The 56,458-nt window shown below is 73.3% G+C and carries 49 protein-coding genes, 1 pseudogene and 1 riboswitch (2 of these 51 only partly in view); of the genes and pseudogenes, 23 read left to right on the top strand and 27 right to left on the bottom strand.

Annotated elements, in window-relative coordinates; all coding sequences use genetic code 11:
* Positions 1–1,560 carry the 5' portion of a glycoside hydrolase family 3 protein gene (locus tag ACNAVT_RS13755; protein WP_416296213.1) on the bottom strand. Its footprint begins 144 nt before the window's first position, so 1,560 of the gene's 1,704 nt are visible here — the first part of the coding sequence; it begins with the start codon at positions 1,558–1,560; the stop codon falls past the left edge of the window.
* A gap of 49 nt (positions 1,561–1,609) precedes the next feature.
* Positions 1,610–2,101 carry a DUF3145 domain-containing protein gene (locus ACNAVT_RS13750; RefSeq protein ID WP_416296211.1) on the bottom strand — a complete coding sequence of 164 codons (492 nt, stop codon included), beginning with the start codon at positions 2,099–2,101 and terminating at the stop codon, positions 1,610–1,612.
* Positions 2,102–2,424: 323 nt separating this feature from the next.
* Between ACNAVT_RS13750 and ACNAVT_RS13745 the strand changes: the two genes are divergently transcribed.
* Complete coding sequence (locus ACNAVT_RS13745) at positions 2,425–2,754, top strand: hypothetical protein (protein WP_416296209.1); 330 nt, start codon at positions 2,425–2,427, stop codon at positions 2,752–2,754.
* Positions 2,755–2,844: 90 nt separating this feature from the next.
* Here ACNAVT_RS13745 and ACNAVT_RS13740 read toward each other — a convergent pair whose 3' ends face one another.
* Positions 2,845–3,471: a carbonic anhydrase gene (locus tag ACNAVT_RS13740; protein WP_416296207.1), complete on the bottom strand. Its 627-nt coding sequence runs from the start codon at positions 3,469–3,471 to the stop codon at positions 2,845–2,847.
* Between the two features lie 149 nt (positions 3,472–3,620).
* On the opposite strand from ACNAVT_RS13740, the gene ACNAVT_RS13735 reads away from it, so the two are divergent.
* The 5 genes from ACNAVT_RS13735 to ACNAVT_RS13715 all read left to right on the top strand — a co-directional run bounded on the left by ACNAVT_RS13735 (position 3,621) and on the right by ACNAVT_RS13715 (position 9,911).
* On the top strand, positions 3,621–4,613 hold the full coding sequence (locus ACNAVT_RS13735; RefSeq protein WP_416296205.1) for an alpha/beta fold hydrolase: 993 nt from the start codon (positions 3,621–3,623) through the stop codon (positions 4,611–4,613).
* A 118-nt stretch (positions 4,614–4,731) separates the two neighbouring features.
* Entirely contained in the window at positions 4,732–6,849 is a 2,118-nt protein-coding gene (locus tag ACNAVT_RS13730; protein ID WP_416296203.1) for a HelD family protein, read from the top strand.
* A 142-nt stretch (positions 6,850–6,991) separates the two neighbouring features.
* A complete protein-coding gene (locus ACNAVT_RS13725) occupies positions 6,992–7,906 on the top strand; it encodes a cation diffusion facilitator family transporter (RefSeq protein ID WP_416296201.1) in 915 nt (304 codons plus the stop codon).
* Positions 7,907–8,050: 144 nt separating this feature from the next.
* A riboswitch (cyclic di-AMP (ydaO/yuaA leader) is annotated at positions 8,051–8,183 on the top strand.
* A 4-nt stretch (positions 8,184–8,187) separates the two neighbouring features.
* Positions 8,188–9,258: a hypothetical protein gene (locus tag ACNAVT_RS13720; protein ID WP_416296199.1), complete on the top strand. Its 1,071-nt coding sequence runs from the start codon at positions 8,188–8,190 to the stop codon at positions 9,256–9,258.
* Positions 9,259–9,365: 107 nt separating this feature from the next.
* Positions 9,366–9,911, top strand: coding sequence for a hypothetical protein (locus ACNAVT_RS13715; protein WP_416296197.1), 546 nt, complete (start codon positions 9,366–9,368; stop codon positions 9,909–9,911).
* 1 nt (position 9,912) lies between these two features.
* On the opposite strand, the gene ACNAVT_RS13710 is transcribed toward ACNAVT_RS13715, so the two are convergent.
* On the bottom strand, positions 9,913–10,365 hold the full coding sequence (locus ACNAVT_RS13710) for an SRPBCC family protein (RefSeq protein ID WP_416296195.1): 453 nt from the start codon (positions 10,363–10,365) through the stop codon (positions 9,913–9,915).
* Positions 10,366–10,497: 132 nt separating this feature from the next.
* Positions 10,498–10,860, bottom strand: a complete 363-nt coding sequence (locus ACNAVT_RS13705; RefSeq protein ID WP_416296193.1) for an STAS domain-containing protein — start codon at positions 10,858–10,860, stop codon at positions 10,498–10,500.
* 433 nt (positions 10,861–11,293) lie between these two features.
* On the opposite strand from ACNAVT_RS13705, the gene ACNAVT_RS13700 reads away from it, so the two are divergent.
* On the top strand, positions 11,294–11,698 hold the full coding sequence (locus ACNAVT_RS13700; protein WP_416296191.1) for a hypothetical protein: 405 nt from the start codon (positions 11,294–11,296) through the stop codon (positions 11,696–11,698).
* A gap of 52 nt (positions 11,699–11,750) precedes the next feature.
* Here the strand turns inward: ACNAVT_RS13700 and ACNAVT_RS13695 are convergent, their stop codons facing one another.
* The gene (locus tag ACNAVT_RS13695; RefSeq protein ID WP_416296189.1) at positions 11,751–12,389 is read right to left on the bottom strand and encodes a maleylpyruvate isomerase N-terminal domain-containing protein; all 639 of its coding nucleotides are present in this window, start codon (positions 12,387–12,389) and stop codon (positions 11,751–11,753) included.
* A 119-nt stretch (positions 12,390–12,508) separates the two neighbouring features.
* Complete coding sequence (locus tag ACNAVT_RS13690; protein WP_416296187.1) at positions 12,509–15,223, bottom strand: cellulose binding domain-containing protein; 2,715 nt, start codon at positions 15,221–15,223, stop codon at positions 12,509–12,511.
* 288 nt (positions 15,224–15,511) lie between these two features.
* Here ACNAVT_RS13690 and ACNAVT_RS13685 point away from each other — a divergent pair, with 288 nt between their 5' ends.
* Together ACNAVT_RS13685 and ACNAVT_RS13680 are read left to right on the top strand one after the other, a co-directional pair.
* On the top strand, positions 15,512–16,189 hold the full coding sequence (locus ACNAVT_RS13685) for a BON domain-containing protein (protein ID WP_416296185.1): 678 nt from the start codon (positions 15,512–15,514) through the stop codon (positions 16,187–16,189).
* Positions 16,190–16,337: 148 nt separating this feature from the next.
* Entirely contained in the window at positions 16,338–16,889 is a 552-nt protein-coding gene (locus ACNAVT_RS13680) for a DsbA family protein (protein ID WP_416296183.1), read from the top strand.
* A gap of 4 nt (positions 16,890–16,893) precedes the next feature.
* On the opposite strand, the gene ACNAVT_RS13675 is transcribed toward ACNAVT_RS13680, so the two are convergent.
* Positions 16,894–19,686, bottom strand: a complete 2,793-nt coding sequence (locus ACNAVT_RS13675) for a LuxR C-terminal-related transcriptional regulator (RefSeq protein ID WP_416296181.1) — start codon at positions 19,684–19,686, stop codon at positions 16,894–16,896.
* Between the two features lie 185 nt (positions 19,687–19,871).
* On the opposite strand from ACNAVT_RS13675, the gene ACNAVT_RS13670 reads away from it, so the two are divergent.
* From ACNAVT_RS13670 to serS, 5 genes are all read left to right on the top strand, one after another.
* A complete protein-coding gene (locus tag ACNAVT_RS13670) occupies positions 19,872–20,309 on the top strand; it encodes a hypothetical protein (protein ID WP_416296458.1) in 438 nt (145 codons plus the stop codon).
* Entirely contained in the window at positions 20,306–21,457 is a 1,152-nt protein-coding gene (locus ACNAVT_RS13665; protein WP_416296179.1) for a zinc-dependent alcohol dehydrogenase, read from the top strand. The genes ACNAVT_RS13670 and ACNAVT_RS13665 overlap by 4 nt, the downstream gene beginning before the upstream one ends.
* 31 nt (positions 21,458–21,488) lie before the next feature.
* The gene (locus ACNAVT_RS13660; RefSeq protein ID WP_416296177.1) at positions 21,489–22,670 is read left to right on the top strand and encodes a saccharopine dehydrogenase family protein; all 1,182 of its coding nucleotides are present in this window, start codon (positions 21,489–21,491) and stop codon (positions 22,668–22,670) included.
* 47 nt (positions 22,671–22,717) lie between these two features.
* Positions 22,718–23,797 (top strand): MerR family transcriptional regulator, encoded by a 1,080-nt coding sequence (locus ACNAVT_RS13655; protein ID WP_416296457.1) that lies wholly within the window; start codon positions 22,718–22,720, stop codon positions 23,795–23,797.
* Positions 23,798–24,049: 252 nt separating this feature from the next.
* Positions 24,050–25,336 (top strand): serine--tRNA ligase, encoded by a 1,287-nt coding sequence (gene serS / locus ACNAVT_RS13650; protein WP_416296175.1) that lies wholly within the window; start codon positions 24,050–24,052, stop codon positions 25,334–25,336.
* A 74-nt stretch (positions 25,337–25,410) separates the two neighbouring features.
* On the opposite strand, the gene ACNAVT_RS13645 is transcribed toward serS, so the two are convergent.
* From ACNAVT_RS13645 to ACNAVT_RS13630, 4 genes are read right to left on the bottom strand one after another with little or no spacing between them, the layout of a single operon-like run.
* The gene (locus tag ACNAVT_RS13645; protein WP_416296173.1) at positions 25,411–26,034 is read right to left on the bottom strand and encodes a response regulator; all 624 of its coding nucleotides are present in this window, start codon (positions 26,032–26,034) and stop codon (positions 25,411–25,413) included.
* 49 nt (positions 26,035–26,083) lie between these two features.
* Positions 26,084–27,208: a sensor histidine kinase gene (locus ACNAVT_RS13640; protein WP_416296171.1), complete on the bottom strand. Its 1,125-nt coding sequence runs from the start codon at positions 27,206–27,208 to the stop codon at positions 26,084–26,086.
* Positions 27,209–27,238: 30 nt separating this feature from the next.
* Positions 27,239–28,045 carry an ABC transporter permease gene (locus ACNAVT_RS13635; RefSeq protein WP_416296169.1) on the bottom strand — a complete coding sequence of 269 codons (807 nt, stop codon included), beginning with the start codon at positions 28,043–28,045 and terminating at the stop codon, positions 27,239–27,241.
* Position 28,046: 1 nt separating this feature from the next.
* Positions 28,047–28,970 (bottom strand): ABC transporter ATP-binding protein, encoded by a 924-nt coding sequence (locus ACNAVT_RS13630; RefSeq protein WP_416296167.1) that lies wholly within the window; start codon positions 28,968–28,970, stop codon positions 28,047–28,049.
* Positions 28,971–29,141: 171 nt separating this feature from the next.
* On the opposite strand from ACNAVT_RS13630, the gene ACNAVT_RS13625 reads away from it, so the two are divergent.
* On the top strand, positions 29,142–30,017 hold the full coding sequence (locus ACNAVT_RS13625) for an alpha/beta hydrolase (RefSeq protein WP_416296165.1): 876 nt from the start codon (positions 29,142–29,144) through the stop codon (positions 30,015–30,017).
* A 209-nt stretch (positions 30,018–30,226) separates the two neighbouring features.
* Positions 30,227–31,369, top strand: coding sequence for a site-2 protease family protein (locus ACNAVT_RS13620; protein ID WP_416296164.1), 1,143 nt, complete (start codon positions 30,227–30,229; stop codon positions 31,367–31,369).
* Here ACNAVT_RS13620 and ACNAVT_RS13615 read toward each other — a convergent pair.
* From ACNAVT_RS13615 to ACNAVT_RS13605, 3 genes are all read right to left on the bottom strand, one after another.
* On the bottom strand, positions 31,366–32,592 hold the full coding sequence (locus ACNAVT_RS13615) for an FAD-binding protein (protein WP_416296455.1): 1,227 nt from the start codon (positions 32,590–32,592) through the stop codon (positions 31,366–31,368). The genes ACNAVT_RS13620 and ACNAVT_RS13615 overlap by 4 nt on opposite strands.
* A gap of 2 nt (positions 32,593–32,594) precedes the next feature.
* Positions 32,595–33,326, bottom strand: coding sequence for a hypothetical protein (locus ACNAVT_RS13610; protein WP_416296162.1), 732 nt, complete (start codon positions 33,324–33,326; stop codon positions 32,595–32,597).
* A gap of 136 nt (positions 33,327–33,462) precedes the next feature.
* Complete coding sequence (locus ACNAVT_RS13605) at positions 33,463–34,392, bottom strand: LLM class F420-dependent oxidoreductase (protein ID WP_416296160.1); 930 nt, start codon at positions 34,390–34,392, stop codon at positions 33,463–33,465.
* A 104-nt stretch (positions 34,393–34,496) separates the two neighbouring features.
* On the opposite strand from ACNAVT_RS13605, the gene ACNAVT_RS13600 reads away from it, so the two are divergent.
* On the top strand, positions 34,497–34,805 hold the full coding sequence (locus ACNAVT_RS13600; protein ID WP_416296158.1) for an ArsR/SmtB family transcription factor: 309 nt from the start codon (positions 34,497–34,499) through the stop codon (positions 34,803–34,805).
* 2 nt (positions 34,806–34,807) lie between these two features.
* Positions 34,808–35,335 carry an SRPBCC family protein gene (locus tag ACNAVT_RS13595; RefSeq protein ID WP_416296156.1) on the top strand — a complete coding sequence of 176 codons (528 nt, stop codon included), beginning with the start codon at positions 34,808–34,810 and terminating at the stop codon, positions 35,333–35,335.
* A gap of 52 nt (positions 35,336–35,387) precedes the next feature.
* Here ACNAVT_RS13595 and ACNAVT_RS13590 read toward each other — a convergent pair whose 3' ends face one another.
* A complete protein-coding gene (locus ACNAVT_RS13590; RefSeq protein ID WP_416296154.1) occupies positions 35,388–36,593 on the bottom strand; it encodes an FAD-dependent monooxygenase in 1,206 nt (401 codons plus the stop codon).
* 71 nt (positions 36,594–36,664) lie between these two features.
* Between ACNAVT_RS13590 and ACNAVT_RS13585 the strand changes: the two genes are divergently transcribed.
* Positions 36,665–37,252, top strand: a complete 588-nt coding sequence (locus tag ACNAVT_RS13585; protein WP_416296152.1) for a TetR/AcrR family transcriptional regulator — start codon at positions 36,665–36,667, stop codon at positions 37,250–37,252.
* Here the strand turns inward: ACNAVT_RS13585 and ACNAVT_RS13580 are convergent.
* The 3 genes from ACNAVT_RS13580 to ACNAVT_RS13570 are packed head-to-tail and all read right to left on the bottom strand — an operon-like array spanning position 37,243 to position 40,736.
* The gene (locus tag ACNAVT_RS13580) at positions 37,243–37,896 is read right to left on the bottom strand and encodes a response regulator (protein WP_416296150.1); all 654 of its coding nucleotides are present in this window, start codon (positions 37,894–37,896) and stop codon (positions 37,243–37,245) included. The two genes, ACNAVT_RS13585 and ACNAVT_RS13580, sit on opposite strands and share 10 nt — an antisense overlap.
* Positions 37,893–40,025, bottom strand: a complete 2,133-nt coding sequence (locus ACNAVT_RS13575) for a sensor histidine kinase (RefSeq protein ID WP_416296148.1) — start codon at positions 40,023–40,025, stop codon at positions 37,893–37,895. The genes ACNAVT_RS13580 and ACNAVT_RS13575 overlap by 4 nt, the downstream gene beginning before the upstream one ends.
* Before the next feature lie 24 nt (positions 40,026–40,049).
* Positions 40,050–40,736 carry a hypothetical protein gene (locus ACNAVT_RS13570; RefSeq protein ID WP_416296146.1) on the bottom strand — a complete coding sequence of 229 codons (687 nt, stop codon included), beginning with the start codon at positions 40,734–40,736 and terminating at the stop codon, positions 40,050–40,052.
* Positions 40,737–40,955: 219 nt separating this feature from the next.
* On the opposite strand from ACNAVT_RS13570, the gene ACNAVT_RS13565 reads away from it, so the two are divergent.
* Positions 40,956–42,119 carry an acyl-CoA dehydrogenase family protein gene (locus ACNAVT_RS13565; protein ID WP_416296144.1) on the top strand — a complete coding sequence of 388 codons (1,164 nt, stop codon included), beginning with the start codon at positions 40,956–40,958 and terminating at the stop codon, positions 42,117–42,119.
* A 371-nt stretch (positions 42,120–42,490) separates the two neighbouring features.
* On the opposite strand, the gene ACNAVT_RS13560 is transcribed toward ACNAVT_RS13565, so the two are convergent.
* The 4 genes and pseudogenes from ACNAVT_RS13560 to ACNAVT_RS13545 all read right to left on the bottom strand — a co-directional run bounded on the left by ACNAVT_RS13560 (position 42,491) and on the right by ACNAVT_RS13545 (position 44,457).
* A complete protein-coding gene (locus tag ACNAVT_RS13560) occupies positions 42,491–42,889 on the bottom strand; it encodes a hypothetical protein (protein WP_416296142.1) in 399 nt (132 codons plus the stop codon).
* 61 nt (positions 42,890–42,950) lie between these two features.
* Positions 42,951–43,739 (bottom strand): class I SAM-dependent methyltransferase, encoded by a 789-nt coding sequence (locus ACNAVT_RS13555; RefSeq protein WP_416296140.1) that lies wholly within the window; start codon positions 43,737–43,739, stop codon positions 42,951–42,953.
* Positions 43,740–43,810: 71 nt separating this feature from the next.
* A pseudogene (locus ACNAVT_RS13550) lies at positions 43,811–43,984 on the bottom strand (hypothetical protein); the annotation flags it as partial.
* On the bottom strand, positions 43,981–44,457 hold the full coding sequence (locus tag ACNAVT_RS13545) for a hypothetical protein (RefSeq protein WP_416296138.1): 477 nt from the start codon (positions 44,455–44,457) through the stop codon (positions 43,981–43,983). The pseudogene ACNAVT_RS13550 and the gene ACNAVT_RS13545, both read right to left, overlap by 4 nt.
* A gap of 159 nt (positions 44,458–44,616) precedes the next feature.
* Between ACNAVT_RS13545 and ACNAVT_RS13540 the strand changes: the two genes are divergently transcribed.
* Positions 44,617–45,462 (top strand): S1 family peptidase, encoded by an 846-nt coding sequence (locus ACNAVT_RS13540; RefSeq protein WP_416296136.1) that lies wholly within the window; start codon positions 44,617–44,619, stop codon positions 45,460–45,462.
* Between the two features lie 79 nt (positions 45,463–45,541).
* On the opposite strand, the gene ACNAVT_RS13535 is transcribed toward ACNAVT_RS13540, so the two are convergent.
* Positions 45,542–46,573, bottom strand: a complete 1,032-nt coding sequence (locus ACNAVT_RS13535; RefSeq protein WP_416296134.1) for a LacI family DNA-binding transcriptional regulator — start codon at positions 46,571–46,573, stop codon at positions 45,542–45,544.
* Positions 46,574–47,126: 553 nt separating this feature from the next.
* Here ACNAVT_RS13535 and ACNAVT_RS13530 point away from each other — a divergent pair.
* On the top strand, positions 47,127–50,531 hold the full coding sequence (locus ACNAVT_RS13530) for a family 43 glycosylhydrolase (RefSeq protein WP_416296132.1): 3,405 nt from the start codon (positions 47,127–47,129) through the stop codon (positions 50,529–50,531).
* A gap of 110 nt (positions 50,532–50,641) precedes the next feature.
* Here ACNAVT_RS13530 and ACNAVT_RS13525 read toward each other — a convergent pair whose 3' ends face one another.
* Complete coding sequence (locus tag ACNAVT_RS13525) at positions 50,642–51,844, bottom strand: erythromycin esterase family protein (protein ID WP_416296130.1); 1,203 nt, start codon at positions 51,842–51,844, stop codon at positions 50,642–50,644.
* 246 nt (positions 51,845–52,090) lie between these two features.
* Between ACNAVT_RS13525 and ACNAVT_RS13520 the strand changes: the two genes are divergently transcribed.
* Positions 52,091–55,225, top strand: coding sequence for a BTAD domain-containing putative transcriptional regulator (locus ACNAVT_RS13520; RefSeq protein ID WP_416296128.1), 3,135 nt, complete (start codon positions 52,091–52,093; stop codon positions 55,223–55,225).
* Between the two features lie 3 nt (positions 55,226–55,228).
* Here the strand turns inward: ACNAVT_RS13520 and ACNAVT_RS13515 are convergent, their stop codons facing one another.
* Both ACNAVT_RS13515 and ACNAVT_RS13510 read right to left on the bottom strand, forming a co-directional pair.
* Complete coding sequence (locus ACNAVT_RS13515; protein WP_416296454.1) at positions 55,229–56,065, bottom strand: DUF4097 family beta strand repeat-containing protein; 837 nt, start codon at positions 56,063–56,065, stop codon at positions 55,229–55,231.
* Positions 56,066–56,120: 55 nt separating this feature from the next.
* Positions 56,121–56,458, bottom strand: the 3' end of a protein-coding gene (locus ACNAVT_RS13510) for an ABC transporter permease (RefSeq protein ID WP_416296126.1). The gene runs 403 nt beyond the window's last position; 338 of the gene's 741 nt are visible here — the last part of the coding sequence; its start codon lies off the right edge, out of view — the gene reads right to left on this strand; it ends in the stop codon at positions 56,121–56,123.

Raw genomic sequence — 56,458 nt, 5'->3', positions numbered from 1 at the left:
CGCGCCGGCCAGCACGTACGGGGTGTCCATCGCCACCGTGACGGCCGCGTCGGCCCGCAGGTCGCCGGCGCCGTCGCCGTACCCGACGAGGTGCACGATCCGGCCGCCGCGCGGCACCACCCTGACCCCCGCGGCGGTGAGCGCCTTGGTCAGCGCGGCGCGGGCGCGGTCCCGTCCGGCGGAGGAGGTCACGGTGACCGGCCCGGTCACCGGGGCGTCGCAGGCGCCCCGCAGCATGGTGACCGCGGCGGCGGCCAGGTCGGTGGCCGCCGCGCGGTGTTCGGCGCTGTCCAGCGTCGACATGTCCGGCGCCGGCTGGTCAGCCAGCTTGAACTTCATGGTCAGCACCCGGGTGGCCGCCTCGACCAGCCGGGCCCGAGGCAGCGAGCCGTCCCGGAGCGCGGCGAGCAGTCCGTCGTACGCCTGGCTCACGTTCGGGGTCATCAGGATGAGGTCGTTGCCGGCGTTCAGCGCCCGGACCGCGGCCTCCCCCGGCGACCAGCGCTTGGCCGGCGCCATGTTCATCCCGTCGGTGATCACCACGCCCTGAAAGCCGAGCTGGCCCCGGAGCACGTCGGTGAGCAGCTTGCGGGAGAAGGTGGCGGGCGTGCCGGGGTCGACCGCCTGCACGTCGAGGTGGGCGGACATCACCGCCATCGCGCCGGCGTCGACCCCGGCGCGGAACGACGGGAACGCGATGCGGTCCAGCTCGGCGCGGGACTGGGTGACGACCGGGAGGTCCTTGTGCGAGTCGGCGGCGCTCAGGCCGTGCCCGGGGAAGTGCTTGATGCTGGCCGCCACCCCCTCGGCCTGCAGCCCGCGGACCGCGCCGGCCACCTGGGCGGAGGCGCGCTGCGGGTCGGCGCCGAAGGAACGGGAGCCGATCACCGCGCTGCGGGTCGCCAGCACGTCGGCGACCGGAGCGAAGTCCATGTTGATCCCCATCGCGGCCAGCTCGGCGCCGGCGGCCCGCCAGGCGGCCTCGGTCAGCGCCGCGTCGCCGGCTGCGCCGGCGGCCATCGGGCTGGGCAGCAGGGTCACCCCGTCGGTGATCCGGGTGACCACGCCGTACTCCTGGTCGGTGCCGATCAGGAAGGGCGCCGGGCCGGCGGGGAGCTTCGCGGCGGCCTCCCGCAGGCCGGTGGTCAGCTCGCGGACCTGCCGGGGGTTGTCGACGTTGGTGGTGGCCTGGTTGCCGGAGGTGGGGTCGTCGGCGCTGAACCCGACCAGGATCACCCCGCCGAGGTGGTACTTCGCCACCATCTCGGCGGGGGTGTCGACCCCGGCGAGGTCCTGGTTGCCGGCGGCCGATCCGGGCGAGACCTCGGTCGCCGAGCTGCCGTACGCGTACGGCATCAGCACCTGGCCGACCAGGTCCTCGTCGGCGAGCGTGCGGACCAGGGCCGCCGCCCGGGCCGCCGGCTCACCGGTCGCGGACGCGGCCGGCGGGCTCGCCGGGCCGGCGGCCGGCGGGCCGCCCGGCTGGTTCGCGCAGCCGGAGACAAGGAGGGCGGTCACTGCGGCGAGCACGACGAGGCGACGTCGAGGGGTGGTCGACATGCCGCCTATCCCACCAGTTCCCCGCGTATCGGGGCAACCCGACCTTCGGTCAGCCCACCCGGGTGAGCAGGGTCACCGGCGCGCCGTCACCGGCGTGTCGGTACGGCTCGAGCTCGGCGTCCCAGGCGGTGCCGAGCGCCTTGTCGAGGGCGTGCGCGAGCGCCTCCGGGGCGCGGACGGACGCCATGATCGCGCGCAGCCGGTCCTCGCCGAGCTGGATGTCGCCGGCCGCCCCGACAGTGGCCCGGAACAGGCCCCGCCCCGGGACGTACATGAACCGCTCGCCGTCGACACCGGCGCTCGGCTCCTCGGTCACCTCAAAACGGATCATGGGCCACTGCCGGAGGGCAGCAGCCAGTTCGGCGCCCGTCCCCGGGCTACCGGTCCACCCGCACTCGGCGCGCCGGGCGCTGGGATCGACGGGCTGGGCCGTCCACTGCAGGTTGACCGGCGCGGCAAGGACGCGCGCGATCGCCCACTCGACGTGCGAGCACACGGCGAGCGGGGTCGAGTGGACGTATACGACGCCACGCGTTGGCACGGTGACCTCCCGGAGAGCGAGGTGCGTCTTCCCCTACGACCTCGTCCACCCGGTGGTGTCTGCAACACATGATGACCCTTGTGACGGATGATGCGCCAGCGAATCGGAAAATTCGCCACCCGCTGCCGGCGGAAATACCCGGGCGGCTGACCCTGTTGACCCCCGTGACGGCGCGACGACCAGCCAGGCGTCGAGGTCGTGTACAGTTCTCTGGGCGGTTCTGTGCCGCCGTACATCTTCGCGGGGTCGAGGCCCACCCGGGCGTCACCCGCAACAGCCCCCGGACGTTTCAGTCCTCCCGTACGTCTGCAAGGAGTACTTCCGTGGCGAGCAACACCTCTAAGACCGCGCGCGCGTCAGTCCGGGCCGGCCAGGCTGGCCAGGGTGGCGCCCTCAGCGTGCTGGGCGAGTTCAAGTACCTCATCCCGCTCAACGGCGGCAAGCACGCCTACGTGCGCAACCTGACCAACGGCAAGACCGCGCACCTGCGCACCGACTCCGAGGCCTTCGTCGAGGAGATCCGGGTGCTGGCCGCCGCCGGCCACGCTGCCAAGATCCGGGCGGAGATCAACGGCCTCGCCGCCGCCCACCCGGAGCACGGCTGGGACAAGACCGAGAAGCGTCTCGTCGAGGCCGGCGTCTTCGAGGGCTGAGTCCCTCACCCGCGTCACCACGAACCGCCCGCCGGGGTCGCCCGGCGGGCGGTTCGTCGTCTCTCCACCCTGACGGTTGTCGAGTGCTCCTCACTCCGTCAGCAGCGCGACCTCGCCGGTCGCCAGCTCGTAGAGGGCGCCGACCACCTCGACATCGCCGGCCGCCACCGGGTCGGCCAGCAGGGCGTCGGCCCGCAGGGCGGCCACCGTGCGCACGACGTGCCGGCGGACCGCCAACGGCTGGGCGCCCGGGTCGCCCGCGCCCACCGCCGCGACCGCCGGGGCGATCTGATCCACCACGTACGCCAGCGAGCCGCCCGGCCGCTCCCCGCTGCGCAGCGCCTCCACCGCGGAGCCGACCGCCCCGCAGCGCTCGTGCCCGAGCACCATCACCAGCGGCACGCCGAGCTGGCCCACCACGTACTCGATGGAGCCGCACACCGCCTGGTCGAGGACGTGCGCGCCGGTGCGGATCACGCAGATCGAGCCGAACGTCTGGTCGAAGATCGCCTCCAGCGGGACCCTCGAGTCGATGCAGCCGAGCACGACGGCGTACGGCTGCTGGTCGCCGGAGGCGACGGCCGCGGCGGCGGTGACGTCGTGGCCGTGCACGGGCTGCCCGCTGACGAAGCGGCGGTTGCCGGCCAGCAGCTCGGCCAGGGCGGCACGCGGCGTCCGGGCCGCTCCGGCGGCCGGGGTCGGGCTCGGCGGCGGCATGCCCCCAGCCTGGTCACTGGCCCGATCGTGCGCAGGCCGGTCGGGAATCTTCTCACCGCGACGCTTGGCATGTTGTCATGGCGGGTAGCCGGTTGTTACCGCCGGGTTACGCCGGTGTGACGACACCGGCGGGGCCTTGGGGGTGGACGATGCCGGAGCACCTGGAGGTACGGCTTCCCGACGGCGTACGCCTGCACGTGGTGGTGACCGGGCCGGTCGACGCCGAGGCCACGGCGGTGCTGCTGCACGGTTGGACCCTGGACGGGAGCAGCTGGCACCGCCAGCTCGAGGGGCTGCGGGCGCGGTTCGGCGACCGGGTACGGGTGGTGACGTACGACGCACGCGGACACGGCAGGTCCAGCTGCATGGCGTTGCGGACGGCCACCCTCGCCCAGCTGGGCGACGACCTGGTCGCGGTGCTGGACCAGATCGTCCCGCTCGGGAAGGTCGTGCTGGTCGGGCACTCGATGGGCGGGATGACCGTGATGGAGTACGCCCACCGCCACCCCGCGCACTTCGCCGCCCGGACCGCGGGGCTGGTCTTCGTGTCGACCACCGCAGAGGGACACACCCACACCGTCTACGGGCTCTCGCCCCGGATCGCCCGGTTGATCCGGCTCGCCGAGACCACCGGCGCCGGGGTGCTGGCCCGCTGCGGCTCGTGGCGTCCGCCGCGCGCCCTGCTCCGCGCGTTGCGCCCGAGCATCCGCTGGCTGCTCTTCGGCGACCGCTGCGACCCGGCCGACATCCGGCTGGTCACCTCGGCGGTGGCGCACGCCTCGCTCCGCTCGATCGGCGGGTTCCGCGCCTCGATCGGTGCCCAGCACCGGCTGGACACCCTGACCGCGCTCGGCCACCTGCCGGCCGCCGCGCTGGTCGGCGACCGGGACCGGCTCACCCCGCCGCCGTGCGCCGAGTCCATCGCGGCGGCGCTGCCCGCCACCGAGCTGACCGTCTGCCCCGGCGCCGGCCACATGCTGATGATGGAACGCCCGGACGAGGTGAACGGGGCCCTGGCGGCAGTGCTCCACCGCGCACTGGCCCAACCGGTCGAGCCGACCGACCCGCCGGCCCCGCTGGTCGCGAACCGGCCGGTGGCGGCGGGGGGAACGGCCGGGCAAGGGGTGGGAACGCCCGGATAACGGGCAACCGGCACGACCGGCCCCGGGGCAGCGGCATGGCCACGACGACGGCCGGAGCGGCGACCCGTACCCTCATTCAGCCCGCCGTGCCCGCCGCGTGACCACAGGAGCCCCCGCAGTGAGCGACCAGACCACCCTGGAACGGGAGATCGCCGTCGAGCAACGGCATCTCGACCGGGTGTACGCCCGACTGGCGGTACTGCGCCGGTCGGCCGCCGACGCCGAGCGGGAGGGCTACCGGCTGGCCCGGGTCGGCAACTTCGGCGCGCTGGTGGAGCGGGACGCGATGGTCTTCCACGCCGCGCAGCGCCGGCACGTGCTGGACGCCGAGCACGAGGGGCTGGTCTTCGGCCGGCTCGACCTGCGTACCCGGCAGGTGTTGCACGTGGGGCGGCTCGGGGTGCGCGGCGAGAACGCCGAGACGCTGGTGGTGGACTGGCGGGCCCCGGCCGCCGCCGCCTTCTACCAGGCCACCCCGGCCGAGCCCATGGACGTGGTACGCCGGCGCACCATCCAGTCGTCGGCGGAGAAGGTCACCCGGATCGAGGACGACCTGCTGGACCCCGGGTCGGCGCCGCCGGACATGGCGGTGGTCGGCGACGGCGCGCTGCTGGCCACCCTGTCCCGGGCCACCGGCCGGGGCATGCGGGACATCGTCGCCACCATTCAGCGGGAGCAGGACGAAGCGATCCGCTCCCCCGGGTCGGGCGTCACGATCGTCTCCGGCGGTCCGGGCACCGGCAAGACGGCGGTCGCGCTGCACCGGGCCGCGTACCTGCTCTACTCCGACCGGGCCCGGTACACCGGCGGCGGGATCCTGGTAGTCGGCCCGTCCGGCGTGTTCGTCGAGTACATCGCCTCGGTGCTCCCGTCGCTCGGCGAGGAGACCGCCACCCTGCACTCGCTCGGCTCGCTTTTCCCCGGCATGTCGGCGACCCGCACCGACCCACCAGGGGTCGCGGCGGTGAAGGGGTCGCTGCGGATGCGTCGGGTGCTGGAACGCGCGGTCCGGGACGCGGTGCCGGGCTCCCCCACCGAGCTGCGTCTGCTCTACCGGGGCGAGCTGCTGCGGCTGGGGCGGGCCGAGCTGGACGCGATCCGGGATCGGGCGCTGCCGCGCGGCGCGCGCCGCAACGAGGTGCGCCGGGTCGGCTTCGACGCCGTCCTCGCCGCCCTGTACGCGCAGGCCCGCGGGCTGCGGATCGGCGGGCTGCCGGAGCAGCCCGCGTTCGAGGACGAGATCATCGACCGGCCGGAGTTCCGCGAGTTCCTCAAGGCCTGGTGGCCGCGGCTGCACCCGCGGCACGTGCTCGGCTGGCTGGCCCGCCCCGAGCGGCTGCGCCGGTACGCCGGGGGGCTCCTCGCCGGCGGCGAGATCCGGCTGCTGGCCGAGGCGTACCGGACCCTGGACACCGAGGGCCTGACCATCGCCGACATCGCCCTGCTGGACGAGCTGGACGCGCTGCTCGGCAAGCCGGTGAAGCGGGCGAAGCCGAAGCGCGACCCGTTCCAGCTCGCCGGGGGCGTGCGGGAGCTGAGCACGTTCGCCGACCGGCAGCGGGCGGCGCGGGCCGCCGCGCGGGAGCGCCCGGAGGACTACCGCGACTACGCCCACGTGGTGGTCGACGAGGCACAGGACGTCTCGCCGATGCAGTGGCGCATGATCGGCCGGCGGGGCCGGTTGGCCTCCTGGACGGTGGTGGGCGACCCGGCGCAGACCGCCTGGACGGGCGACCCCGGGGAACTGACCCGCGCCCGTGACCAGGCGCTGGGACGGCGCCGCCGGCACCGGTACGAGCTGACCACCAACTACCGGAACTCGGCGGAGATCTTCGCGGTGGCGGCGGCGGAGATCCGTCGGCGCTACCCGGATCTGGCGCTGCCCACCGCGGTGCGCTCCACCGGGGTGCCGCCGGTCGAGCGGACCGTGGCCGCCGCCGAACTGCCCGCCGCGACCGTGGCCGCGGCCGGCGCCCTGCTCGACGAGGTCGAGGGGACGGTGGGCGTGATCACGCCGGTGCCGCGCCGGGACGAGGTCGCCGGCTGGCTGGGCGACCTGGGCGGCACCCGGCTCCAGGTGGTGACCAGCCTCCAGGCCAAGGGTATGGAGTACGACGGCGTGGTGCTGGTGGCGCCGAGCGAGATCCGGGCCGACCCGGAGTCGGGCGTACGGACGCTCTACGTGGCGCTCTCCCGGGCCACCCAGCGCCTCACCACGCTCGACCCGGTCGGCTGACGACGGCTCCTGATTCGCGCGACGGCAGACGCCCCGAGCCGGAGTCGTCGGAGCGGTCCGTCTCCGCGTCCGTTCACTTGCACACATAGCGATGTGAGCATAGATTGGGTCCGGCCGGGGCGCGGGACGGAAGGGTGTGGGCGTGGGCGCAGGTCATGACCACAGCAGCGCGGCGGCCAACGCCGCGCACCGCCATCGTGGTCGACTCTGGGCCGCGTTCGCACTGCTCACCGCCCTGATGGTGGTCGAGGCGGGGGCCGCGTTCGGCACCGGCTCGCTGGCCCTGCTCTCCGACGCCGGGCACATGTTCACCGACGTGCTCGGCATCGGCATGGCGCTCGCCGCGATCACCGCCACCCGGCGAGCCGACACCGATCCACAACGCACCTTCGGGCTCTACCGGCTGGAGGTGCTGGCCGCGCTCGCCAACGCGGTGCTGCTCGGCGGCGTCGCCGCCTACGTGCTGGTCGAGGCGATCCGCCGGTTCGGCAAGCCGCCGGAGGTGCTCGCCGGGCCGATGCTCGCCGTGGCGGTGCTCGGCCTGCTCGCCAACGTGGCCGCGTTCGCGCTGCTGCGGACCGGCGCGCAGGAGAGCATCAACCTGCGCGGGGCATACCTGGAGGTGCTCGGCGACCTGCTCGGCTCGCTCGGGGTGATCGGCGCCGCGCTGGTCATCGCGCTCACCGGCTGGCGGTGGGCCGACCCGTTGGTCGCCGTCGCGATCGGGCTGTTCATCCTGCCGCGCACCTGGCGACTGGGGCGGGCCGCGCTCCGCATCCTGGTCCAGGCCGCGCCGGAGCACCTCCAGGTGACCGCGGTGCACGACCGGCTGGCCGCGGTCCCCGGCGTCGCCGAGGTGCACGACCTGCACGTCTGGACGCTCACCTCCGGAATGGAGGTGGCGTCGGCGCACCTGACCATGGCACCCGGCGCGGAGGTGGGCGAGGTGCTGGCCGCCGCGCGGGCCGCCCTGCACGAGGACTTCCGGATCGACCACGCCACGTTGCAGATCGAACCCGGAACGTCGGCCGGGGCATGCGGACCCGTCGAGTGGTAATTAGGGCAATCTTAAATTCAAGTGGCTATTGTGCAGCTATGCCGGTTTTAGCCAACCACCGAGCCCCGGCCACCCGGGGCGCGGTCGGCACACCACCGGTAGGCTCGGTCGCGGTCTCCGCCGGGCGGCGTCCTCCGACGCCCGCGGGGCCCGTCGCCTAATCGCCTCAGCACGGCGAGCCGGGGAACCACGTTCCTGGGGTGCATCCGCGTCAGCGGTAGGGATCTTCCGTCCCGAACCCGTCAGCTAACCCGGTCGGCGGTTGACGGAAGGACACCTGAATGCCACCAGTGGCACCTGTACGACGGACGGCCGCCCGGTTGGCGGCCCTGCTCATCGCGGCGCTCGCCCTCGGCGTCGTGATCGCGCCGCTCTCCCCCGCCTCGGCGGCCGCCCCGGCCGGCCTGCTGGCCGCCCCTCCCGGCGACCACGAGGGCGGCACCGCGGCGCTGCGCGCCCAGCTCGACACGGCGAGCAAGGGCTGGCTGGATGCGCGAGCGGCGCTGAACCGGTCGGTGAGCCGGCAGCAGCAGCTCGCCGCCCAGCTCAAGACGATCAACGCCGAGCTGGGCGTACGCGACACCAAGGTCGGCGAGATCGCCGCGGTCGCGTACCGGACCGGGCGGCTCGGCACCGCTGCGGCGTTGCTCTCCAGCAACAGCCCGGAGGGCTTCCTGGACCGCGCCGCCGCGCTGCAACAGGTCGCCGCCCACGAGGACCGGGCGCTGCGCGACCTGATCGACACCCGGGACGAGGCCACCCAGACCCAGGCCGCGCTCAACGGCGAGATCCAGGAGCAGCGCAAGCAGGTCGCGGTGATGGCCAAGCGCAAGCAGCAGGCGGAACGCGCGCTCGAGGTGGCCAACAACCGCCCCACCACCAGCACCGGCGGCGGCAGCGTGCAGGGCACGTCCCGGGCCAACGCCACCCCCGCGCCACGCAACGCCGACGGCTCCTGGCCCGCGGAGTCGTGCAGCGTCAACGACCCGACGCCGGCCAACGGCTGCATCACCCCGCGGATGCTGCACGCCCTCCAGCAGGCCAAGGCGGCCGGGTTCACCCGGTACGTCTCCTGCTATCGGCCCAGCGGCTCGGGCGAGCATCCCAAGGGCAGGGCGTGCGACTTCGCCGCGCAGAAGGGCGGCTTCGGCGGGGTGGCCACCGGCGGCGACAAGACGTACGGCAACAACCTGGCCGCGTACTTCATCCGCAACGCCGACCCGCTCGCCGTGCTCTACGTGATCTGGTACAAGCAGATCTGGCTGCCCAGCAGCGGCTGGAAGGCGTACACCGGCGGCAACGGCGACCCGTCCAGCGACCACACCAACCACGTGCACCTGTCGGTGTACTGAGGCCGGGGTGGCCGGCCGCCCGGCGGGCCACCTACGCCCACCGACGTACGCGGGATGTCGCCGCGCGGCCCACGACGCCGCGCTCCCGAGGCACGAGCATCGAGGGCATGATCCGACTGTCGCCCGCGGGGCGCAAGGCTCTGCTCACCCTGCACCTGGTCACCTCGCTCGGCTGGCTCGGCGCGGACCTGGTGCTGCTCACCCTCGGCGTCGCCGGACTGCGCGGGGCCGACCCCCAGGTGGTCTATCCGGCCGCGGGGCTGCTGGTCACCTGGCTCTTCGCCCCGCTGAGCGTGCTGGTCTGGGTGGTCGGGCTGGCCAGCGCCCTGCTCACCCCGTGGGGCCTGCTGCGCTGGCGGTGGGTGCTGGTGAAGTTCGCGATCACCACGGCGATGCTCGGGCTGGTGCTGCTGGCGCTCAGCCCGACCGTGCGGCGGCTCGGCGAGCTGGGGCCGGACCTCACCACCCGGGACCGGCTGGACCTGGTCATCCCGCCGGCGGTCTCCAGCACCCTGCTGATCATCACGACCGTGCTGTCCACCTACAAGCCGTGGGGGCGGCTGCGCCCGGCCGCGCCGGCGAGCCGGCGTCCGGCCGACGGCTCCAGACGCGCCGAGCTGGAGGTGTCGCGAACCGCCGGGCGGCGGGGCTGACTCAGCCCGGGCGCCCCTCCAGGGTGGCGCCGAGCCGGCTGGCGAGGCCGAGGTGGGCCGCCCGGGCCTGGCGGAACGCGTAGCCGAACAGCGGCGCCGGCGCGGAGAGGGTGATCTCGACGTCGATGCGCACCACCCCGTCCGGCTCGTCCCGTAGCCGGGTGTGGTTGCGGACTGTGGTGGCGGGCTGCTGGCGGGCCACCGTCACCACCTCGTCCTCGTTGGCGATCAGCACGTCCGCCTGGTAGGTGACCGGGAAGTGCAGCGGGCCGAGTTCCAGCCGATCGGTGATCGCATAGCTGGCGAGGGCACCGGGTCGGGGCGGCAACTGGCGGACCCGGACGATCAGCGGGTGCAGCTCGCCCTGACGGGTCAGGTCGCTGAGGAGGGCGACCGCGTCCGCCCGGGTGCAGCGGGCCTGCACGGTGTAGCTGAAACTGTCGCTGCTGAGCACGCCGTACCCCCTTGCCGTCGGCGGTCCGCACGATCGTCCCGTACCCGGGGCCGGCTGGCAACGGTCGGTCGGCCCGGGCCGCACGGCCCGAATCCGACGCGGGGCCGGCGGGGAACCGGCCGAGGCGCACGATCAGGCGCCGGGCAGCACCTCGGGGGTGGCGCGCTCGACGAAGTATGGCTCCGGGGCGCCGAAGAGGCCCAGCAGGCCGGTCACCCAGAGCTGCCGGTGGACGAACCGGCTCGGCTCGGTGACCACCAGCTTCACGCCGCTGACCTCAGCGGTCTGGAAACCGGCGACCATCGCGCTGATGCCTACGGAGTCGATGAAGGTGACCAGCCGCATGTTCAGCTCGATCCGGGCCGGACGGCCCTTCGCGAGCACCTCGGCGATCGCTTCCCGCACCTCGTACGCGGTGTCGACGTCGATCTCGCCCCTCGGGGCGATCTCGATGACACCACCCGGCAGCACCGACTTCACGATCGACAGGCTCACGCGAGCACCTCCACTCGCCCGTACGGGCACCTCATCAGTACGCGGGCCGCGACCGAGCGTATTCCTCCGACGGCCTCGGTCGCCACCCCTCGGGATGAGCAATTCGCGGACTGGGCACACCTGGGCATCCCAGTCCGAATCTTCCAGTTCCTGTTCTTCGCAGACGATGGTTCTCAGTCTCCAACGATCGACCGGGGCCGGCCGATCCGCCGACCCAGGGTAGCGGTCCCCGGCCAGTTCGGCCCGCACCCGGTCCCGGCGCGTTCGGGCGGTTGGTCCCGCCGCGCGCTGATCGGCCGCGCCCGGCTCCGAGCGGCGTGGTTTGCGCCGGCTCCGGGCCGGGCACTGCCCGGTGAGCGAACCGTCACGCACCGGATGACCACCGGAGTCCGAAGCGGTCGCCGGACTCCGGCGCCCCCGAGGAGGTAGCACGATGTTCGGAACCGCCCTGCTCGACCGACGCGGCAAGCCCGAGCGGATCGCGGACCAGGCGTGGCAGCACCTGGTCTCCGCCGTCAGCTCCGCCGGGGACAGCGTCCGGGACGCCGCCCGATCCGCCCGGCGCAACGGGTCGGGCCTGGCCGAGGACGCCACCGACGTGGTCGGCTCCGCCGCCGACGAGGCCCGCCGCCGGGCCACCCGCGCCTTCGACGCGCTCGCCGGCCGCCGGCCGGCGCTGCCCTGGGCGCTGCTGGTCAGCGCCGCGCTGGTCGGCGCCGCGATCGGCTGGGCCGCCGGCACCGCCGCCCGGGCCGCCGGAAGCCGCGTACCGGACCTCGAAGAGATCGAGTTCGTGGACGTGGACCGCCCCGGCTCCCCGGCCGGCCTGGACGGCTGACCCGCACCGACGCGGCGGTTGCCCCCACCCGGGGCAACCGCCGCCGGCGCGGTCAGAACGCGGTCACGCCCGCCGGCGCCCGCTCGGCCCGGCTGAACGCGCGGAGCACGGCCGGCTGCCCGTGCCGGCGTACGGCGAGGCGGGTGAGCAGGGCCAGCACCGGGTCCAGCGCCTCGGCCGGCAGCTCCGGGGTGGGTACGCCGACGCTGACCGCGAGGTCGTCGGAGTGCACCGCGAGCTCCATCAGCCGGGTGGTGAGGTAGTCCTCCAGCGCCAGCGACCACGGCCCCCGGGCCAGGTGCACGACCCGCCCGTCCGGCTCGGCCGGCAGCGCGCCGGCCAGCTCGTCGACCGCGGCGTGGACCGCGGCCAGCAACGCGGCGTGCCCGTCGGCGGCGATCCGCTCCCCGGAGCGGCGAATGCCCACGTTCACCTCGTCGTCGACCGTCGCCCCGATCCAGGTGCCCCGGGCGTAGTGGTCGAGCAGGTCGATCGGTTCGCCCGGCGGGACCGGCTCGGCCAGCACCGTGGGCACGGCCAGGATCTGGGAGGCGAGATGACCGGCGAGCCCGCCGACCCGGAACTCGGCGAGCGCGCTGGCGGCGTCCCACTCCCTGGCTACGGCCGGGTCGGCGAGCAGCGCCGCCGCCGAGCGGGCGGCGGTCAGATAGGCGGACCTGATCGGGTGCATCGGCGTACCCCTCCTCACGGGCGCGGGAAGCCGAGCCTACCCAGCAAGATCGGCCAGGGCGGGCCCCGGACGCGACGGTGGCCGTCCCGCGGACGGGACGGCCACCGCGCTCGGCCCGGTCAGCGACCGGTGCAGGAGATCGTCGGCGCCCGGTTGCCGCCGGTCAGGGTCCCGTTGAAGCCGAGGGTGGTGACCGCACCGACGCCGAGGTTGCCGTTCCACCCGGCATCCCGGACGGTCACGTTCGCCCCGGACTGGGTGTACGACCCGCTCCAGAGCTGGCTGATCGTCTGCCCGTCGGGGAAGGTCCAGGTCAGGGTCCAGCCGGCGATCGGGACGGCGCCCGAGTTGCGGACCGTGAGCTCGGCCTGGAAGCCGCCCGGCCACGAGTTGATCACCGCGTAGCCGGCCGCGCAGCCGCCGCCGGTGGGCGACGGACTGGGCGAGGTGGGCGACGGACTCGGCGACGTCGGCGACGGGCTGGGCGAGGTGGGCGACGGGCTGGCCGTGGTCGGCGTCGGGCTGGGCGTGCCGCCGAGCCGGTCCGCCACCAGGATGCCCCGGCCGTTGGTGCCGAGGTAGACCCGACCGTAGACGCGTGGGTCGCCGGTCAGCGCCTCCCCGGCGTTGCCGTACTGGTGCTTGTCGTCGTTGATCCGCACCCAGGCGGCGCCGGCGTTGTCCGAGCGGTAGACCCCGGGCGTCCCGTCGACCGTGCCGATGGTGAACAGCGCCGGGTACGTCTGCCCGGGGGCCGCCTTGCCGAAGCCCACGTTCACCGCCGAGGTGACGTTGGCCAGCTTGGTGAAGCTCGCGCCGGAGTTGGTGGAGTGCCACAGGCCACCCTCGCCGGCCAGCCAGACGTCGCCCTCCTTGCCGGGCAGCGCCTTGAATTTCACGCTCGTGGTGGGCAGGCCGGTGGCGGCGGTGGCGGTGAAGCTGGCCCCGCCGTTGGTGCTGACGTAGAGCCGCCCGCCGCTGTAGCCGTAGAACTTGCCGGGGTTGACCCGGTCGGACTCGACGGTGGCGTTGGCCGGGATGCCGGTCGACGCGGTCCACGAGTTGCCGAAGCCGACCGAGCGGACCACCTGCTGCCCGGAGTCGCCCGGTGCCCAGACGAACTGGCTGCCGTCGGCGGACGCGGCGACCGTGCCACCGTTGTTGATCCCGCCCGGCTCGGTGCCCTGGAACCAGTTCGCCCCGCCGTCGGTGGAGAACGCGACGTGACTGTCGTTGGGCCGGTCGGAGTCGGTGAAGTTGCCGGCCCGGACCATCACCGACGGCTTGGTCTCGGCGTAGTCGAGGCTGGTGGTGCTGGTGAAGTTGGGCTGGGTGAACATCATCGAGGGCACCGCGGCCAGGTCGGTGTGGCGGAAGCCGCCGATGTCGCCGAGCGCGCTGACCAGCGGGGCGCCCGAGGGCGGGCTGATCAGGTCGAGCACCGCGGTCTCCTCCAGCCCCTTGACCATGGGCTTGATGGTGAACTGGCCGCCGGTGTCCCACTTGGTGAGGTCGGTGGTGCCGTAGATGGTGGCACCCGTGCCGTACATCATCCGGTTGCTGTCGAACGGGTCGATCTCCAGCGACTCGTTCATCCAGCCCAGCTTCGGGGACTCCTCCGGCGGGGACGGGTTGGTGCCGAAGGTCAGCCACGGTGCCGAGCTGATGTCCATGGTGTACCTCTTGGCGCGGTTGGGGTAGCTGCTCCAGTCCCAGATCCGGGTCCAGGTCGCACCCCCGTCGGTGCTGCGCCAGAAGATGGCGTCCGGCCACCAGGAGATCTGGGTGGCCACCATGAGGGTGTTCGGCTTCTGGCGGTCGATGGTCAGGCCGGAGTAGCCGAAGTACGCGTCGGTGCTGGTCGACGGGATCGGGCTGATCTGCGTCCAGGCGCCGGTGGCCCGGTTGAACTTCCACACGTCGCCCTTGCCGCCGTCGTACGGGCCGCCGGTGTCGCTGGTGGCGATGTAGAGGTAGCCGCCGACCGGGTCCACCACGCCCTTGTGGGCGAGGTAGCCGGTGGGCTGGCCGGCGATCCGCTCCCACGTGGTGCCGCCGTTGGTGGTCCGGTAGACCGGGTTCTGCTTGTCCGCCACGCCCACGTAGACGGTCTGCGTGGCGCTGCCCGCCGTACCCGTGCTCTTGTCGAAGCTGACCCAGGTCAGGCCCTGGTTCTGGCTCTGGTAGCCACTGCTGTCGTTCGGGTCGGCGCGGTAGTTGCCGACGTTCGGGAAGTTGGCGACCTTGGCCCAGGTCGCGCCGTAGTCGGTGCTGCGCCACAGGCCGTTGCCGCCCTCGGCGCCGTAGTAGAGGATGCTGTTCCTGTTGGGGTCGACGGCGAGCCGCTCCCCCATGCCCCGGCCGGGCATGTTGCCACCGTTCTTGAACGGCAGTGGGGTGGCCTGCCAGGTGGCACCCTTGTCGGTCGAGCGCAGGATCGCGCCGTTGTTCGGGTCCCAACTGTTGGTGTACATCCCGACGGCGGCGTACACCCGGTTGGTCTGCACCGGGTCGGTGGCGAGGCTGACCACGCCGTTCCAACCCCATTTGTCGGCGCCGACCCAGTCCAGCAGCGGCGTCCAGGACTGGCTGGACTGTTCCCAGCGGTACGCCCCGCCGATGTCGGTGCGCGCGTAGATCAGGTTCTTCTCGGTCGGGTTGTAGACGATGCCCGGGACGAAGCCGCCACCGTCGATCCGGACGTTCTTCCAGGTGTACGGCTCGGCCGAGGCGGCGGAGGCCGGGATGGCGGGGGCGGCGGCGAACTGCACGGCTACGGCCGCCGCGGTGGCGGCCAGCGCGGCGACGGCCGCGCCGGCGAGACTTCTGCGCATGGGCGGTTCCTCTCGGTTGCCCTGTGGTACGGGACGGGACGACGACTCCAGGTCGTGGCGCAGGGGAGCTGCCCGGGCTCCCCGTCGGCGTGCTGGCTCCCGCAGCCGAGGGACATTCACCCTAACCGTTGGATCGGGGGGTTTGGAAGCGCTCCCAGACCAACTCGGGTCACCCGGAACGGGTGAGGGCTGGTCACCCGAGGTCCGGGCAGGATCGGGTGTGGCGGGCACCCGTGCCGGTGGCGGAGCGCCCGCGCCCGCGAACCGATCCGGGAGGGGAGGCCACCGATGGCCACCGCGTCGATCACGCGTACCGACCAGGACATCCAGACCGACGTCCTCGACGAGCTGACCTGGGAACCCCGGGTACGCCCCAACGAGATCGGGGTGACCGTCACCGAGGGGGTGGTGACGTTGACCGGCTGGGTGGACAGCTACGCCAAGAAATGGGCCGCCGAGCGGGCCGCGCACCGGGTGTCCCGGGTCCGGGCGGTCGCCAACGACCTCGCCGTCCGGATCGCCACCTCCGCCGAGAAGAGCGACCCGGAGATCGCCACCGCGGCCAGCCGGGCGCTGGAGTGGGACGCCTTCGTGCCGATCGAGACGCTGGACGTGACGGTCGCCGACGGCTGGGTGACCCTGCACGGCGAGGTCGAGTGGGAGTACCAGCGCCGCGCCGCCGAGCGGGCGGTCGGCCGGCTCACCGGCGTACGCGGGGTGAGCAACGGCATCACCGTCCGACCGGGAGCCCGCAGCGACGGGCACGAGCTGGCCGTGCGGATCGTGGACGCGCTGGCCCGCAACGGCGCCACCGAGGCGGAGGGGATCAGCGTCCGGGTGCACGGCGACACCGTGGTGCTGGAGGGCCTCGTCCACTCCATTCAGGAACGCGAGGAGATCGAGCGGGTCGTCTGGTCCGCCCCCGGCATCCGGGAGGTCCACAACCATGTGACCGTGGGCCGTTGAGGGGAACCACCCGGGCCGGGTGATCCCGGCTCACCCGGGCGCGGGCGAGGCTGGGACCCATGACTGATCCGAACGGGTTGACCGCAGCCGGGCGCATCGCGCCCGGCTGCACCCTGCCGGCGCTCGCGGACGGGCGGGAGGTGGCCCGATGACGACGCCACTCCAGGTCACCACCGCGAAGCTGCGGATCCCGGTGACCGACACCGACCACTCCCGTGGGCCGGCCGACGCGCCGGTCACCATCGTCGAGTACGCCGACTTCCAGTGCCGGTTCTGCGGTGCCGCGCACGCCAACCTGGCCGAGGTGCTGCGCCAGCGCGCCGAGACCGTCCGGCTGATCTACCGGCACTTCCCCATCGCCAACGTGCACCCGTACGCGGAGAGCTCGGCGGAGACGGCCGAAGCCGCCGGACGGCGGGGACGGTTCTGGGAGATGCACGACTGGCTGTTCGAGCACCAGGACCAGCTCGATCCGGTGCACCTGTCGCTCGGCGTCGAACAGCTCGGGCTGCCACCCGACGAGATCGGCACGGAGGTGGAGCGGCAGGCCCACGCCGACCGGGTCCGGCGGGACTTCGTCGGCGGCATCCGCAGCGGGGTGAACGGCACCCCGACGCTCTTCGTCAACGACGCCCGCCACGACGGCGGCTACGACCTGGCGGACCTGCTGGCCGCGGTGGACGCGGCGGCGACCGACTGACCCGTCAGATGAGCCGCAGCTCACGGGCCCGCCGGACCGCTTCGCGCCGGCGGGTCGCGTCGAGCTTGCGGTAGATGTTGCGGACGTGGGTCTTCACCGTGTTGACCGACAGGGACAGCTCGCTGGCGATCTCCACGTTGGACAGGATGCTCTGCAGATAGCGCAGGATCGTCAGTTCCCGTTCAGTGAGCGGCTCGTCCAGCGCCCGCTCCGGCCCGCGCGGCCGCTCGGCCGGCTCGTCCGCCCGCCGCTCGTCCGCCCCGCGTACCAGGTCGCTCACCGTCGTCCAGTGCGCCGTGCCGGAGTCCAGATGCGCGGCGAGCAGGTCGCGTACCCCCGGTTCGGCGCGGGTGAAGACCCGGCGGTGGCCCTCCGGCTCGGCCAGGTCGAGCACCTGCTCCAGGATCCGCCCGGCCCGCCGGTCGTCGCCACCGTCGCGGGCCAGGACCGCGTCGAGCAGGCCGGCGGCGAGCCGGACCGGCAGCGGCCAGGACTGCGCGTCGGGTGCCGCCCAGTCGGGGAGCGCCCGCCCGGCGGCCGGCGGATTCCCGGCCCGCAGCTCCACCCGGGCCAACGCCACCCCCAGCGCCGCCGCCCCGACGCCGGCGTCGCCGCCCCGCAGTGCGTCGGTGAGCAGGGCGCGAGCGTTGTCCACGTCACCGACGGCCGCCCGCAGCTGCGCCTCGGCGGCGGTCAGCCAGGCGGCCAGTTCCAGGCCCGGTGCCCCCTTCCGGGCCTCGGCCAGGGCCCGTAGGGCGTCCGCCGGTTGGCCGGCCGCGGCCAGCAGCTCGGCCCGGCAGAGCGCCGCCAGCGCCGCCGCCCCGGGCTCCACGATGGCCGGCCAGGCCAGGGCCAGGTTCGCCGCTGCCTCCGCCGACTCGTCCCGGTAGCACGCCACGATGGCCAGCGCGAGGTACGCGTACCCGCAGTCCAGCCGGGAGGACCAGGCCTGGCAGGCCGGCATCGCCAGCGCCTCCCGCGCGGTCCGTTCCGCCGCCCGTAGCCCGCCCAGGATCGCGGCCAGCAACGCCGACCGGCTGGCGCAGACCAGCTCCGTACGCGGCCGTCCCGCCCGCTGGGCAGCGGCGCGGCCCTCGGCGAACCGCTCCCCGGCGACGGAGAGCTCTCCCTCGGCCAGCGCCACCAGCCCGAGCGCGGTGCCGGCGACCGCCTGGGTGTCGGCGTCCTCCTCGACCCCGGCCCGCGGGTCGTCCCCCGGCCCGACGGCGGTCCGGGTGGCGAACAGCCGGTCAGCGGCGCGGTGCACCTCCGCGTGGTCCCCGGCGAGCCGGGCCAGGGTCAGCTCCAGCGCGGTGGCCAGCCGACGGAACCGGTCCCGGCGTGGGGCGGGTAGGGCGCGGGCCTGGTCGACGGCGCGGCGCAGGTGTCCGCGGGCCGCGTCGACGTCGCCCGCGTACGCCCGCTCGGCGGCGCAGGCCAGCGCCAGCTCCGGGTCCCGGTGGACCGCGTCGGCGGGCGGCTCGGGCGGCGGTGGGCCCGTGGGCTGGTCCAGGTCGTACGGCGCCAGCTCCGGCCACCGCGCGATCAGCAGCTCAGTAGCCCGGTTCCACTCGCCCCCGGCCAGCGCGTGCCGCAGCGCCTCGGCCGGCCGGTCGTGGCCCGCGTACCAGCCGGCGGCCCGCAGGTGCAGGTCGCGCAGTTCCTCGGCGGGCAGCCGGCCCAGTTCGTCGCGGAGCAGGTCGGCCAGCAGCGGATGGCACCGGTACCAGGGCGGGCTACCGCCGTCGTGCTCGAGGAAGCCGCCCTCCCGGGCCAGGTCGGCCAGCACCTGGCCGGCGTCGGCCCGTCCGGTCACCGCGTCGGCCAGGTCGGCGCAGACGGCAGCGGCGACGGCGCTGCGCCGCAGCACGTTCCGGGCGTCCGGGTCAAGCGGGGCGAGCACCTCGTCGCGCAGGTACGCGGCGACGTTCGGCTGGTCACCGCCGAACCGCTCGACCGCGCGGGCCGGGTCCGCCTGGGCGCGCAACGCCAACGCGGCGAAGCGCAGGCCGGCCGCCCAGCCGCCGGTCCGCTCCCGCAGCCGGGGCACCGCCGCGGCGGGCAGCGGCACCCCGTGCGCGACCAGCAGATCAGCCACCTCGTCGTCGGTGAACGCCAGCTCGTCCGGGCCGACCTCGGTCAGCTCCCCGGCGAGCCGCCACCGGTGCAGGGCCAGCGGCGGTTCGGTCCGCGCGCCGGCCACCAGCCGCAGCCGCCCCTCGGCGTGGCGGAGCAGGAACTCCAGCCCGGCCAGCGCGGCCGGATCGGTGATCCGGTGCAGGTCGTCCAGGACCAGCCGCACCGGGTGTTCCCGGGCGGCGAGCGCCGCCGCGACCAGTTCGAGCTGGTCGGGTCGGGGCGGGATGTCCGGCACCGGCGGCTGCGGCCCCTCGTCCGGTACGCCCTCCGTGGCGGTCCGCAGCGCCGCCGCCAGGTACGACCAGAACCGCTCCCCGGTGTCCCCCTCCTCCACCGCCACCCAGGCCGGCGGCGGCTCACCCCCGTCCGCGCGCGCCCAGGAGGCGAGCAGCGTGGTCTTGCCCCAACCGGCCGGCGCGGAGACCAACGTGACCGGCCCGGCCACGCCCTGGTCCAGCCGGGCCAGCAGCCGGGGCCGGACCAGCACCGGCTCGGGCAGGGCGGCCGGGGCCAGCCGGGACGCCAGCAGTGGGAGCGCCAGGGGCGTGCCGACCGATGACGCCGGCCCACCCGCGCCCGGCGCTGCCGACCCGTGCGGGCCCGTCGGCACGTCGGTCGGCGCCCCGGCGACCTCGACCCGGTCAGCCTCCTCCGGCATGCGGCCCTCCCCCGGTCGTGCCCGCTCCCCCGCTCGGTGCGGGCTGCGGTTACCCGGACCGGACCGGTTCACCCCTTCGGGGCGAACCCGCTTCACCCGGCGCGGTCGCACGCTGGAGGCTCGCGGGCGGCTGGCTGCGCGTGGCCGCCGCCCGCCCGAGCCGACGGGAGGGGCAGGTGGCACGGATGGGACGGCTGGCCGGCGGCGGGATCGCCCTCGCGGTGGCGACCGGGGTGAGCGCCGCGCGGGTGCTCGTGCGCCGCCGGGAGCGCTGGCCGCGCGCGACCGGAGCCGATCCCCGGCCCGGACGCTGGCAGGTGGTGACCGTGGCGGGCCGGCCCGAGGAGGTGCTGCCGGGCGGCCGGTGGCCGGAGCCGCTGCGGCGGCTCGACGGCGCGGTGGAGGTGGAGGCCGGACCGGCGCCCGGCGGGCGCGGCACCGAGCTGGCCGTCCGCCCGCGCGGCGGCGAGCCGGAGCTGCCCGGCCTGGCCGCCCACCTGGTCGGCGACGATCCCGGCCGGTTCCTGCGGCAGGTGTTGCGGGAGGCCAAGCAGCTGGCGGAGACCGGGGAGGTGCTCCGGGCGGACCGGTCCCGGCTGGACCGTCCGGGGGTGGCCGGATGAGGGCGCTGTGCTGGGAGGGCGCCGACACGCTGGCGGTACGCCAGGTCCCCGACCCGGAGCTGCGCAACGCCCAGGACATGATCGTCCGGGTCCGCCGGAGCGCCACCTGCGGGGCGGACCTGCCGTTGCTGGCCGGCCGGCTGCCGTACCTGGCCGCCGGGGACGTGCTCGGGCACGAGTTCCTCGGCGAGGTGGTCGAGATCGGGCCGGAGGTACGCCGGCACCGGGTCGCCGACCGGGTGGTGGTCTGCGCGGGGGTCGCCTGCGGGGCCTGCTGGTTCTGCCGTCAGGGCCTCTTCTCCTGCTGCGACAACGGCACCACCGGCGCGGCGGCCAGCGAGTCGGCGTGGGGCCAGCCCACCGGCGGCTGCTTCGGCCACCCCGCCCCGCTGGGGGGCTTCGCCGGCAGCCACGCCGAGTACGTGCGGGTGCCGTACGCCGACGTCGGCGCCTTCACCGTGCCGGAGGAGGTCAGCGACGACCGGGCGGTGTTCGCCTCGGACGCCGCGCCGACCGGCTGGATGGGCGCCGAGTTGGGCGAGGTCGCCCCGGGTGACGTGGTGGCGGTCTGGGGCGCGGGCGCGATCGGCCAGCTCACCGCCGGGGCCGCTCTGCTACGCGGCGCGGACCGGGTGATCGTCGTCGACGCCCACGACGACCGGTTACGGATGGCCGAACGGCACTTCGGCGCGGAACCGCTGAACTACCGGTACGTGGACGTCCCCGCCGAGTTGCGGGAGCGCACCGGCGGCCGGGGACCGGACGTGTGCGTGGAGGCGGTCGGCATGGCGGCCGAGCGGCCAGGCCTGCTGGCCGGCCGGCGCGGCGGCGACGCGGACCGGCCGCTGGCGCTGCGCGAGGCGGTGCACGCCTGCCGCAAGGGCGGCACGGTGGTGGTGCTCGGCACCTGGACCGGGTTCGTCGACGCGTTCCCGATGGGCGCGGTGATGCACAAGGGGCTGACCGTGCGTAGTGCCCGGCAGCACGGGCAGCGCTGGATCCCGATGCTGCTGGACCGGATGGCCCGCGATCAGCTACGGACCGAGCACCTGGCCACCCACCGGCTGCCGCTGGAGCAGGGCCCGGACGGCTACGCGCTGTTCCGCGACCGGGCCGACGGCTGCGTACGGGCGGTCTTCTCGCCGTGAACCACGCCCGCGCGGATGGCACACTCGGCGCATGCGCGACGACCGCCCGTACGACCTCGTCCTGCTCGGCGCCACCGGGTTCACCGGCGGCCTGACCGCGGAGTACCTGGCCCGGCACGCGCCGCACGGGCTGCGCTGGGCGCTGGCGGGGCGGAACCCGGGCAAACTGGCCGCGGTGCGGGAGCGGCTCGCCGGGATCGACCCGGCGCTGGCCGAGCTGCCGCTGCTGACCGCCGACGTCACCGACTCGGCGGCGCTGCGCGCCGTCGCGGAGCGCGCCCGGGTGGTGGCCACCACCGTCGGGCCGTACATCCACCATGGGGAGCCGGTGGTCGCGGCCTGTGCCGCCGCCGGCACCGACTATGTCGACATCACCGGTGAACCGGAGTTCGTCGACCTGATGTACGTGCGGCACCACGCGGAGGCGGCGCGTACCGGCGCGCGGCTGGTGCACGCCTGCGGCTTCGACTCGATCCCGCACGACCTGGGCGTCTGGTTCACGGTCAAGCAGCTCCCGTCGGCCGGGCCGGTCACCGTGGACGGTTACGTCCGGGCCGGCGGGCGGTTCTCCGCCGGCACGTACCACTCGGCGCTCACCGCGTTCTCCCGCACCGGGGAGACGAACCGCGCGGCGCAGGCCCGCAAGGCCGTCGAACCCCGGCCGGAGGGCCGCCGGGTCCGCGCCGTACCCGGGAAGATCGGCCGGGCGAGGGAGCTCGGCACCTGGGCGGTGCCGCTGCCCACCATCGACCCGCAGATCGTCCGCCGCTCGGCGGCGGCCCGCCCCGAGTACGGCCCGGACTTCCGCTACCGCCACTTCGCCGCGGTGAAGCGGCTGCCGACCATCCTGGCCGCCGGGGTGGGCCTGGCCGGCCTGGTCGGGCTGGTGAAGCTGCCGCCGACCCGGCGCTGGCTGCTCGGCCGGCTCTCCTCCGGGCAGGGGCCGAGCGCCGAGCAGCGGGCGAAGTCCTGGTTCCGGGTCCGGTTCGTCGGCACCGCCGGTGGCCGGCGCGTGCTCACCGAGGTGGCCGGCGGCGACCCCGGGTACGACGAGACCGCCAAGATGCTCGCCGAGTCGGCCCTCTGCCTGGCCTTCGACGATCTGCCGCCCACCGCCGGGCAGGTGACGACGGTGACCGCGATGGGCGATGCCCTGCTGGACCGGCTCACCCGTGCCGGCCTCACCTTCCGGGTGCTGGAGCGTGCGGCTTGACCCTCGACCGGGTTGAGGGCCCAGGATCCGGCGTCGTGGAGAGCGAACTGCGCAGCATCGGCGAGCTGGCGCGGGCCAGCGGCCTGACGGTGAGCGCGCTGCGGTTCTACGACCGCTCCGGCGTGCTCGTCCCGGCGCTGGTCGACCCGGCCACCGGCTACCGCTGGTACTCCGACGACCAGATCGCGCCGGCCCGGCTGGTGGCCGGGCTGCGCCGGGTCGGGATGCCGTTGGCCGGGATCGCCGAGGCGCTGGCGTACCGACACGAGCCGGCGCTGGTCCACCGGCTGCTGGACGCGCACCTGCGTCGGCTGGAGGACGGGCTCGCCGACGCCCGCCGTGAGCTCTCCCGGATCCGTACCCTGCTCGCTCCGGAGGAGATCACCATGATCGCTCGTCTCGTGCTGCGCCGCGCCGACCTGGCCGCCGCCGTCGATGCCGTCCGGTTCGCCGTCGGCACCGATCCGGAGCTGCCGGCGCTGGCCGGCGTGCTGCTGGAGGTCGAGCCGGACGGCGTACGGCTGGTCGCGACCGACCGGCACCGGCTGGCGGTGGCCCGCGTGGGCGGGAAGGTCGACGGCCCGGAGGTCCGCGCGCTGCTGCCGACGGACGCGATCGACGAGCTGCGCGCGCTGCTGGACACCGGCGAGGGGATCACCTCGGAGGCGCACCTGACCGTCGCCCCGTGCCGGGTCGAGGTCTCGGTCGCCGGCCGTACGGTGGCCGCCACCATGCCGCCGTACGACTTCCCGGACTACCGCCGGCTGCTGCACGGCCACGTCGCCGGCGCGCCCGCGTACCGGATCCCGGTGGACGTGATCCCGCTGCGCGCCGCGCTCGCCGCCCACGACGCACCGGTGCTGGTCCGCGACTACGCCGGGGTACCCGCCGAGGTGGCCGTGCTCCACCTGGACGACCGGGGCGGGCTGCGCCTGGTCGGGCCGGACGAGGCCGCGGCGGCGGACGCGGTGCGGGTCGGGGTGAACCGGGAGTACCTGCTGGAGGCCCTGGACGCGGGGGGCGGCGGCCAGCTCGTGCTGGAGCTGGACGGCCCGATCGCCCCGCTGGCCATCCGCCGGCCGGACGACACGGACGTGTTCTCCATCCTCATGCCGGTCCGGCTCTGACCTGTCCGCCACCAGAGGCACGAGCGCCGGTCACTCTCCGCGATCACCCACCCGCCGGCAGATCTCCCCGCACCCGCCTTTGCTCTGCAGCCATCGGCGCAGCAGGCACGCAGCGTTGCCGCTGCGTCCGTGGCTGCAGAGCAAAGGGGCGGGAGGGGTGCGTCCGGGCCGGGCCGGACCGGGCCGACGGGGCCGCGACGGTAGCATCTGGAGGTCCCACCTGACTGCCTGGACGGAGGCGTACGGAGCAGCATGCTCGACATGGACTTGATCCGGAAGGATCGCGAGGCGGTGGCGACCGCGCTGGCGAAGCGTCTGGATCCCGCCGAGGTCAACCGGGCGCTGGACGAGATCCAGCGACTCGACCAGGAGCGCCGCGCCCTGATCAGTGAGATCGACGCCGAGCGGCAGCGCCGCAAGGCGGAGGCGCGGGCGTACGCGCAGGCGAAGCGCTCCGGCGTCGCCCCGGAGCCGGTCGCTCCGGAGGCTGAGCGCAAGCAGCTCGCCGACCTGGAGTCCCAGCTGGACGAGGTGCAGTCCCGGCTGCGCACCGCCATGAGCGAGCTGCCCAACCTGCCCGCCGACGACGTCGTTCCCGGCGGCAAGGAGGCCAACCAGGTCGTCAGGACCTTCGGCGAGCCGCCGGTGATCGAGAAGGTCCGGGACCACGTCGAGCTGTCCCGCGCGCTGGGCCTGGTCGACCACGAGCGCGGTGTGAAGCTGGGCGGCTCCGGCTTCTGGATGTACACCGGCATGGGCGCCCGGCTGGAGTGGGCGCTCCTCAACTGGCTGATCGAGCAGGACATCCAGGCCGGGTACGAGTTCCTGCTGCCGCCGCACCTGCTGCTGGACAGCGCCGGCTTCGCCGCCGGTCAGTTCCCCAAGTTCTACGACGACGTCTACCACCTGGACCGGCAGTCCGCCCCGCGCGGCCAGTTCCTGCTGCCGACCGCGGAGACGGCGATCCTCGGGGCGTTCCAGGACGAGATCCTGGAGACCGCGAAGCTGCCGCTGAAGGCGTTCGCCTACACCCCGTGCTACCGGCGGGAGGCCGCCGGCTCGCACTCGGACGAGCGCGGCACGGTCCGCGGCCACCAGTTCAACAAGGTGGAGATCTTCCAGTTCACCCTGCCCGAGCAGGCGGACGCCGCGCTGGTGGAGATGGTCGCCCACGTGGAGCGCCTGGTCGAGGGGCTCGGCCTGCACTACCAGACCAGCCTGCTCGCGGCCGGCGACGCCAGCGCCTCGATGAAGAAGACCCTCGACATCGAGGTCTGGATGCCGAGCACCGGCAAGTACAAGGAGGTCTCGTCGGTTTCCTGGGCCGGCGACTACCAGGCCCGCCGGGCGGCCATCCGCTACCGGGAGCCGGGCGGCAAGCAGACCCGGTTCGTGCACACGCTCAACGGTTCGGCACTGGCCACCAGCCGGCTCTTCCCGGCCATCCTGGAGCAGTTCCAGCAGCCCGACGGCTCGGTGCTGGTGCCGGAGGTGCTCCGCGACAAGCTCGGCACCGACCGCCTCACCCCCGTCCACTGACCCGTCCGACATCGGCGGGGGTTGGGTAACCCGACCCCCGCCTCGTCGTGTCCACCGGCCTGCTTCGCGCCGGTTCAATCCCCGAGCAGCCAGCCGTTCTCCTCGGCGACGCGGACCGCGTCGGCCCGGTTGCGGGCCCCCGTCTTGCCGATCGCCGAGGAGAGGTGGTTGCGGACCGTCCCTTCGGAAAGGTGCAGGGTCGCCGCCAGGTCCGCCACCGTGCCGCCGGACCGGGCGGTCCGCAGCACCTCGGTCTCCCGCTCGGTCAGCGGGCTCGCCCCGGTGGCCAGGGTCTCCGCGGCCAGGCTCGGGTCGACCACCCGCAGTCCGGCGTGCACCCGGCGTACCGCGTCGGCGAGCTGCCGGGCCGGAGTGTCCTTGACGACGAAGCCTCCGGCACCCGCCTCCATCGCCCGGCGTAGGTAGCCGGGGCGACCGAAGGTGGTCACCACCAGCACCCGGCACCCGGGCACCGCCACCCGCAGCGCGGCGGCCGCGGCGATCCCGTCCAGGCCGGGCATCTCCACGTCCAGCAGGGCCACGTCGGGCCGGGTCCGCCGGGCCTCGGGGACCACCTCGTCCCCCCGGCCCACCTCGGCGACGACCGCCAGGTCCGGCTCCAGCGACAGCAGCGCGGCCAGCGCGCCGCGGACCAGCGCCTGGTCGTCGGCGAGCAGCAGCTTGATCGGCTCCGTCATCCGCGTGTCCTCCGTCCCCGGGGCCGGTCGGCCCGCTCCCCGGCACCCATCAGGACCCGGCCGGCAGGGCGACCCGCAGCAGGAAGCCGCGGCCGTCGGGCTGGCGGCCGACGGTGACCGTGGCGTCCAGCCGGCGCGCCCGCTCGCGCAGCCCGACCAGGCCGTGGCCCGCGCCGGACTCGCCGAGCGGCCCCCGGCCATTGTCGCGGACCTCCACGGCCGACCCGTTGACCCGGATCTCGCACCGCCGCGCGCCGCTGTGCCGGACCACGTTGGTCACCCCCTCACGCACCGTCCAGCCGAACAGCTCGTCCCGGTCCGCCGGGAGCTGCGGCACCGCCTCCGGCAGCTCGGCGGCGATGCCCGCGGCGGCCAGCGCCGAGCGGGCGCCGGCCAGCTCCGCCGCGAGGCGCACCCCCCGGTACGCCCCGACGGTGCCCCGCACGTCGGCGAGGGCCAGCCGGGCCAGCCGCTCCACGTCGGCGATCTCGGTGGCCGCCCGGGCCGGGTCCAGCTCCAGCAGCCGGCCGGCCAGCTCGGCCTTGACCGCCACCACGGTCAGCGAGTGGCCGAGGATGTCGTGCAGGTCCCGGGCGGTGCGGGCGCGTTCCTCGGCCACCGCGAGCCGGCGGATCTCCTGCTGGGCGGCCTGGAGCTCGGCGTTGCGCTGGGCCAGCCGGCTCACCCCGAACATGGCAAACGAGGCGAGCAGCACCGCGAAGACCACGGTGCCCTCGGCCTCCCAGCCGGGCACCAGGGCTGCGGTGACCGGCGGAGCCAGCGCGGCGAGGAAGACCACCACCACCGCCTCGCGCGTCGGCAGCAGGAACACCGCCGCCGCCGCGACGAAGACGAGCGTGGTGAGCCAGTCTCCGTCCGTGCCGGGAATACCGGCGAGCCCGAGGCCGAGCAGCAGCGCGAGGGCCGCCCAGGCCCGGCCGCGGGGGACGCCCAGATGCGCCTGCCGGCGGGTCCGCGCCCACTGGAAGATGCACACGTAGCAGACGCCGAAGGCGACCAGGGTGGACGCGCCCACCACCCGCCGCCAGAGTTCGGGCTGGTGCAGGGCGGTGAGCAGCGGGATGTTGAGGAAGAAGAGCCAGACCGCGGCAAGCAGCCAGCCGGTGACCCGCCAGTGGGTCCTCGGCTGGCTGCGCTCCGACGGCAGGTTCACGAGGAACACGCTAGCCTCCGCCGTCGCGGGTCAGACGCGGCTGGTGTCACGGCGGAACAGCCGGGCCGCGCCGAGGCCGAACACCGCCGTCCAGGCGACGAGGTTGCCCACCGAGGCCCAGTCCAGTCCGTCGCCGGTCAGCGGTGCCCGGGCGAGTTGGCCGACGCCGTACACCGGGGTGAACTTGGCGATCTCCTGGAAGGCGTGCGGCAGCATCTCCAGCGGCACGAAGAGCCCACCGAACATGGCCAGGATGGCCAGGATCGGGCCCATGAACTGCATGACGTTCTCGGCCGGGGCGAGGTAGCCGACAAAGAGCCCGAAGGCGGCGAAGACCAGCGACCCGATCCAGGCGGCCAGGCCGGCGAGCAGCCACACGTCGGCCGGCAGGCGTACGCCGGCGGCGGCGCCGACCGCGAACTCGACCAGCACGCCGACCAGCCCGAGCACCATCGCGGTGGCCACCTTCGTCGCCACGTACGCGGCCGGGCGCAGCGGAGTGAGCCGGAGCTGTCGACTCCAGCCCAGCGCCCGCTCGGTGGCGACCGCCGCTCCCGCGCTGGTGGTGGCGACCATGGCCGCGTACACGGCGAGGCTGATCATGATCCAGCCGGTGACCGGACGACCGTTGGGCAGCTCCTCGCCGCGCTGCGGCAGCCCGAACAGCAGGAAGAAGACCGCCGGCATGATCAACGTGAAGATCAGCGTGCGGCGGTTGCGCAGCACGCGGCGGATCTCGATGGCGAGCACGGCAATAGAGAAGCCGCCGAGGGCGGGTGGACGGCGGTCGACGGCGCGGTTCGGCGAGGTGGTGGCGGACGAGGCGGCGACGGTCATCTCAGGCTCCGATGGGCTGCGCGAGGTCGGCGGTCAGGCTGTCGGTGGTGAGGGCGAGGAAGGCGTCCTCGAGGTTGCGGGAGGTGATCTCGACGTCCCGGGCGGCGGTGCGGGTGAGCAGGTGCCGGGCGACCGAGTCCGAGTCGTCGGTCCGCACCAGCACCACGTCGCCGCGTACCTCGACCGTCTGTACGCCGGGCAGCGCGGCGAGGGCGGCCTGGTCGGCGCCCGGGAGGGTGGCTCGGACGATCCGGCCGGCGGCCAGGTTCTTGATCTCGGCGGTAGTGCCGTCGGCGATGATCCGGCCCTGCCGGACCAGCACGATCCGGTCCGCGTACGCGTCGGCCTCGTCCAGGTAGTGGGTGGCGAAGATGACGGTCCGGCCGGCCCGGGCGTCGGCCCGGATCGCCTGCCAGAAGTCCCGCCGCCCCTCGACGTCCATGCCGGTGGTGGGCTCGTCGAGCACCATCAGGTCCGGGTCCGGCAGCAGCGCCAGGGCGAAACGCAGCCGCTGCTGCTGGCCGCCGGAGCACTTGCCCACGGGGCGGTCGGCGAGGTCGGCGATCCCGGCCCGCTCCAGCACCTCGGCCACCGGTCGACTGTGCGCGTGGAAGTGCGCGGTCATGCGTACCGTCTCGGCGACGGTGAGGTCCTTGAGCAGGCCACCGGTCTGCATCACGGCGGCGACCCGGCCGAGCCGCACGGCCTCGGCCGGGTCGCCGCCGAAGAGCCGGACGGTGCCGGCGTCCGGGCGCGCCAGTCCGAGCAGCATGTCCACGGTGGTGGTCTTGCCGGCACCGTTGGGGCCGAGGAAGGCCACCACCTCGCCCGGCTGGATGCGGAGGCTGAGCCCGTCGACGGCGGTCACCGGGCCGAAGGTCTTGGTGAGTCCGGCCAACTCGACGGCCGGTGCGGTGTCGGTCATGACAACGATGTTCCGGGGACCGCCGCTCCGGTCCCCGGAGCGTGCGTCATCTTCCAGCCATGACATTTGTCAGGGGGCCGCTGGGCACCCACGAGCCGAACCGCCACGGTTGTTCGCGGAGTGACCGGGTAAGCGCGAGCTACGCATACCGCGACTTCGGGAGGTCAGGTCATGGGCGCACCGACGGGACGAGTCGACACGATCGTGCTGATCCACGGGCTCTGGATGACCTCGCGCAGCTGGGAGCACTGGGCCGACCGGTACGCGTCACGCGGCTTCAAGGTGCTCACACCGGCCTGGCCCGACATGGACGCCGAGGTCGAGGAGCTGCGGGCCGACCCCACCCCGATCGCCGGGCAGCGGATCGCCGACATCACCGAGCACTACGCCCGGATCATCCGGGACCAGCCCCGACCGCCCATCATCATGGGCCACTCGTTCGGCGGCCTGGTCACGCAGCTGCTGCTCGACCGGGGGTTCGGCGCCGCCGGGGTCGGCCTCCACCCCGCCCCGGTCAAGGGAGTGCTGCGGCTGCCGCTCAGCACGCTGCGTTCCGGGTTCTCCATCCTGCGCAGCCCGGCCAACCGGCACCGCGCGGTGCCGTTCACCGCCGAGGACTTCCGGTACGCGTTCGGCAACACGCTGAGCCCGCAGGAGTCCGACGCGGCCTGGGAGCGGTACGCCGTACCCGGCGCCGGCCACGTCCTGTTCGAGGCGGCGTTCGCCAACCTGGACCCGGACGCGGCCACCGAGGTCAACAAGAAGCGGGACGACCGCGCACCGCTGCTGCTGACGGCCGGGGGCGCCGACCACGTGGTGCCGCCGAGGGTGGTCTCCGCCAACGCCAGCCTCTACCGGGGCTCCACCGCGATCACCGGATACCGCTGCAACCCCCACCGCTCCCACTTCGTCGGCGGCGAGCCGGGCTGGGAGGAGGAGGCCGACTTCGCGCTGGAGTGGGCGGTCGAGGCGGCCAACCAGTTCTCGCCGACCGTCGTCAGCGAGGCCCCCGGTGGGCGGCGAGGGGCGACCCGGCCCCGGCGCTAGCCGACCCCTGAATCGTTTGCGCCATCAGCCCCACAGCGTGTCGCCGGATACGGGCGAGACCGGGCCTGGCGGCGCCTGCTGCGGCTGTCCAGCCAACCTCCACCACAGGAACTCCAGCGTCAGCGCCTCGATGAGGCGCGATGCCGACACGGCGCCGCCGATTGGCGTCGACCAGGCATGGGTGCGGCTTTGCGGGGTATCACCGAGCCATGAGGGCGAGCTTCCGACTTGGCCGGATCCTGGGCGTACCGGTCGGGGTGAACTGGAGCGTCCTGGTCATCTTCGCGCTGATCGCCTGGGCGCTGTCGGCCAGTCTGTTCCCACGCTCCTATCCCGGCCAATCAACTTTCGCGTACGTGGTGGCGGGCCTGGCTGCGGCCGTGGTGTTCTTCGGCGGCCTCCTCGCCCACGAGTTGGCCCACTCCGTCGTGGCCAAGCGCAACGGGATCGAGGTCGAGGACATCACGCTCTGGCTCTTCGGCGGGGTGTCCAAGCTGAAGGGCGAGGCGAAGGATCCGGCCGCCGAGCTGCGGATCGCCGGGGTCGGGCCGTTGGTGAGCCTGCTGATCGGGATCTTCTTCGGCGTGATCGCGGCGCTGATCGGCCTCGCCGGCGGGCGCGGCCTGCTGCTCGGCGCGCTGTCCTGGCTGGCCGGCATCAACGTCCTGCTGGCGATCTTCAACGTGCTGCCGGCCGCCCCGCTCGACGGCGGGCGGCTGCTGCGCGCGCTGGTGTGGCGGGCCACCGGCGACCGCACGAAGGCGGCTGTGGTGGCCGCGCGTGCCGGCTGGGGACTCGGCATCGTGCTGATCGCCGTCGGGATCTTTCAGTTCTTCCGGGGCGCCGGAGTGGGCGGGCTGTGGCTGGCCTTGATCGGCTGGTTCCTGATCGGGGCCGCCGGCGCGGAGGAGCGCCAGGCCCGGATGGGCACCGCGCTGCACGGGGTACGCGTCGCCGACGTGATGACCCCGCAACCGCAGACGGTCTCCGGGGAGATGACCGTCGCCGACTTCGTGGACCACTACCTGTTCGCGTACCGGCACACGGCGCTGCCGCTGGCCGAGGACGGACGTCCGGTCGGCCTGGTCACCCTCGACCGGGTACGCGGCATCCCGGCCGACCAGCGTGCCACCACCACGCTGGCCGAGGTGTCCTGCCGGGCCGACGACCTGGTGCTCGCCAAACCGGACGAGCAGCTCACCGACCTGCTGCCCCGGCTCAGCGAGTGCTCCGACGGCCGGGCGCTGGTGGTGACCGAGCAGCGGCTGGTCGGGATCGTCTCGCCCAGCGACATCAGCCGGGCGGTCCAGCGCGGCAACATGCGCGAGCAGATGGCCGCCGGGCGCCGCTAGTCGCGGGGGAAGTACCGGTCGAGCTCGTCGGTGCGGAACTTCCCGGCCGGGTCGAACTCGCCCAGCAGGATGCGGAAGTCCTCGTACCGGGGGTAGGTCGCGGCCGGATTGCGGGCGAAGAGCTTGCCCCAGTGCGGGCGTGGCGCGAAGGGTGCCAGCCGGTCCTCCACCTCGGCCAGCACCGGCGTCACCGCCGCCGGGTCGCCGATCCAGGTGAAGTGGATCGCCAAGCTGTCCCGGTCGTGGTTCGGGCTGAGCCACAGCCCGTCGGCGGCGACCGTACGCAGTTCGCAGACCTGGAGCACGGCGGCGATCCGCTCGGCGGCGGGGTCGAGCGCGGCGAGCGCCTCGACGGCCGCCGCGCGGGGCAGGTGCCACTCCGACTGGAGTTCGTCGCCGCTGCTGGGGGTGAAGCCGAGCCGGAAGTGCGGAAGCCGCTCGTGCCACGACCCGGGCTCGCCGAGCTGGGCGGTGCAGTTTTCCGCAGGCATCCCGGGGACCGGGTGGCACGAGGCGTCGGCGGCGACGGTGCCCAGCCAGTCCGCCGGGGGTGGCGGCTGGTCGGCCCGCTGCTTGAGCCACACCTGGTCGAGCCGCGACGATCGCCAGCCGGTGAAGACGGAGACGCTGTACGCGGCGCCGAGGGCGGCGTCGAGCGCGGCGCGGGGCAGGCCGAACCGGACGTACTGCCGCACGTCGAAGGTGGGCACCACGTCCAGGGTGACCCCTGTGACCACGCCCAACGCGCCGAGGCTGACCACCATCCCGGCGAACCGCGGATCGGTGCGGTGCACGGTGAGCAGGTCCCCGTCGGCGGTGACCAGCTCCAGGGCGGCGACGGCGGTGGCCAGGTTGCCGAGGGTCTGGCCGGACCCGTGGGTGGCGGTGGCGACCGCGCCGGCCACCGAGATGTGCGGCAGCGAGGCGAGGTTGGCCAGCGCGTAGCCCTGGGCGTGCAGCCAGGTGGCGACGTCGCCGTAGCGCAGGCCGGCGGCGACGGTGACCGTGCCACGGTCGCGGTCGAGCGCGACGGCGGGCGGCAGCCCGGCCACCGAGACCAGGTCGCCGATGGTGTCGCCGAGGCGGTTGAACGAGTGTCCGGTGCCCACCGCCCGGATCCGGTCGGCGCCGGCCACCAGCCGGCGCAGCTCGTCCATGTTGGACGGCTGGTGGTGCGTCCGGGCGGCGTACCTGATGTTGCGCGCCCAGTTGTGGCCGGTCACGGTCACGCGGTGGTCTCCCGGTCGATGGTGGGTTCCTCGGTGAGGGCGGCGCAGAGCGCGTCGAGCGCCCGGTCGACCTGACCGACGTCGTACCCGCGCAGCGCGGGCTCGATGCCGGCGGCCCGGGCCTGCTCGATCTCCGCGCGGGCCGCCCGCCGCTCGGCCGGGCCACCCGCGGCCAGCGCGTTTTCGGCGCGGACTATCAGTCTGTCCACCTGCCTTTTTTCATAGCCGCGCAGGCTGGTGGTGAACACGATCTCCATCCCCGCAGGCCAGCTGGCCGGCGGGGTACGCGCGTCGGTGAAGCGGCCACCGGAAAACCGGGTCAGCGCCGCCACCACCTCGTCCGGGCTCTCGCGTACCTGGGTGAGGTCGAGCAGTTCGACGGCGGGACGCCCGTCGCCCGGGTGCCGCACGGTGGTCGGCAGGCTCGGCGTCAGGTCGGCCCCGGGCACCCCGACCAGCTTGGCCGCGTCGTCGAGGGCGAGCGAGTCGAACTGCTCCCACCGGTACGTCCCCCGCAGGCCCGGGCGGCGCACCTTCAGCCCCTCCGGCCCGATCACGAAGCGGAACGGCCGCACCGCGCCGACCAGCGCCGCGCTGCCGATCACGACGATCCCCAGCGCGGCCAGCATGCGCAGCACCCAGCCCTCGCCGGCGACGAGCACCATCACCCCGCCCAGCACGCAGACGATGGCCAGCGGCAGCGTCCCCCGGCTGCGGTGCAGTTCCATCTCGTACCCCCGATCCGATGGCGTCGTCCGGGTGCATTTTCCGCCCTCGTGTCAAGCCACGGTTGGCCCGGCCGGGACGGGGAAGCCGGTGCCGATGAGCAGCTACCGCTACCCCGCCCCCGCGCCGAAGGGCGCGTCAGAGCTGCCGCATGACCTCGGCGGCCACCAGCTCGAGGTGGTCCAGGTCGGTCAGGTCGAGCACCTGGAGGTAGACCCGGCTGCTGCCGGTCCCTGCGTACCGGCCGAGCTTGTCGACGATCTCGGCGGGTGTGCCGGCGAGGCCGTTCTCGCGCAGCTCGGCGGGCTCCCGGCCGATCGCGGCCGCGCGCCGGGCCACCTCGGCCTCGTCGCGCCCGCAGCAGAGCACCAGGGCGTTGGACCAGACCATGGTGGAGACGTCCCGGCCGATCTCGGCGCACGCGTCCTGCACCCGCTGGAACTGGGCCGCCGTGTCCGCCAGCGAGGCGAAGGGCAGGTTGAACTCGTCGGCGTACCGGGCGGCGAGCCGGGGTGTCCGCTTCGGTCCCATGCCGCCGAGCAGGATCGGCGGGCGGGGCTGCTGCACCGGCTTGGGCAGTGCCGGCGAATCGCTGACCGGGTAGTACTTCCCGGGGAAGTCGAACGTGCTGCCGACCGGGGTCTCCCAGAGGCCGGTGATGACGGCGAGCTGCTCCTCCAGCCGGTCGAAGCGCTCCCCCAGCGGCGGGAACGGGATGCCGTACGCGGTGTGCTCCTCGCCGAACCAGCCGGTGCCGATGCCCAGCTCGACGCGGCCGCCGCTCATCTGGTCGACCTGGGCCACGGTGATCGCGAGCGGGCCGGGAAGCCGGAAGGTGGCCGCGGTCATCAGGGTGCCGAGTCGGATCCGGGTGGTGTCCCGGGCCAGGCCGGCGAGGGTGGTCCAGGCGTCGGTCGGTCCCGGCTCGCCGCTCACCGAGCCCATCTTGAGGTAGTGGTCGGAGCGGAAGAACGCGCCGAAGCCCGTCTCCTCCGCGCAGCGCGCCACGGCGAGCAGTTGGTCGTAGCTGGCGCCCTGCTGGGGTTCGGTGAAGATCCGCAGTTCCATGTCCCGAGCATAGGAAGCGGCCGGGGCCGCAGTGCCGCACCTGGTGCGGAGTCACCTTCTTCCCTTCCTTGACAGGCATATGAGTGAAGAGGCATATTAGGAGCGTGTCCGTTGACGCCTTCGCCGTCCTGGCCGAGCCCACCCGACGCCGCATCCTCGACCGGCTGCGCCGGGCCGAGAGCAGCGTCGGCGACCTCGTGGACGCGCTGGGGATGAGCCAACCGGCCGTCTCCAAGCACCTGCGGGTGCTCCGCGAGGCCGGTTTCGTCACCTGCCGCACGGCAGCTCAGCAGCGGATCTACCGGCTCGACGTGGGCCCGCTGCGGGCCGTGGACGACTGGCTCGGGCCGTACCGGCGGATGTGGACGCACCACCTCGACGCCCTGGAGCGCCATCTCGACAGTCAGGAGTGACCATGGACCGCGACAGCTTCCGGCCCGGCCCGCTCGCCGAGGTCGCCCGCGTACCGGCCGGCGACCGGTGGGACCTGGTGTTCGTCCGGGACCTGCGGCACCCACCGGAAAAGGTGTGGGCCGCCCTGACCGAGCCGGACCAGCTCGCCCAGTGGGCACCCTTCCTCACCAGCCGCGACCTCGGCACGACCGGCGACGCCACGCTCAGCACCCTCGACGGCGACCGGCACTTCGACGCGCCGGCGACCGTGCTCCGCGCCGAGCGGCCCACGCTGCTCGAATACACCTGGGGCGACGACCTGCTGCGCTGGGAGCTGGCCCCGGCGGACTCCGGCACCCGGCTGACCCTGCGGCACCGGATCGACAAGGCCGACGTCGCCGCGATGACGGCCGCCGGCTGGCACCTCTGCCTCGACGTGGCCGACCACCTGCTCGACGGCGACCCGGTCGGCCCGATCCGCGGCGCCGACGCGTTGAACTTCGGCTGGGCGGAACTGCGCACCGCGTACGCCGAGCGGCTGGACTCCTGAACCGGACGGGCGCGGGGGTGCGGTCGCCGCCCACCCACGCGCCCGTCCGCGCTCACCCCGCCGGGGCCGGGACGTCCGGCAGGGTGATCGCGACGGCGGCCTTGCGGATCGGCTCGGTCACCCTGCTGATCATCCGCTCCCGGCCGGGCATGCGCGGCATGAGCCGCAGCATCAACGTCTGGAACCGGATCTGCGCGGCCGAACCGAGCACCATGCCCTTGAGGTTGCGCTCGGCGAGCTGCTGGTTGGCCGCCACGAACGGGCGCATCCGCCGCTCGTACGCGGCGAACCCGGCGGCCGGATCGCCACCGGCCTCGGCCAGCGACGCGGCCAGCACGTACGCCCCGACCAGGCTCAGGCTGGTGCCCTGTCCGGATGCCGGCGAGGCCCCGTACCCGGCGTCGCCGACCAGCCCGATCCGCCCGGTCGACCAGCGGTCCATCCGCACCTGGCTCATCGCGTCGAAGTAGAAGTCCGGCGCGTCCGCCATCGCGATGAGCAGCTCCGGCACCCGCCAGCCGGCCCCGGCGAACGCCTGGGCCAGCGCCGCCCGCTGCGCGGCGACGTCCCGGTGGTCCGGCTCCTCGGCCGGCGACGGGAAGAGGAAGAGCGCCCGGGCGTCGGGCGCGCCGGCGGTCCGGTAGACACCGACGGTCCGCCCTGGGGCGGGATGCATCAGCTCGACGGCATCCTCGCCGTACTCCGCCGGCACCGTGAAGATCGCGATGTGGTGCCCGAGCGGGTGCAGGTGGTCCGAGCTGGGCCCGAAGGCCAGCCGCCGGACCGTCGAGTGCAATCCGTCGGCGCCGATCACCAGGTCGAAGCGGCGGTTCGGTCCCCGTTCGAAGGCGACCTCCACTCCGTCGGCGGACTGGTTCAGCGCGGCGATCGAGTCGCCGTAGATGTGCTCCACGTCGTCGGTGGCGTCGTTCAGGATGCGGGCCAGGTCGCCGCGCATGATCTCGACGTCGTCGCCCTCCCGGCCGCCGAAGAGCGCGGCGTCCATGGTGGCCAACTGCGCCCCACCGGCGTCCACGAAGCGGGCCAGTCGCATCCCGGTGTCGTGTCGGGTCACCTGCTCGCGCAGGCCCATCCGCTCGATCACGGTCAGGGCCGCACCTCGAATGTCCACCTTGTAGCCCCCGCCACGGGCGGCCGGGGCCCGCTCGACGACGGTCGGACGGAAGCCGTGGCGGCGCAGCCACCAGGCGAGGGCAGGGCCGGCGACGCCGGCGCCGGAGATCAGCACATCGGTCATGCCACTGACAGTACAAGTGTGTGAGACGTTTGTACAAGACGTCTGTGCGAGGAATCCGCTACGCTGTTCGCATGGGAAATCGCGAGGATCTGCTCGCCGGGGCCAAGCGCTGCCTGATGGAGAAGGGCTACTCCGGCACCAAGGCCCGGGACGTCGCCGCCGCCGCCGGCACCAGCCTGGCCGCCATCGGCTACCACTTCCGGACCACGAAGGCCCTTCTCAACGAGGCCCTCATCGAGGCGATGGCGGAGTGGGGCGAAGAGCTGGGACGCGCCCTCGCCGACGACGCCGGCCCGGACGCCACGCCGGAGGAGCGGTTCGAGGCGGCCTGGGAACGGATCATCGAGTCCTTCGCCCGGCTACGGCCGCTCTGGGCCATCCAGTTCGAGTTGATCTCGCAGATGGATCGCGTGCCCGAGCTACGGGAGGCGTTCGCGGCCGCCAACCGTCAGGCCCGGCTCGGCCTCACCGAGGTCTTCCACCGGCTCGACCCGGCCGTCGACGAACCGACCGCGCTCAGGCTCGGCGCCTTCCACCAGGCGCTGCTCGGTGGCCTGGCGTCCCAGTGGCTGGTCGACCCGCAGGCGGCCCTGTCGGCGAAGGACCTGACCCGGGCGCTGCGGACGATCACCGACGAGTTCCACGCCGGTCAGGGCTGACCGAGACCAGCCTCCCGCGCCCGCACGATGGCCTGGCCACGGTCGGCCACCTGGAGCTTGGCGAGCACGTTCGACAGGTGGTTGCGGACGGTCTTCGGGCTCAGCGTCAGCCGGCGGGCGATGACCACGTTGCTCAACCCCTGGGCGACCAGGTCCAGCACCTCGCGTTCCCGATCGGTCAGCTCGGGGAACGGCGCCGACCCGGCGGCCCGCGACCCGGTCAGGTAGCTCACCGCCCGGCTCGCGATCACCGGGCCGAGCAGCACCTCGCCGTTGGCGACCGCCCGCACGGCCCGCTCCACCTCGGCCGGGGCCGCACCCTTGAGCAGGTAGCCGCGGGCTCCGGCACGCAGCGCCGCGAAGACCCAGTCGTCGTCGTCCAGCATGGTCATTACCAGCACCCCGATGCCCGGGTGCCGGGCGACGATCTCCCGGGTCGCCGCCACCCCGGACCGGCCGCCCAGGTGCAGGTCCATGATGATCACGTCCGGGCGGTGCTGGTCGGCGACCCGCAGCGCCGCGTCCGCGTCGGCGGCCTCGCCGACCACCTCCAGCCCGACCGTCGAGGCGAGCAGGGCGGTCATGCCGAGCCGGAACACCGGGTGGTCGTCCACCACCGCCACCCGGATCGTCTCCGTCGTCACGGCCCCACCATCGCCGGCCGTACCGCCGCCGCACCGGCGCCGTCCGCCGTCGGCCCGCATCCGGGCTCGGCCACGGCCACCGCCTCGTCGTACGCCGACAGTCGCTCGGCCGGCAACCGGACGGTGACGGCGGTGCCGCCGCCCTCCCCCGGCGCGACGACGCAGACCCCGCCGATCCCCTCGGCCCGTTCCCGCATGGAGCGCATCCCGATCCCGGCCGGCACGTCAGGTGCCACGCCTCGCCCCCCGTCCTCGACCCGGACGGTGAGCCCGGTGTCGTCCCGGTCGACCCGCACCCGGCAGCTCGCCGCACCCGCGTGCCGGTGCACGTTGCGGACCGCCTCGGAGACGATGCCGTAGATCGCGGTCGCCACCGGCTCGGGCAGCGCCAGCGGCGCGGCCACCACCCGGACGTCCAGCCCGGACCCCTCGTACCGCTGGGCCAACTCGTGCAGCGCCGGGGCGAGACCCCGCTCGCCGAGCACCGGCGGCATCAGCCCGCGGGCCAGGTCGCGGACGTGTTCCACCCGCTGGTCGGTCTCGTCGCGCAACCGGTCCAGCAACCGGCCGGCCGCCTCGGGATCCACAGTGAGCAGGTTACGGGCCGCCTGGAGACCCAGCGCCACCCCGGCCAGCGCCGGTCCGAGCCCGTCGTGCAGGTCACGCCGTAGCTTGCGCCGCTCCTCCTCGCGCGCCTCGGCCAGCCGGGCCCGCGAACCCGCCAGGGCGCGGCTCGTCGCGGCCAGGCTGGCCGCCGAGGCGACCACCGGCACCAGGTCGAGCAGCGCCGCCCGGGTACGCCCGTCCAGCCGCTCCCCGGCCCGGGCCCAGGCGACCAGCCGGCCGAACTCGGTCCCGCCCCGGCTCAACGGCAGCACCAGCGGCGCGCCGACCGGCCCGGCGGAGGCGCCGTGCGCGGCGTACGGCTCCGGACCGTCCACCTCGATCGCGCACGCGCCGAGGCGGAGCAGGTCGGTCAGGCTCTGCGCCACCCCGGTCAGCACGTCGGCCGGATCCGCGGAGGCGCTGATCCGGTGCCCGACGCCGCGTACCACCCCGAGCGGCTCCACGGCCTCGCCGTGGATCAGCCGGTCGACCCCGCGCTGCACCCGCGCCCGGGCCGGCTGCGCGCCCGCCGCCACCAGTGCGGTGACCAGCACCCCGGGCACGGCGGGAGTCGACGGCAGCAGGGCGTCCAGCACGCTCACCCCGACCACGTACGCGGCGACCAGCAGGAAGGTGAGCAGGAACCAGACCAGGGTCCGGCGGACCGCGATCTCGATCCCCCACAGCCGCTGCCGGAGCACCACGGCCAGCACCGCCGCCGGGAAGAACGCCTGGGAGGCGAGCATGGCGATCGGGGCGAGCCGGTCCGGGACATGCCGGGCCCAGTCGGCCGGGAAGCCCAGCGGGGCGAAGCTGACCGCGAGCAGCACGGTGCCGACCGCCAACCAGCCCAACCCGATCCGCTCGGCGGGCGGCCTGGTCCGCCAGCGGCGAACCACGCCGGCGGCGGCGAGCAGCCCGAGCAGCGGCACCGCCCGGAACAACAGGAGATCCCCCGTGTCCACGACGTCCGCCCAGCCGGGCACGTCGATCGGCAGCGGCGCGCCGAACGGCTGGCCGGGCCAGGTCAGGTGGAACAGCTCGATCCCGGCGGTCACCAGGGCGCCGGCGGCCACGGCGACCCGGGCCGGGACGGCCATCCGCCCCTCCCGGACCAGCCAGGGCACCACCACGATGAGCGAGAGCATCCCCGGCACCCAGGCCCAGTTCCGGGCGGAGGTGAGCAGCACCGGAGCGGGCAGCCCGGGCCGCACCGCGAGCAGGTCAACGTACTGCGCGCCCAGCGCGGAGAGCCCGCCGCCCACCCCGGTCGCGGCGAGCAGCCAGGCCACCGGATGGCCGCGCCGCAGCAGCACCAGCCAGGCGACGGTGCCGTAGACCGCGCAGTCGGTGAAGTCGACCAGGAAGTAGAGCTGGGACAGGCCCCACGGCCGCTGGGCGAGGACCCAGCAGATCGTCGTACCGGTGAACAGGAGTGCGCAGGCGACGGCGACCAGCCAGGCAGCGACCGGACGGCGACGGTCGCCGCCCGGTGACACCACCACGGTCCTCTCGGCAAGCATGGCTTGATCCTGGCAGTCGCCGGATCAGTTGCCGATCCCCCGGCGCTCCAGCGCGAATGTCAGTCCGGCGACAGTGGCCCACAGCGCCGCCGGGGCCAGCGCGAGGTACTGCAGCGGCACCACCTGGGTGGCCACGACCAGCAGGGCCATCAGCAGGCTGAACGCCGCCAGCCAGCTGCTCACCGACCGGCGGCGCAGCCCGGCGACAGCCACCGCACCGGCGCTGAGCCCGGCCCCCGCCCAGACCCACGGGAAGGTGTTGTAGCCGGTGGCCAGCGCCGCGACCGTGTCGGCGTCGGTCTCGGACAGGTGCAGCAGGTCCCAGTAGAGCTCGGTGGAGACCCCACCGCCGACCAGCAGCAGCGCCGCGGTGAGCAGCAGACCGGCGGCTGCCACGTCGGGCAGCAGGCCACCGGCCGGCTCGCGGGCGGCCAACCGCCGCCGCAGCCCGGCCGCGAAGACCGCCAGGCAGCCGGCGCCCAGCCCGGACAGGATCTGGAAGACCCAGACGTACGCCTCGCGGCCGTCCATCGCGGCCACGTAGCGGGCGTTGTCGGCGAGGAGCGACCGGTCCACCTCGGCCAGCTGCGGACTGAACAGGAAGAGCGCGACGCCGGTGAGCCCGGCGACGACCCCGGCGACCGCCCAGCCGCGGCGGGGACGGTCGGTGACGGTCGAGACGGCGGTGCCGTCGAGCGTGGCGCTGGTCATGGTTCCTCCTCCGGTCGGGGGCGCGGCGGAGCGCCGCACCGGAAGCGTCGCCGTCCCGGCGTCCCGGGCACATGGGGTGCGGCGTCCCGACCAGCCGGGCGGTTCCGCCGGCGGGCCGGGCGGCACCGGCGTCCCGGCCGGTCGGTGCCGATGTCCCTGGCGGCCGGGACGGCGGCTGCACCACCGTGGACTCGCCACACCGACGCCGAGGAGGCCGCCATGGACCACCGCCCCGACCTGCTGACCGCCGTACGCGAGCTGACTCCGGAGCTGACCGCGCGGGCCGAGGAGATCGAGCGGACCCGGGAGCTTCCCGCCGACCTGCTCGACCGGCTCCGCGCCGCCGGCTGCTTCCGGATGTTCGTGCCACGCAGCCACGGCGGGTACGAGGTGGACCTGCGCACCGGGATGGCGGTGCTGGAGACCCTGGCTCGGGCCGACGGCTCGACCGGCTGGATCGTGATGATCGGTGCGGAGACCCCGCACCTGCTGGCGATGCTCCCCCGCCACCGGTTCGACAAGCTGTACGCGGCCGGGCCGGACCTGGTGGTGGCCGGCGGCTTCGCCCCGCAGGGCCGGGCCGAGCTGGCCGACGACGGGTTCGAGGTGAGCGGGCGCTGGGCGTTCGCCAGCGGCTGCCGGCACGCCGACTGGATCTTCGGCAACTGCCTCGTCACGGCGGACGGCGAGCCGATTCCCGGGGTGGACGGGCAGCCGCCGGAGACCCGCTCGATGCTGTTCCCGGCCGACCAGGTGACGGTGATGGACACCTGGCACGTGCTCGGCCTGCGCGGCACCGCCAGCCACGACGTGCTGGTCGAGTCGGCCTTCTGCCCGGCCGAGGACACCTTCGACCTGTTCACCGGCACGCCCTGCGTACCCGGACCGGGGTTCGTGGCGCCGCTGGTGCACTTCGTGCTGCACCTGGGCGCGGTCGCGGTCGGCATCGCACAGGGCGCGCTGGACGACATGGCCGCCCTGCTCGGCGACGGCCGGCAGCGGCTCTACGCCCGGCAGCCGCTCGCCGACTCCCCCGCGTTCCGCGTCCAGCTCGGCCGGGCCGACCTGAACGTCCGGGCCGCCCGGGCCCTGCTGGCCGCGCTCGCCGACGAGCTCTGGGCCGCCTGCGCGCAGGACCCTGGGCGGATCGCCGCGCTGCACCCGACCATCTCCGCGTCCCTGCCCTGGGTGACCGAGCAGGCGATCGCCGCCGTGGACACCTGCTACCGGGCCGCCGGCGGCGGTGCGGCCCGGGACTCCTCCCCGCTCCAGCGCCGCTTCCGGGACATCCACACCTTCGCCCAGCACGCGGCGGCCGCAGAGGGCTGGCTGGGCAACAACGGCGCCCGGCTGCTGGGCCGCCCGGTGGCGCTGGCCTACTGACCTGCCCGGGCCGGTGGGGTGAGGGGTCCCCCGGTCCATGCGCCGGCGTGGAGGATCCGCCGGCCCGTGGGGCCGGCCGCCGAGGGGGTTCGGCGGCCGGCCCCGACGCGCGTCAGCTGAGCTTCGGCATGACCTCGCGGGCGAACAGCCGCATCGGCGCCAGGTAGGTCGGGCGGGTACGCCCCGGCGGCGATCGACGCGGGCACCCGCAACCGGATCGAGTTCGGCGGGCTGACCGACGCGACCTTCCGGGCCGTGCCGCTGATCGAGCGCGGCGAGTCGGCCGGCTGGCCGTGGGAGGACGTCGCCTGACCGCAAGAGGCCCCGCCGGTTCCGGCGGGGCCTCTTGTCGTCCGTTCAGTCCCGCCACGTCAGGTGGCCGATCCTCCCGTACGGCGGTGGACCAGCCAGGATGCCAGGCTCACCACTGTGGTTCCCGCCGCCGTGCCGATCAGCACCAGCACCGCTCCCACCGCCCAGAGACCGGTGGCGTCGGTCGACGCGGCGTGCACCGACCAGGCGGCGGTGAAGGCGACCGTCATCACCGGCACCACCAGCCAGGGGTTGAGCCACCAGCCGCCGACGGCGGCGAGCAGGGCGAGGGTGAGTACGCAGCCGGCCACCTGCCACACGGCGTACGGGCCGGTCCTCTCGCCGGTCTCCGGATCGACCGTGTAGCCGGTCTCCCAGCCCAGCCAGGCCCACCAGGCGCCGACCGTGGCCGCCGCCAGGAGCAGGCCGCCGAGCAGAGTACGCATCGTCTTGATCACGCCCCGATCCTTCCGGTCCCACCGGCTTCGCGGATGAGCATCCGTACCTGGGTAGGGGTCGTCACCGTTCGCCGCGGACCGCCCAGGCCCGGGCGGTCAGCCGGACCGACCCGTCCGGCTCGGCCGGGATCCGCCGGCGCAGCAACTCACGCAGGGCGGCCCGGTCCGCCTCGGCCAGCGACGCCACGTAGCCCGGCGCCGGGCCCTGGCCGCCCAGGAACGGCGTCCAGTAGTCGTCGAAGTCGGCGAAGACCGTGGGCACCTCGACCGGCCGGACAGTCACCCCGCGCAGGCCGGCGTCGGCCCACAGTGCGCGCAGTGCGTCCGGGTGGCACACCGAGAAGCGCCGCCCCTCGTCCCGCTCGGCCGCCGACGGGTCCCGCGCCACGGCCGCGTCCCAGAAGTGGCGCATCATCGCCATGCCCTCGGCGTAATCCCAGACGTACCCGGCCACCACGCCATCCGGCGCGGCCACCCGGGCGAACTCGGCCACGGCCCGCGGCGGGTCGGGCACGAAGTTGAGGGCCAACCCGCTGACCACGGCGTCGACGCTCGCTGCGGCCAGCGGCAGGGCCTGCGCGTCACCGACCTGGAAGGTGGCCCGGGGGTCGCGCACCCGGTCGCGGGCGTGGGCCACGAAGCCGGCCGACCGGTCGACGCCGACGACCCGTGCCGGGTCGGTGCGGGCCAGCAACGCCGAGGCCAGGGCGCCGGTGCCGCAGCCGACGTCCAGCCATCGACGGCCAGCCGGCGGGTCGAGCCAGCGCAGGAACTCCACCGCGACGGGTCGGCTCCACCGGCCGACGTACGCCTCGTACGCCTCGCCGTCCGCCCACACCGGTCGCGCCATGCTGGAACGATACGCAACCGCAGGCCGGATGCACATCGTCGGACATCAACGTGGCGATCGGCGAGGTCGTAGCGCTCCCGCATCCAGGCCTCGCTCACCGTCTCCAGGGCGGCGGCCACCTCGGGCACCTCGTGCGCCCGGACGTGCGCCACCACGTAGTCCTCGCCATCGTGATGGTGGCCGCCTCCGAGCACGGCCAGGTCGAGGGGGGAGAACCGCGCCCGCTGGCTGGCTTCCGTTCTCACAGGTAGCGAGAAGCGATCGCCATCGAGGCCACCACCGCGCCGAAAGCAGCGAGCCCCAGGGCATAGTTGGCGCCATTGGCCCGGCCCACGTTGCTGTGCCAGGCCACGGGGAAGCGGTCCGGCGCCACGATGGCGCCCTTGCGGATCGCATAGGCCGCGATGCCATTGGCGACAACTGACACGATGCCCATTACCAGCGCTCCAGCTGCGTTGCCCTTGGCTGCGGCGAAGAGCAGGAACACGATGCAGAGCAGGCCCGCCGTGAACAGCGGTGTCATCCAGGGCAGGCACCTACGGGCGGTGCGCCGTTGCCGTGCCTGCCACGCGCTCTCCGCAGCCAGGATCTCTTGCTCGATACGTTCGACCTCGTCGCTCGCAATAGTCACCGGCCCGTCCTCGGCTCGCGCCCCAGGCGCGGCCTGCTCAGCAGAGGATCGGGCGATTCCCTTGCGTCGCTTCAGGAATCTAGGCATGCCAAGCAGTATCGGTCCGTGGCCGTTTCACCGATACGGCGAATGGCCTGAAAATAGTCCCATGATCGCCGGAAGTGCACCCTTCTTGACCCGCATGATCGTCGTGGGCGGCGGGCCAGGCCTTCCGGAGAGCGCAGAGACCAGGCAGGATGATCCTGCATGAGAGCACTGCGTCGTACCCTTGCCGCGATCGTTGCGACGACGTTCGCGCTGCTAGCCACTGCGGCACCTGCGGCTGCCATCACCGGCGGTGAACCCGACGGCAACCGCCACCCCAACGTTGGCCTGATCATGTTCTACGACGAGACCGGCCGCTACCGTTGTTCGGCCACGCTCATCTCGCCGACCATCGTCCTCACGGCCGCGCACTGCACCCAGGGCACCCTCGGCAAGACCCTGGTCACCTTCAACTCGAACATCGCCGAGGCGCCGCCGAGCCCGTTCCCGGTGGCGTCGAACCCCAGCGCCGGCTATACGGCACAGGAACTCGCCGCGGCGGGTTACCTGTCCGGCACGGCGTCCACCCACCCGCAGTACTCGGACTTCACTGACCTGAACAACTGGAACGACGTCGGTGTGGTCGTGCTGGACAAGCCGCTGACCAGCATCGCTCCCGCCACCGTGGCACCGAGCAAGTACCTCGACCAGTTCGCGCAGCCGAAGCTCAACAAGACCATTTTCGACGTGGTCGGGTACGGCACCGAGGTCCGCAAGCCGGAGTCGGGCCCGCAGAAGCCCCAGCCCATGAGCTACCCGCTGCTGCGCCGCTACACGACCTCCCCGGGGCAGAAGCTGACCCCGCAGGTGCTGCAGATGAACGGCAACCCGAACGACAACAAGGGCGGTGGCGGCACCTGCTTCGGTGACTCGGGCGGCCCGACCTTCCTCAACGGGTACCTGGTCGCGGTCACCAGCTACGGCTACACGGACAACTGCCGGTACCTCGGCGGCTACCAGCGCGTCGACATCCCGGTGGTCCAGAACTGGCTTTCCACGATCCGGTAACAGCTCACCGCTCCACCCTGTCCCGGCGGGTGCCTCCATCCGGAGGCACCCGCCGGCGTTCATGCGTCACCCGCGATTCTCACCCGATGGGCACGGTCGACTCGCGCATCACGACGCGGCCCGGGAACTCCTCCGAACTGGGCAGGGTGACGCCGTCGATGGCCGCGAAGAGCCGTTGGCCGGCGACGGTGCCGAGGCGTTGGAGGTTCATGTCGATGCTGGTCAGGCGCGGGCGGGAGTGCGCGGCGATGGCTTCCCAGTTGTCGAAGCCGATCACGGATATGCTGCCCGGCACGTCGCGTCCGAGGTCGCGCAGCGTGTCCAGGACGCCGCGCGCGATCTGATCGCTGCCGCAGAAGATCGCGTCGACCTCGGGATGCTGCCCGACGACCATGCGTGCCGCGGCTCGCCCCCAGGACTCGTCCCACGATCCGAAGTACGGCCGATCGCCGACCATGGTCAGGCCGGCGCCGGCGAGCGCCGCGGCCGCGCCTTCGGCCCGGTCCCGGGCCGCCTGGAAGCTGGCTTCTCCGGTGATGTGGGCGATGTTGCGCCGGCCGCAGGTCAGCAGGTGGTCGATGGCGAGCCGCCCCCCTCCCACGTTGTCGACGGTGATCGAGATGTCGTCCGGGTCCGCGGAGGGGGCGTAGACGTACACGACCGGCACGGGGATGGTGCCGGTCAGCGGTGGGCGGGGGTCGGTGCGGGATCCCACCACGATCAGGCCGTCCACGCGCCTGGACAGCAGCGCCCTGACGTGATGCTTCTCCCGGATCGCGTCGCCGCGCGCGTCGCACAGGAAGACGGACATCTGCCCCGCCCCGAAGGCGTCCTCCGCACCCATCAGGATGGGAATCGAGAACCGCCCCTCCAGGTCGCTCGTCAGCAGGCCGACGGTGCCGGTCCGTCCACTGAGCAGTCCGCGCGCGAGGGCGTTCGGCGCGAAGGACAGCACCTCCGCGGCCTCCAGCACGCGTACCCTCGTGGCCGCCTTCACCTCGGCCCGCCCGTTGATGGCCTTGGACGCGGTGGCGACCGACACCCCGGCGAGCTTGGCGACATCGGTGAGCGTGGGTGCGCGGTTGACGGGGACCTCGCGCTCGGTGGTCATGTGTTGCTCCCTCCTCAGCGATCGGCACGTGTGCGGTGCACGGCGACAGGCCGCCGCTGGAGGTGTCTTGACCACCACTCCGTACGGCAGTTACATTTCCTAAACCTTTTCGTCAATGTTTCGGCGCGGTTGCAGCCGGGTGATACCCCCTCTAGCCCTCTGATCGCGCTGAACACTAACACCGAAGAGCCCGCCACCCCCGCGCCAAGGAAGAGCTGATCCGCCGGTACGTACCAGCTCCAGGGAGACCATGTGAAGATCCAGCAGGGCCTGCCGTGCGGCGTGAAATGTTAGCGCTAACACCACCTGACGCAGCTACCGCACCTCTTTGGTCGTAGGTCAGCAGCCTGCCCGACGGCTCTCTCCGAAATCCTTTGCGATCTCGTTGCGATTCTGGCCCTTGACGGTCGAGAGAGGTGCCGGTTCGTGAGACTGCGACGGCATCGCTTTCGGGGCGCCGTTCGGCACGCTCGGGCTGCGGCCAGCCCTCCTGGTGGTGGCCCCACCGGCGCCGCCACCGCTCCCCCATCCCAACAGTGAGGAGATCCGAACCGTGAACACCACCCTGGGGCGCGGTGCCGCGCCCCCGACCCGTCGGCCGTTGAGCCGGTTCCGCAGAGCAGCCGCCGCGACGGCGATCGCCGGGCTCGTCGCCGGCGGCCTGGTCGGGATCGCCACGCCGGCCTACGCCGCCGACTCGTACACCTTCACCAACACCCGCAATCCGATCCTCAGCGACGGCAGCTACTACTCGGCCGACCCGGCGCCGGTCGTCGTGCCGGCCGGTGCCCCCGGTAACGACAGTGGCCGCGACCAGCTCTACATCTACACCGGCCATGACCAGGCCGGACCGTCCACCAACGACTTCATCATGAACGACTGGGGCGCGTTCCGGACCACCGATGTCGCATCGGGGCAATGGACCCACTTCCCGTCGTTGGGGCGCCCGGAACAGATCTTCGCCTGGGCGACGCCGGGACGGGCGTACGCGGGCCAGATGATCCAGGGCGTGGACGGGCGCTACTACTGGTACCTCCCGGTGAGCGAGCGGAACAGCCCGGCGTCGGACAAGTTCGCCATCGGGCTGGCCGTCGCCGACTCGCCGACCGGACCGTGGACCGACTACGTGGGCGCACCGCTGATCTCCCAGCGCGTGCCCACCGCGAACAACATCCAGAACATCGACCCGACGATCCTCATCGACGATGAGGCCCCCAACCAGCGGGTCTACGTCTACTGGGGCACGTTCGGCAATCTTCGGATGCTCGAGTACAAGCAGGACATGAAGACCCCGGTCGGCACTCAGCGCTCCATCACCGGCCTGACCGGCTTCTTCGAGGCGCCCTGGATCTTCAAGCGCAACGGCACCTACTACCTGGCGTACGCCGGGAACAACGCCGGCCCGACCTCGCAGTGCACCCCGGCGAACTACCACGCCTGCATCGCCTACGCGACGGCGTCGTCGCCGGAGGGCCCGTGGACCAACCGGGGGACCATGCTTCGGCCGGTCTCCTCGACGACGAGCCACCCGGGCATCCTGGAGTTCAACGGCCAGTGGTACCTCGCGTACCACACGGCCGACGCCGTGGGCGGCGGCCACTTCCGCCGTTCGGTGGCCATCGACCGGGTCGAGTGGGACGACACCCAGACCCCGCCGCGGATGAAGATGGTCACGACGACGCCGGTCAAGGGACGCGACCTCACGCCCCGGCCGAACATCGCCCAGGAGGCGAAGGTCACCGTCTCCAACGAGCCCGTTCCCACCCAGTACTGGGTGAAGGCGCTCAACGACGAGATCGTCCGGTCCAACCCGCTGCCGCCGGACATGTGGGGCACCTGGACCGGCAACAACCCGCCGCAGCAGTGGGTGCAGTACACCTGGGACCAGCCGGTGCGGATCTCCGGTTCGCAGATCGACTTCTGGAACGACCAGCCGCAGGGCAGCGGCATCGGCGTCGCCGCACCCGCCCGCTGGCGCATCCAGTACTGGAACCTCGCCACCGGGCAGTGGGCCGACGTGCCGAACCCGAGCGGCTACCCGACCAGCACGCAGGGCTTCCAGAACACCACGTTCGACCCGGTGACCACCACTCAGGTCCGCGCGATCTTCGACGCGTCGACCAACGGCAGCACCTACTCGGCCGTGGCGGTCGAGGAGTGGAAGATCCTCGCCGCGCAGCCGGCATCCGTCACCGCGCCGCCGATGACGGTCGAGGTGGGCGAGGCCGATCTGCCGGGCACCCTCCCTGTGGCGTTCGGCAGCGAAACGCTGCAGGTGCCGGTCTTCTGGGACCCGGTGACGCCCGAGCAGGTCGCGCAGCCTGGCACGTTCACGGTCCAGGGCACCGTGCTCGGCTACGCGGCCGGCCGCGTCTCCGCGCAGGTCACCGTCATCTCGCCCGACGACACCGAGGGTGACGTGACCCCGCCGACCCTGACGCTCACGCCCAGCGGCAGCGCCGGCACCGCCGGCTGGTTCCGGTCCGCGGTGCGGGTCCGCGTCGCCGGCGTCGACGACCGGGGCGGCCGGGTGACCATCCAGTCGCGGGTGGACGCCGGCCAGCCGGCCGTCGCCAACGGCGTGCGGTACGTCGACGTCAACGTCTCCGGGGACGGGCAGCACACCGTCACGGCGACCGCGACCGACCGCGCGGGCAACGCCTCGGCGCCCGCGAGCCTCGCCGTACGCATCGACGCGACCGCACCGATCAGCACGGGCACCGTGGACAGTGCCACCCGTAAGGTCACGGTGACCGCGACCGACGCGACGTCCGGGGTCACCGGCATCGAGTACTCGATCGACACCGGACCGTGGACCGCCTACACCGGCGCGATCGCGGTGCCCGACGCCAACAAGCACACCGTTTCGTTCCGTGCGCTCGACGTGGCCGGGAACCTGGAGACCGCCAAGACGGTCACCATCCCGGCGGACCTGTCCGGGCCGCTCACCGGCAATATCGGGCCCATCGCGACCCCGTCCGCCTCCTACACCGCGAGCTGGAACAGCCTCACCGCGCTCAACGACGGCGCCGATCCGGCGAACCCGAGCCAGGCGCAGATCTGGGGAACCTGGTCCGGCACCCGCCCGGCGACCCAGTGGGTGCAGTACGACTGGTCCCGGCCCGTGCGGATCACCGGAACGGAGCTGAAGTTCTGGCGGGACTCCAACCGCGGCACCGGCGAGGGCGTCGCCCAGCCCGACGGGTGGGTGCTGCAGTACTGGGACGTGACCGCCGCTGCCTGGCGGGACGTGACCGGCGCTTCCGCCTACGGCACCAGCACCACCGCGTTCAACACCGTCACCTTCGACGCCGTCACCACGCCGCGGGTGCGGGCCACGATCCAGGCCAACGGCAACGGCACCACCTACTCCGCGGTCGCGATCACGGACTGGCGGGTCTTCGCCGACGACCCGGGCTCCCCGGCCTACTTGCTGAAGGCGGCGCAGGACGCGGTCGCGGCCGCCGAGGCCAACCCGTCGGCGGAAACGATCACGGCGGCCGAGACGGCGATCGCGAAGGTCACCGACGCCACGCAGGTCGCGGCGCTGAACCAGCGGCTGGCGGTCGTGAAGCTGCTCGTCCAGGCCCGCGACCTGCTCGACCGGATCGCAGCAACCGAGCTGAACAACGCCGATCAGATCGACTCCGCCGTCGCCGACCTCACCGAGGTGACGACGATCGTGGGTCAGCTGCCGGCCGACCGGCGGGGTGACCTGCCGGAGCAGGTCGGTGCGGCGAAGCGGCGGATCGCCGACACTCTCGCCCGGCTCTTCGCCAAGCCCGTCGACGGGAAGGCGGGACCGATCAAGCGGCCCTGGCTGGACCTGGTCATCTCCGACACCTACGACCGGTTCGGTGAGACCGGCCTGCAGGACCGGGTGATGTCGATCGTGCGCAGCTACGCCACCGGCTGGCAGGTCACCATCGCCATCGACGAGTTCCTCGCCACCCGGTAACCAGAAACAGTTCCGCCACCGTTCGGGGCGGCGTCGGACCGCCGACGCCGCCCCGAACCACCCGACGCCCCGGCCGCAGCCTCACATCTGGATGGATGGAACCACCCGCACTAGCTCGGCGGGGCGTCCTTGACGAACACGATCCCGTCACTGCTGGCCAGGTGGGCCGGGTCCAGCGGGGAGTAGCCGAACCAGGGGGACACGCGAGGAGCGGGCGTCACGTCGCCGAGGACAGCGGCCAGTCGGCGGGCGTCGACAACGTATCGGTCCTCCGGGAGCGCGTACAGGAGCCCTTCGATGGTGTCCGGGGGCGGGGCCTCCACACCGTGGTGGCGGATCGTACCGAGGGCCATGGCCATGAAGGCGTACCCCTCGCCCAGCAGGGCGCTGACCATCGCCCCGGCGCTCCACCACTCCACCGGTCCCTCCCACAGCTGCATCGTGCTCTTGTTCCGCTGCAGATGTGCGTTGTGGGCGTAGACCAGCGTCGGGCTGCGCTCGGCGAGCGCCAGGAGGTTGGCGGCCATCATCGAATCTCGCACGCCCAGCAGCCGCGCCATGCGGCTCGGTGACGTGTCGGCCATCCAGAAGTGGTACCGCAGCAGCCCGGTGGCGGTACGACCGAACATGCGTGCCCGGTCCCAGTCGCCCCGCGGGGATGCCGCGATCAGGTGTGGCGTCTGCGTATCAAGCAGGGCCACCAGGTCGTCGGCGAGCAGCCGCAGCTGTTTGGCCTCGGGCGTCTGCCCCACGGACTGGGACGGGTCCATCATCGCGGCGGGATTGGTCCACCGGTCGTCGGCGCCGAGCAGGCGGTCGAGCGTTTCCGCGGTGCAGGGAAGCAGGTCGGCGTCAACCCAGGCGGCGAGGTAGGCGTGGAGTGCGGTGAGGGCCGGCCGGGGGCTCGCGGCGTGGGTGATCTCCAGCGGGCCGTCGAATCCGGCGAAGCGCAGCTGCTCTGACACGGGCCGGCCGTCGTTGTACGCACGCATCCAGCGCACCAGCTCGCGGTTGGCCGCAGACGCGCCGAACCCGTGGCTGAAGCCTTGCCCCATGACCTCGTCAAGCGTGCCCGTACCCGAGGTGACGTAGTCGTCCACGACCAGGCCCATCAGGCAGTCGCTCTCGATCGTGATCGTCCGGTAGTGCTCCTGCTCGACGAGTTGCCGGAAGAGATCGTTTCGCAGGTCGAGCAGAACGTCCTCGCCGTGGGTGGGCTCACCCAAGGCAAGCAGCCGCGGCCGGGCCGGGAGCAACTTCATGACGCCGGCAGCGTCGACGACATGGGCGGCGTCTGTGATAGCAGCAGTCATGTCCTCGACCGTATCGTTGAACCAACGGTTGAGACTTTCACCGCAATGTTGGCAGTCAGCCTGAGGTAAAACCCTCAAACAGATGGACACTTCAGGCTGGTTGGCTCTGCGCGCCGGCAGGGCCCCGCCTCTGACGTACGTCTAGCGTTCGCTGGATCCGGATCAGGGTGGACGAGGGGCTTGACGGCGGCACCGGCAACGTGCCGCGGGTCCGGCAAGGGCGAGCCGCCGTGTGAGAATCAGCGAGTGCAGGTCGGGATGCTTGGGTCATTCGAGGTTCGCACGAACGACGGCATCTTGGCCGAAGTGCCGGGCGTCCGGCTGCGCGCACTGTTGATCGCCCTGGCACTCCAACCAGGCCGTGTCGTCTCGAAGGCGACGCTCATCGACTGGATCTGGGGTGAGAATCCGCCCGCCGATGCGGCGAACGCCCTGCAACGCTTGGCTTCCCGGCTGCGGAAGGCGCTGCCAGGAGGTGCGATCGAGGGACAGACGGGCGGCTACCGATTGACGGTGGGCCCCGACGCTGTCGACGCCCTTCGGTTCGAACACCTCATCGGCCAGGCTCGCCAGGAGGAGGGTCTACAACGCGTTCGACTGTTGCGCGAAGCCCTCGCCTTGTGGCGCGGTGCGGCCATGCAGGATGTCGCGTCGGGGGACAGTGAAGCGTTCGACACGGCGGTGACGCGGCTCGAGGGGCTGCGCCTGACGGCAATGGAGGATCGCTTCGAGGCGGAGGTCAGCCTCGGCCACGGCGCGGAGGTGGTCGCGGAACTGACCGACGCGGTGACCGCGCATCCGCTGCGGGAACCGCTGGTCGCTGCCCTGATGCGGGCCCTGGTGGCAGCCGGCCGCGACTCCGAGGCCCTGCTCACCTACGAACGTACGAGGGAGGCGCTCTCCGACGCGCTGGGCGTCGACCCCTCGCCGGAGTTGTCGGCCCTACACGTCGCGTTACTGCGGGGCGAACTGGGGCGGCGGGAGGAGAACCGGAAGACCAACGTGCGTGCCGAGCTCACCAGTTTCGTCGGCCGGGACGCTGAGGTCACTGCCGTCCGCGAGCTCATCGGGGCGCATCGCCTGACCACGTTGATCGGGCCGGGCGGTTCGGGCAAGACCAGGCTGGCCACGGAAACCGCACGCACGCTGATCGGTGACCTGCCGGACGGAGTCTGGTTGGTGGAACTTGCCGCCATCGGCGCCGACGGTGACGTCGCGCAGGCGACGCTCACCGGGCTCGGGCTCCGGGACGCTCTGCTCGGCGCGGCTCCGAGCGCGGATCTGGCGGACGGGCTCATCGCCGCTGTCCGCGAGCGGGAGGCGCTGCTGATCCTCGACAACTGTGAGCATGTGATCGAGGCGGCGGCGCGGTTCGCCGATCGGGTGCTCGGGGAATGCCGACGGCTGCGGATCCTGGCGACGAGCCGGGAGCCGCTCGGGATCACCGGTGAGGCGCTGTGGCTGGTCGAGCCACTGGCCGTGCCAACCGACGCCGGCCTTGCCGAGATCACGTCCTCGCCTGCCGTCCGCCTGCTGCGGGACCGGGGCGGCGCGGTGCGTAAGGACCTCGGGGACGACGAGCACACGTTGTCGACGATGGTGCGCGTCTGCCGGGCGCTGGACGGGATGCCGCTGGCGATCGAACTCGCCGCCGCCAGGTTGCGCACCATGACCATCGATCAGCTGGCCAACCGGCTCGATGACCGGTTCCGCCTGCTGACCAGCGGGAGCCGCACCGCACTGCCGCGGCACAAGACGCTGCGCGCGGTGGTCGACTGGAGCTGGGAGTTGCTCACCGATGCCGAGCGGACGGTCCTGCGCCGGCTGTCGGTGTTCTCCGGCGGGGCGAGCATGGAAGCGGCCGAGTCGGTCTGCGTCGGCGATGTCGTCGAGCAGGATCAGGTGCTGGAGTTGCTCACTTCGCTGGCCGAGAAGTCGCTGCTGGTCACCGAGGGCGACGGCGCTCCGCGCTATCGGATGATCAGCACGATCAAGGAGTACGCCGCGGACCGGCTCACCGAGGCGGGGGAATCGGACCTGGCTCGCCGGGCGCATCTCGCCTACTTCACCGAGCTCACCGAGACCGCGGAGCCGCATCTGCGCCGCGCCGAGCAACTGACCTGGCTCGCCACGCTCGAGGCCGAACACGACAACATCAGTGCCGCTATGCGGGGGGCGATCGCGGCCGGTGACGCCCAAGCGGCGATGCGGCTCGCGGGCGTCGCCGGTTGGTACTGGTGGCTCGGCGGCTGCCGGGCCGAAGGCCTCGAGCTGATGCTCGCGGCCACAGACATCCCCGGCGACGTGACCGACGACGTCCGCGCCATGGCGTACGGGATGGTGGTGCTCTTCGTGACCTCCGGGCGGGGCGACGAACACCTGGGCGCGGAATGGATCCACAAGGCGTACCGGTTCAGTCAGCAGAGCCAGCACCGCAACCCGCTGCTGGGATTGGTCGACCCGCTGGAGCGCATGCTGCAGGAGCCGGACGCCGCGGTGACCGCGTTCGAGTCGTTGCTGGACAACGAGGACCCCTGGGTACGCGCCCTGGCCCGGTGGCAGATGGGCAAGATGCGGATCATGCTCGGCCAGGGCGGGCGGGATGCGGAGGCCAATCTGGAGCTGGCGCTCGCCGAGTTCCGGGCGCTCGGCGAACGATTCGGGATTTCCCTGGCCCTCGCCGAACTGGCGGGCCAACTCGCCCTGCGCGGTGAGTTCGCCGGTGCGTGTGAGCACTACGAGCGGGCAGTCACGGTCGTCACCGAGGTCGGCGCCATCGAAGATGTCATCCGGCTGCGGACCCAACAGGCCCTGCTGTACTGGCTGCACGGCGACCGGGACTCCAGCGCGGCCGCCATCGCCGAGGCGGAGCGGTGCGCCGAAGGGGTCACCTGGCCGCATGCGCTGGTCGAGCTGGCGCTCGCCAAGGCCGAGCTCGCGCGCCGGATCGGTAACGCCACGGAGGCACGCCACCAACTCGGCGTCGCGACCGCACTTCTAGGGGACGAGGCGGAGGCGGCGGACATCCGCGCCGGCATACACGACGTGCTCGGCTACCTGGCCGACGATCTCCGTGAGGCTCGTTCCCACCGCGTGGCGGCCTGGCAGGCGGCGTCCGAGGCGGGGCACGCTCCCATGATCGCCCAGACCCTCGTCGGTGTCGCGGACCTCGCCCTTCGGCAGGACCAGTACGAGCAGGCGGCGCGGCTGCTCGCGGCCAGCATCGGCGTACGCGGACTGCCGGATCACGCCCACCCGGATGCGGCCAGGATCGAGCGGGACGCGCGGCGACACCTCGGCGAAGCACGGTTCGCCGAGGTGTCGCAGGAGGGCACGAAGACGAGCTCGGCTGAGCTGGTCGAGGTCACGCTCGCCTTTTGAGGGTCAACGTGCCGCGCGTCGAATGACGATGTCGCCGTGCCGCGTGCGGGCGTGGACCGAGACCTCGGTGTCCGACGGGTCAGGGTTTCCCTGCGCGGAAACGGAGTCGCGCACCGACCCTCGCTCGCTGTTGACGTCGAGGTAGGCAGCGGTGCCCTCGCTGATGCCGACCTCGATGTTTCCTGAGCCGTTCGTCAGCTTCGCCTGACCGTGCGTCATCCGAGCGATCCGGATGGCGCCGCTAGCCGTCATGGCGGCGATGCTGCCGTCGGCGCGGTCGATGTCGAAGTCGCAGCTGGCGCTGCTGAGATCGAGGTCGGCCGAGGCGTGGCCGATCCACGCCTGCCCGCCCGAGTTCGAGAGCCGTACCGCGCCCTCGACCTCGCCGACCCGCAGCGCGAACGCCCCGCCGTCGATGTCGGCGCGTCCGGCGATGTGGCCGATCGCGACCTCACCGGACGCGATGTTCGCCTGCAGCGCGTCGATGCGGTCCAGCTGGACCCGGCCCGAGGCCATGTGCAGCTCGCACCCGCCGAATGAGCCGTCGGCATGAACGTCGGAGTGCGCCAGGTAGGCGGCGACACTGGAGCCGGTGGGCAGTTCGATCGTGATGGCGACCGACCCGTTCTTGTGCCCAGGGACGGTCGTCTTGACCGACAGTTGACCGCCGGCGAAGTCGACCTTGGTCTTCTCGGCCACCTTGACGTCGGACCGGCTCGCCTCGTTGATGGGTTCGACCAGCACCACGGTGTCGGTGCGATCGCTCGCGGTGACCCTCACCCGAGAACCGGCGACTTCCACGGTGGCGGCGATGGGCCCGGGCGTGGCGAATGTTGGCATGACAACCTCTCCCTCTTGCTGCGTACGTGAACTGTTGGTGTGCCCGCCCGGTTGGTCAGGCCCGCTTCTTGAAGGTGGAGAGCGACCACACGTATCCGACCAGGGCGATCTCGACGCACCAGACGACGGCGACGATCGCCTTGCTCGCAGAAGGCTCACCGGTCAGCAGCCCGCGCAGTGCCTCGATGATCGGCGTGAAGGGCTGATACTCCGCGAACTGCCGCACCCCCGCTCCCATCGTTTCGGCCGGCACGATCGCACTGCTCAGGAACGGCAGCATGACCAGCGGTACGGAGATCAGGCCCGCCGATTCCGGGGTCTTGGCCGCCAGTCCCAGGGCGACGGTGATCCAGCTGGTCGCGAAGGAGACCAGCACGACGAGGCCGATCGCGC

Origin of the sequence: Micromonospora sp. SL4-19 (genome assembly GCF_047921475.1) — a bacterium.
GTDB lineage: Bacteria > Actinomycetota > Actinomycetes > Mycobacteriales > Micromonosporaceae > Micromonospora.
The sequence above is the reverse complement of the archived record's forward strand: the minus strand, read 5'-3'. Positions and strand labels throughout refer to the sequence as shown.

Excerpts from the sequence above, each read along its gene's own strand:
- ACNAVT_RS13540 (WP_416296136.1), top strand. The coding sequence starts at position 44,617 with ATGAGAGCACTGCGTCGTACCCTTGCCGCGATCGTTGCGACGACGTTC.
- ACNAVT_RS13690 (WP_416296187.1), bottom strand. The coding sequence starts at position 15,223 with ATGCGCAGAAGTCTCGCCGGCGCGGCCGTCGCCGCGCTGGCCGCCACC.
- ACNAVT_RS13515 (WP_416296454.1), bottom strand. The coding sequence starts at position 56,065 with ATGCCAACATTCGCCACGCCCGGGCCCATCGCCGCCACCGTGGAAGTC.
- ACNAVT_RS13645 (WP_416296173.1), bottom strand. The coding sequence starts at position 26,034 with ATGACGGAGCCGATCAAGCTGCTGCTCGCCGACGACCAGGCGCTGGTC.
- ACNAVT_RS13675 (WP_416296181.1), bottom strand. The coding sequence starts at position 19,686 with ATGCCGGAGGAGGCTGACCGGGTCGAGGTCGCCGGGGCGCCGACCGAC.
- ACNAVT_RS13695 (WP_416296189.1), bottom strand. The coding sequence starts at position 12,389 with ATGCACCCGATCAGGTCCGCCTATCTGACCGCCGCCCGCTCGGCGGCG.
- ACNAVT_RS13735 (WP_416296205.1), top strand. The coding sequence starts at position 3,621 with ATGCCGGAGCACCTGGAGGTACGGCTTCCCGACGGCGTACGCCTGCAC.
- ACNAVT_RS13720 (WP_416296199.1), top strand. The coding sequence starts at position 8,188 with ATGCCACCAGTGGCACCTGTACGACGGACGGCCGCCCGGTTGGCGGCC.
- ACNAVT_RS13665 (WP_416296179.1), top strand. The coding sequence starts at position 20,306 with ATGAGGGCGCTGTGCTGGGAGGGCGCCGACACGCTGGCGGTACGCCAG.
- ACNAVT_RS13740 (WP_416296207.1), bottom strand. The coding sequence starts at position 3,471 with ATGCCGCCGCCGAGCCCGACCCCGGCCGCCGGAGCGGCCCGGACGCCG.
- ACNAVT_RS13670 (WP_416296458.1), top strand. The coding sequence starts at position 19,872 with ATGGGACGGCTGGCCGGCGGCGGGATCGCCCTCGCGGTGGCGACCGGG.
- ACNAVT_RS13715 (WP_416296197.1), top strand. The coding sequence starts at position 9,366 with ATGATCCGACTGTCGCCCGCGGGGCGCAAGGCTCTGCTCACCCTGCAC.
- ACNAVT_RS13595 (WP_416296156.1), top strand. The coding sequence starts at position 34,808 with ATGGACCGCGACAGCTTCCGGCCCGGCCCGCTCGCCGAGGTCGCCCGC.
- ACNAVT_RS13700 (WP_416296191.1), top strand. The coding sequence starts at position 11,294 with ATGTTCGGAACCGCCCTGCTCGACCGACGCGGCAAGCCCGAGCGGATC.
- ACNAVT_RS13625 (WP_416296165.1), top strand. The coding sequence starts at position 29,142 with ATGGGCGCACCGACGGGACGAGTCGACACGATCGTGCTGATCCACGGG.
- ACNAVT_RS13630 (WP_416296167.1), bottom strand. The coding sequence starts at position 28,970 with ATGACCGACACCGCACCGGCCGTCGAGTTGGCCGGACTCACCAAGACC.
- ACNAVT_RS13575 (WP_416296148.1), bottom strand. The coding sequence starts at position 40,025 with ATGCTTGCCGAGAGGACCGTGGTGGTGTCACCGGGCGGCGACCGTCGC.
- ACNAVT_RS13590 (WP_416296154.1), bottom strand. The coding sequence starts at position 36,593 with ATGACCGATGTGCTGATCTCCGGCGCCGGCGTCGCCGGCCCTGCCCTC.
- ACNAVT_RS13545 (WP_416296138.1), bottom strand. The coding sequence starts at position 44,457 with ATGCCTAGATTCCTGAAGCGACGCAAGGGAATCGCCCGATCCTCTGCT.
- ACNAVT_RS13570 (WP_416296146.1), bottom strand. The coding sequence starts at position 40,736 with ATGACCAGCGCCACGCTCGACGGCACCGCCGTCTCGACCGTCACCGAC.
- ACNAVT_RS13555 (WP_416296140.1), bottom strand. The coding sequence starts at position 43,739 with ATGGCGCGACCGGTGTGGGCGGACGGCGAGGCGTACGAGGCGTACGTC.
- ACNAVT_RS13605 (WP_416296160.1), bottom strand. The coding sequence starts at position 34,392 with ATGGAACTGCGGATCTTCACCGAACCCCAGCAGGGCGCCAGCTACGAC.
- ACNAVT_RS13565 (WP_416296144.1), top strand. The coding sequence starts at position 40,956 with ATGGACCACCGCCCCGACCTGCTGACCGCCGTACGCGAGCTGACTCCG.
- ACNAVT_RS13680 (WP_416296183.1), top strand. The coding sequence starts at position 16,338 with ATGACGACGCCACTCCAGGTCACCACCGCGAAGCTGCGGATCCCGGTG.
- ACNAVT_RS13610 (WP_416296162.1), bottom strand. The coding sequence starts at position 33,326 with ATGGAACTGCACCGCAGCCGGGGGACGCTGCCGCTGGCCATCGTCTGC.
- ACNAVT_RS13585 (WP_416296152.1), top strand. The coding sequence starts at position 36,665 with ATGGGAAATCGCGAGGATCTGCTCGCCGGGGCCAAGCGCTGCCTGATG.
- ACNAVT_RS13525 (WP_416296130.1), bottom strand. The coding sequence starts at position 51,844 with ATGACTGCTGCTATCACAGACGCCGCCCATGTCGTCGACGCTGCCGGC.
- serS (WP_416296175.1), top strand. The coding sequence starts at position 24,050 with ATGCTCGACATGGACTTGATCCGGAAGGATCGCGAGGCGGTGGCGACC.
- ACNAVT_RS13620 (WP_416296164.1), top strand. The coding sequence starts at position 30,227 with ATGAGGGCGAGCTTCCGACTTGGCCGGATCCTGGGCGTACCGGTCGGG.
- ACNAVT_RS13660 (WP_416296177.1), top strand. The coding sequence starts at position 21,489 with ATGCGCGACGACCGCCCGTACGACCTCGTCCTGCTCGGCGCCACCGGG.
- ACNAVT_RS13685 (WP_416296185.1), top strand. The coding sequence starts at position 15,512 with ATGGCCACCGCGTCGATCACGCGTACCGACCAGGACATCCAGACCGAC.
- ACNAVT_RS13635 (WP_416296169.1), bottom strand. The coding sequence starts at position 28,045 with ATGACCGTCGCCGCCTCGTCCGCCACCACCTCGCCGAACCGCGCCGTC.
- ACNAVT_RS13535 (WP_416296134.1), bottom strand. The coding sequence starts at position 46,573 with ATGACCACCGAGCGCGAGGTCCCCGTCAACCGCGCACCCACGCTCACC.